Genomic DNA, 57,671 nt, shown 5'->3' with positions numbered 1-57,671 from the left:
GACGATTTTTGTCTCGGATACGATTGCGATTGCGCTGGGGGAAAGCGGGAATGCGACGCTGGCGAGCTTCATGCTCATGTTTGCGTGCGGCGTGCTGGCCGGATGGACGCTGGACCGGATGACGGGGGGCAAATGGCAACTCTACCGCGCGGTGCGCAACTGGCACCCGCCGTTCTATCTGGAGTTGGGATTTATTGTGCTGGGCGCGGCCTGGTATTTCCTCGATGCGGCCATGCTGATGCGCAGCCCCATCCCGGAGATCACCATGGAGCGCGTCACCGTATGGCTGCTGCTGACCGTGGGAATGGGAGCCAGTTTCAGCCGCGCGCTGGCGGACCGGAAGCGGGTGCTGGCGACGGAGAGGGTGAAGGAATTCTCGGGAAAATAGACGCGGCGATTCATCGTGTAGGGGCGGGTTAAGGTCTTCCGCAACCCGCTCGTATCTCTTCTTTGTTGCGGCAGACCCCCATCCCCCTGCCCCCATTCCCCATGAAATGGAGAAAGGGGGAAGACGAAAACGCTCGTGCCCATGCCCTTACCTTTGCTCACATCACGGCTCCTGATTCGGCGCAACATTCCGGAGGATGTGGATGCGGCGTACCGGATTTATGGAGATGGGGAAGTCAAGCGTTTTCTGTCGAATGGGCAAGCGGAGACGTACGAGCAGGTGCGGCAGCGGATTCTGGGGCGCGCGGAGTTCGAAGAGCGGTTCGGGGTGACGATCTGGGCGGTGGTGGAGACGCAGAAGGGGGAGATGATCGGAAGCTGCGGGCTGTTTCCCGTCGAAGGTCATGGGCCGGAGATTGAGATTGCCTATCACTTCCGCCGCGATATGTGGGGCTACGGTTATGCTACCGAAGCGGCGGCGGCGTGTTTGCAGTATGGACTCTTCGAACTGAAGATCCCGCGCATCATCGGGCTGGTGGATGAGGAGAACATCGCCTCGCAGCGGGTGTGCGAGAAGATCGGGATGAGATGCGAGGGAAGCGGGTGGTGGTATGAGAGGGAACTTTTAGTGTGGGCGTGCGAGAGGTAAAAGGGGAAGTATGGCAACTCTGTTTACGTACCGCATCGTTCATGACAAGGGCTTCGCACCGAATCCTTATTGGGGTGCGATGACTCTTGCCACGTGCAAACCAAAGATCCGGCTTGCCGCCGAGGTGGGCGATTGGATTGCCGCAATGGGTTGGAAAGATACTTCGCGCGGCGTTGATCTTACCCTCAAGGTGATATTCGCAATGCGCGTTTCCGAGAAGTTGACGCTCGCGGAGTATGCCGACCGTGCCCGAACTCAACTGAAGGGAAAGATTCCCGATATGAAGCATGCCGACGAGCGAAGGCATGCCGGTGACGCAATTTTCGATTTTTCTTCTGGCCGCTGCATAGAACGGCCCAGTTTGCACAGCGGCAGCACCGATGCTTTGCGCAAGGACAGAGAAGGAAAATACGTGCTCGTGTCTGATCACTTCTATTATTTTGGAAGTCGTCCGGCGACGTTGCCATATCACTTGCAGGAAATAGCTCCGAGCGGGTTTGGCAGATATGTCCGTTCGAAGATGAATGCACCTTTTCTTGACACCTTCGAGACGTGGATTGAATCGCTTGGCGTTCATGCGAACAAGGTATTAGCAGACCCGATACATGCGCCAAGGAAAAGTGGGTGCATAATATGTACGCCGGAGTCTCGAATAGTCAAAGTGAAACGACCAATTTGCCAATAATGGCATGTGGAAATAAGAAGAGACGCCGCTGAGGTTTGGGATTCTGGACACCCTGCGGGGTCCAGAATGACAAGGTGGATGTGAAGAAGAAAATCATTTCAACTAACCATACAAACGAAACATGGCGAACATTTTAGTTTTTTGCGAGGCGAAGGGCGGGAAGCTCAAGCCGGTGTCGAAGGAGATGGTCAGCGCGGCGAAGACGCTGGGTGGAGACGTGCATGCGGTGGTCTTCGGGGAGGCGGCGGATGCGGCGTCTTTGGGAGCATACGGGGCAAGCAAGGTGATGCAGATTGCCAATCCGGAACTGGCGCACTACTCGACTGAAGGGTACGCGCAGGCGGCGGCGGAAATCATCAAGGGGGAAAATCCGCTGGCGGTGATCTTTGCGGCGACGGCGCGGGGACGCGATTTAGCACCGCGCACGGCGGCCCGCGTGGGGCGGCCCTTGCTCACCGATTGCGTGGAACTGAAGCTGGATGGCGGCGAGGTGCTGGTGCGGCGGCCCATCTATGCGGGCAAGGTGCTGATGTGGTGCAAGGTGAAGGGCGGATACGGCGTGCTGTCGCTGCGTCCGAAAGCCTTCTTGGCCGTGGAGAGCGGCGGCACGGCACAGGTGGAATCGCGCACGGTGAGCCTTGATGCGAGCAAAATCCGCGCGAAGGTGACCGAAGAAAAGATAGCGGCGGGCGCGGCGTTGGATGTTTCCGAAGCCGATGTGGTGGTGTCGGGCGGACGCGGCCTGAAAGGTCCGGAAGGCTTTGGGATGATCGAAGAACTGGCCAAGGTGCTGGGCGCGGCGGTGGGAGCCTCACGCGCGGTGGTGGACGCCGGCTGGCGGCCTCACAGCGAGCAGGTGGGACAGACGGGCAAGGTGGTGTCGCCGTCGCTGTATTTTGCGGTGGGAATTTCCGGCGCAGTGCAGCACCTTGCAGGCATGACCACCAGCCGCACGATCGTAGCCATCAACAAGGATCCCGACGCGCCGATTTTCAAAGTGGCGACCTACGGCATCGTGGGCGACGCTTTTGACGTGGTGCCGGAACTCACCAGGGAAATCGGAAAGCTGAGAAGTGAAGGATAAACGCTGAGACTCGAGACTTAAGACTTGAGACCTGAATCGAACGCCAAGTCTGTGGTCTTGAATCTCCAGACCAACTATCAGCCGCGCCTTAAGTCACAACCCATAAGTTGGTGCTCCTCCCATGAAGAATCACCGAGCGATTTTCCTGCTGTTGCTGTGCCTGCCGTTGACGGGGATGGCACAGCCCAATGTGCTTTGGACCCAGTGGTTCGGCGGGCCGCAGACGGATAATGGCTATGCGGTGCGCGAGACGCCGGACAGCAGCATCGCGATTGCCGGCGAGACCCGGTCTTTTGGCGTGGGCGGCAGCGATTTCTGGCTGATCAAAACCGCCGCTAATGGGGATACACTGTGGACGCGCACCTACGGCGGCCCACAGGATGAAACCTGTTTTGCGCTGGAGGTGACGCCGGACAGCGGTCTGATTCTGGCGGGACGGAGCAACTCCTTCGGCGGCGGCTGGAGCGGCTGGGCCGTGCGCACCACGGCCACGGGGGATACTCTGTGGACGCACAAGTACGGCGGCGCGCAGCGCGACGAATTTGCCGCGGTGGCAGTCACGCCGGACAGCGGTTTTGTCTTTGTGGGATATACCCTGTCCTACGGTGCGGGCAGCGGAGATTTCTGGGTGGTGCGGACCAACGGCAGCGGCGATACGCTATGGACGCGCACCTACGGCGGCGACGGCAGCGATCAGTGTTATGCGGTGCAGAATGCGGCGGGCGGGGGCTTTATGCTGGCCGGGTCCACGGAATCTTTCGGCAACGGCCACACGGGGTCACCGGATTTCTGGCTGGTGAGTATCAGCGCCACGGGAGACAGCCTGTGGAGCCGGACCTACGGCGGCAGCGGGTCGGATGTCTGCACGTCACTGGCGCCGCTGGGCAACGGCTGGGCGCTGGGCGGCTACACGCAGTCGTTCGGCGCGGGAAATTCCGATGCCTGGATAGTGCAGACGGGAACCACCGGCGACAGTCTGACCAGCCGCACGCTGGGAACGCCGCGACAGGATTACTGTTATGCGTTGCAGCAGACGGGAGACGGCGGACTGATTATCGGCGGGGAAGTCAGCAGCGAGGCCATGGCTGGCGGGGCCAATTACTGGCTGGTCAAGGCCGACGTTCATCTGGACACGCTGTGGAACTGTGTCTTCGGCGGCACCTCGGTGGAACATGGCCGCGCCGTGACCCAGACCATGAGCGGCGACTATGTGATGACGGGCAGCACCTACAGCTATGGCGCGGGCATCCCCAATGTCTGGACGGTGAAATGCGCGACGCCGACGCGGTCGATCATCGCGATTCCCGATTCCTTCCATTTCGGCAATGTGCTGGTGGGCGCGCACCGCGATTCGGTGATCACCGTGCGCGTGACCGGAACCTATGAGACTATCCTCGACAGTGTCACCGCGCCGCACGGCTTTACCACGGACTATCCGGGGATCCCGATTTCGCTGGAGCCACAGCAGGATTTTCTGGTGAGCGTGCGCTTCCAGCCGGACTCTCTGGGAGTGTTCGACGACACCATCCGGATTTACAGCAATTCGCCGGGCAGTCCGACTACGGTGCTGGTACGCGGGAACGGCGCGGCCAACGGCACGGATGATCCGAAACCGGTATTGCTGCCGCGCGAGTTTGCGCTCGGTTCATTCCCGAATCCGTTTAATCCACAGACAACGCTGACGCTGGATGTGCCTTTTGCGGCGCGGCTGCATGTGGACCTTTATGATGTGAACGGACGGCTGGTGCGCACCTTGTCCCATAGCCTGTTTACCGCGGGACAGCACCGCCTGACCGTGGACGGAACGCAGCTTGCCAGCGGCGTGTACTTTGTGCGGATGGAAGGGACGGCGGTATCGCTGACGCGCAAGCTGGTGCTGATGAAGTAACTGTGGAAAGACTGAAATGCTGAGGGGCTGAACGGATGACAGAGCCTCTTCAGCCTTTCAAGATTTCATTTCACGCGAACGGGAGGAGAATGACTCGACTGGCGATGATCGGCATAGGGTTGTTGTTGGCGGCGGGCATCGTGCAGGCGCAACCGCGCAGCACGGCAGACAGCCTGTTTCACGCGGCACAAGCGGCCTATGAAGACGGCAACTACGACAACGCGGAGCTGACCGCGCTGCGCGGTCTGCGGGAGGCGGCGAGCCTGGATGAACTGGATAAGCTGAAATACCATCTGCTGCTGGGCTTTGTCTATGTGGCGCGAGACCAGCGTCCGGCGGCGTTGCAGGAATTCACGCACGTGCTGACGGTGAATCCGGCCTACAATCTGGATCCGGTACAGACCTCGCCCAAGATCACGGATGTGTTCCGTGAGGCGCGGCAAAATTATCTGCTCTCGGTGGCCAGCGAGCCGGCGGTGTTCCGCATGCCGCAGGCGGACGCGCGGATGTCCGCATCGTGGCGCTCCCTGGTGCTGCCCGGCTGGGGACAGTTTTACAAGCGGCAGGAGCTGAAGGGCACGGCCCTCGCCGTGGCACAGGTGTTTACCCTGGCGGCGCTGGTTTTCGAACAGATTGAAGTGGGAAAACGGCATGACGATTACCGGAACCTGCAGGTTTACGGCGACCCGCGCATCGATCAGGCCTATGCCGATTACCGCAGCGCCTACCGCACGCGCAACGTAGTGGGCTACATCACGCTGGGAGTCTACCTGCTGAATTACGCAGATGCGCTCTACTACCCCGTCTGGCACAAGAAATAGCAGGCAGGGGTAACCCCTGCACCTGAGGCCGCCTGCGGCGGGGGGACAGCGCGGGGGACCGCGCGGTCCCAAGATTATGGAATCTGTCGTAGGGGCACGACATGCCGTGCCCGTCTCGCGCGGTCTCAATCGCGTTGGACCTATCTTTTGAATTGCTTGCGTACCATCCCATGAAAATTGTTATCCTTGGGCCAGCATGGCCATTTCGCGGCGGAATCGCGCAGTTTTCGGGCGTGCTGTCGAAGGCGCTGATGACGGCGGGGCACGACGTGGCGCTGGTCAATTTCCGCAAGCAGTTTCCGAAGATCCTGTTTCCGGGCAAGACGCAGTTCGACGATTCGCCGGACGCTCTGAAGGTGGAGTCGGAGCGTGTGTTCACGGCGTGGAATCCGCTGGCGTGGCTGAGGACGGCGCGGACGATCAAACGGCACAAACCGGATCTGATTCTGGTGATGTGGTGGATGCCGTTCTTTGCGGCAGGCTACTGGGCCGTGGCCAAACTGCTGGGGCCGGCATACCGGGGGCGGATCGGTTATCTGCTGCACAATGTGGTGCCCCATGAGAAGCGGCCGGGAGACATGTTTCTGTCGCGGCTGGCACTGGGAACGGCGCACTATTATCTGCTGTTAAGCCGTACGGAAGAGGGCGAGATGCGGCGAATCTTCCCCGATGTGTCCGATGATCGCATTGCCTACTCCCCGCATCCGGTTTATGACTGCTATCTGCCCTTTGACGGCCCGCCGCAGGATGCGCGCCGGGAGACGGATCTGCCCGCCGATGGCAAACTGTTGCTGTTCTTCGGATTTGTGCGGCGCTATAAAGGATTGGATCTGCTGCTCCGCGCCCTGCCGCACATCCGCCGGAGTCATCCGGATGTGAAGCTGGTGGTGGTCGGGGAGTTTTACGAGAAGCGCGAAGAGTACGACAAACTGCTGGTGGAGTTGGATATTGCCGATGCGGTGATTGTGCGCGACGGCTATTGTCCCAGCGACATGGTGGGAAAATATTTTGCGGCGGCCGATGCCGTGGTGTTGCCGTACCGCAGCGCGACACAGTCGGGGATTATTCAGGTGGCCTATGCGCTGGGGACTCCGGTGATTACCACCAATGTGGGGGGCTTGGGAGAAGTGGTGACCGACGGCATGACGGGGCTGATTGTTCCGCCGGAAGATGTGACCGCACTGTCGGCGGCGGTCGAACGCTATTATGCTATGGGCGGACGGGACGTGTTTTCCGGCGCGGTGCGGCGCGAGGCCAAGCGGTTCTCCTGGGAAGCGCTGGCGAAGACGATTGAAGAAAGGATGAAGGCGGAAGGATGAAGGCGGAACGGGGAAAAGCGAAAAGGCGAAAAACGAAAAGCGAAAATAGGCGCATCGCATTTTTGTTTTTTGCTTTCTGTTTTCTGCTTTTGTCTTTGGGTGCCGCGTGAGGATTGTGCTGTTTGGTCCGGTGTATCCGTTTCGCGGCGGGGTGCCGCATTTTACGGCGGCGCTGACACGAGCGCTGCGGGATGCAGGGCACGAGGTGAAGCTGGTCAATTTCGAAACGCTCTTTCCCAAACTGTTTTTCCCGGGGAAATCCCAGACGGATGATTCTCCCCATGCGGTGCCGCTGGAATCGGAACGGGTGTTTGTCGCGTGGAAGCCAAAGACATGGAAAGCCACCGCGCGCATCATCGAAGCGTTCAGGCCTGACCTGATTGCGGCGATGTGGTGGATGCCACCGTTTGGGCCGGGATATCGCGGCGTGGCGCGGGCCTTGTCAGCGGAGTATCGCCGGCGGCTGGTATATGTGATCCACGACGTGGTCTCCCATGAGCGGCGGCCCGGAGATGTGTATCTGGCGAAGATGGCGCTGCGCACGGCGAGCAAATTCCTGGTGCTGAGCCGCGCCGAAGAGCGTCGGCTCAAGCAGTTGCTGCCGGATGTGGCGGAGGAGCGAATCTATTTTGCGCCGCATCCGCCGTTCGACCGGTACCGAGTGTTTTCGGGGACGGTGCAGGACGCGCGCAGGCAATTAGGTGTTGAGGCGGAGCGGGTGCTGCTGTTTTTTGGTTTTGTGCGGCACTATAAGGGGCTGGATCTGCTGCTGCGCGCCATGCCGCAGATTGTGCGGGAAAACGGCGACGTAAAGCTGGCGGTGTGCGGTCCGATCCATGAGCGGCGTGCGCGCTATGAGAAGCTGCTGGATGAAACGGGAATGCGCGAGCGGGTGGTGCTGCACGACCACTACTTCTCCGGCGAGGAGGTCTCCATGTGTTTTGCAGCGGCGGATGCCGTGGTGCTGCCGTACCGCAGCGCGACACAGTCGGGAGTGATTCCCACGGCGCTGGCGCTGGAGACTCCGGTGATTTCCACCCGGGCCGGAGGGCTGGATGAAGCGATGCGCGACGGGCAGATGGGGGTGGTGATTGAGCAGGCCGAGTCTGCCGCGATCGCCGCCGCGGTGAAGCGGTTTTATGATGCGGGGGGCCGCGCGGCCTTCGAGTCTGGCGTGCGTGAGGCGGCGAAGCGGCAGAGTTGGCAAGAGTTTGCAGGCGTGTTGGAAAGGCTAAAGGCAGAGATTTGAAAGAAGCTTCTACTTATCAAACGGACATAGATGTGAAAGCGATAGACTACGATCCTTTTAAAGCGGTGTTGGGCAAATGGGTATCGCACAATGTGTTTTTGCGCAAGCTCTTTTATGCGATGCTGGGCGCGCTTTTTTTGCGGCAGTGGCACGTGCGCAAGGAACTGCGGCGTATCGCGCGCAAGAAGGATGTGCACGACGTGTTCGACGCGGGATCGGGGTACGGCCAGTATAGCTACTTTATGAGTAAACTGTTTCCTCACGCGGAAATCCAGGCGGTAGACGTCAAAGAGGAGCAGGTTCATGACTGCCGCCGCTTTATGCACAAGCTGAAAAAGCGGAACTGCGTGTTCATGGTGGATGACCTGACGACGTTCAAACGGCCGGAGCAGTTCGATCTGGCGCTGTCGGTGGATGTGATGGAGCATATTCTCGATGACGCCGCGGTATACCGCAATGTATTCGAATCTCTGCGGCCCGGCGGCCTGTTTGTGATTGCCACGCCGCGCACGCCGAAGGAAGAATCCCATCAGCACCTCGAGAGTGTTGTCGGCGAGCACGTGCGGGAAGGCTACACGAAGCGCGAGTTCATCGAGAAGTTGTCCACGGCGGGATTTCAGATCGAAAAGATGGGGCGGACTTATGGACCCGTGTGGGGACGGTTCGCGTGGACCGTGCTGCAGCGGATTCCCATGCGGCTGCTGTCCACATCCAAATGGTTTATTCTGATTGTGGCGCCGTGGCTGCTGGTCTTTTATCTGCCCGCTGCGCTGAGCATGTTCATCGACGTGACGTGGCCGAGCCCGCATGGCGGCGGCTGGCTGGTGGTAGCGAAAAAGAACGGATAGGCTGCGGAAAAATACTGCCATCGCCGCGGCATGCGTCTTGGGTTTTCGCATGCCCGGCTAAGGCAGGAGGATGCGCCGCCTCTTCAACGGGATCGCCCAGCGGGGCAGGGCAAGCCCCAAGAGCCCTGCCGCCGCGAAGGTTACGGCTGGCGCGACGCTCAGATCTTTCTCGCTAAAGAACCAGAGAACTGAAGCGAAAGAGGGCTTGGTTTTTGGGAGAGACGGTATTATCTTATGTGATGGATGGAACATGCTTTGGGTCCGCATATTCGCACCGACTAAGGAGTGACTAACTATGTGGTTAATAGCGGTTTTACTTTTGGCAGCCCTGAATACCGGGGCTTTTGCATTGAAGCCAGTGCCGAGCAATCCTCTCGCCACCGTGCCGACGTACATGGATCAGCAAGGCACCGGGCGCACAGAGGGCAACCGGGTCATCGATAGTCGCGACGGTCATTTGCAGTGTGTCGGCCAGCTTTCCGAAGGCCCATATAGCGGGACTTCGGAGCAGGCGGCGCGCGCCTTTCTGGCCGCGCACACCGATTGGGTGGGTCTGCAACCCTCGACAGAGAATTTGAAAGCGGTGCGTACGGCGGAGACCCCGATGGGGTATCACGTCACATTCGAGCACATGATCAACGGCGTGCCGGTATATCCGGGCGACGTGGTGGTGACCCTCAGCCGTCAGAACAAGGTGCTGTTTTATTATTCCGGTTTGATGACTGTTCCCGAGAAGCTGCCGACGGCGATTGCCCTCAGCGCGACGGACGCAGTGTCTATCGCCCATAATCATTTGCAGCCGAAGGCTCAGCCGCGGGATGACGCGCAGACACGGCTGGTGATCTGGGCCGGCGACAACCGGGATTTTGCGGTGTGCTGGAAGGTGAACCAGTTCATGTCCGACCCGCGTGGTGATTGGGAAGTGCTGGTGGATGCCAATACGGGCCAGATCCGCCGCGCCGTTGATAAGCTCTGCTATGTGGACGGCACGGGGCTGGTGTTCCGACCGGATCCACTGACGACGGCGCAGGCGACGTACGGCCAGACAGGGTACACCGACGGCAATGACGCCAATACGGCGCAGCTTTTCGCGCAGGAGTTTGTGGATACGTTGCGGGACATTACACTGACCTCCGGAACCTATTACCTGCGCGGGCCGTGGTGCTATGACGATGACTGGGATCCGCCGACGAGTCCGATTAATACGGCGACCAACCCCGACAGTTTCCGCTTCAACCGCAATGCCCAGGGCTTCGAAGATGTGAACGTCTATTACAACATCGACAAGAGCCAGCGCTGGATTATCTCCCTCGGATTTAATAACATTCAGCACGCTCCGATTCACGCGGACCCGCACGGCGTCAATGGCGACGACAACTCCTATTACGTGCCGAGCACCAACCGGCTGGCCTGGGGTGAAGGCGGCGTGGATGACGCGGAAGATGCGGATGTGATCTGGCACGAGTACGGTCACGCGATTCAGAACGGCTCGGTGCCGGGCTGGGGCAATGGCGACGAAGGCGGCATGGGCGAAGGTTTCGGCGACTACTGGGCCGGTTCCTATTCGAATTCGATTTCGACCTTCCACAATACGTGGGTGTTCAACTGGGACGGCCATAACGAATGGTGGTCGGGACGTGTGTTGAACGCCAACTACCATTACCCGGAAAACAACGGAGAAGTGCACGACGCGGGCATGATCTGGAGTCAGCCGTGTTTCGAAACCATGCTGGATGTGGGGCGCGACGTGATGGATAAGATCGTGCTGCAGCACCACTTCCTGCTGGGCACCAGTGCGACCATGCCCACGGCGGCGCAGGCATTGCTGACGGCGGACATGAGTCTGTTCGGCGGCGTGCATCAGGCGTCCATCTACACGCATTTCATTCCGCGTGGCTTGCTGACGGCTCCGCCGGTATTTGCCTTGACATCACCAAACGGCGGCGACTTCTGGCCGGTGGACAGCACCATGAGCGTGCGCTGGACGACGGGCAGCTTAGGCGGCAATGTGATGATTGAACTGTCGCGCAGCGGTGTGGCCGGGCCGTGGAGCACCCTGGCGGCATCGGTGGCCAATAACGGTTTGTACACTGTGGTGGTTCCCGGCCCGCGGTCTACGACGTGCCGGGTGCGGATTTCCGTGGTCGGCGATCCGACGCATGCTGACACCTCGGCGGCGGATTTCACGATCAGCGCGCTGCAACTGGTGCTGTCGGAGAATTTCGAGAGCGGCGCAACGGGCTGGACGCACGCGTCGGCAGGCGGCACGTGGATTGACCAATGGAATCTGTCCACGCAACGGTCCCACAGCGCCACGCACGCCTACAAGTGCGGCGACACGGGCACGGGTAATTACGGCAATTTGAATGACGCGCGGCTGACGTCTCCGGTGATGAGCAATCTTCCCGCCGGCGCAGTGTTCAGCTATTGGCACCGAATTCAGTCGGAGCTTTCCGGGACTTATGCGGACTCGGCGTATGACGGCGGCATCATCGAAGTCTCAGTCAACGGCGGAACGTTCACCCGCATCGCGCCGCTGACGGGATACCCCAAGACGTTCCGTTATCGCAGCAGCGGCGGCAACCCGGCGACGGGACCGATGCTCGGACAACCGTGTTTTGCGGGCGTGGATACGGTGTGGTCACAGAAGAGCTTTGACCTGTCCGCGTATGCCGGGCAGAATGTGCAGATCCGTTTCCGGTTCGGCAGCGACGCCGGAACCGGACAGCAGGGTTGGTTTGTGGATGATGTGCAGGTGTATGCGCCGATGGCGGCGAGCCTTTCGATTCCCGTGGAGTTGACCTGCGCTTCGGACGGCACGGACATCATGCTACGCTGGTCGGGAACCGCCGCGCACTACAAGGTCTACTCGAGTCTGTCGGCGGACGGACCATTCACACAAATCTACACCACCGATCAGACGACCATCACGATTTCCGATCCGACCAACATGATGCAGTTCTTCATGGTGACGGCGTGGGACGGCAACTGAAGAAGATGCTGAAACGCTGAAAGGCTGAAATACTGAAAGGAAGAGCCGGTGGATTTGTCCAGCGGCTCTTCTTGTTTCACTGCTGGCAAGCGGGTGACAAGGGCAGACCCCATCTGTCCGGCCCCCGCGCTCGTTGTGGCCGTGGGACAAGATGAGCGGGGAGGACCTCTATTTTCACAAATTTGTACAAAGTCGACGACCGTAAAGAATTATTTATAATGATGTTTTTGTTTTCACATGGGAACAAATGGCGCTTGACTCGAGTGCATTTCACATGTAAATTAGTCTCAGGCACACTATCGGGGAAGTAAGGAGGCGGTCATGAAGCTCGTGGACATCCTGGACGACAAGGGTCGGGACGTGATCACAGCACGTCCGGAAGCAACCGTTCTGGAAGCGGTGCAGACCCTGGTTCGTCACAACATCGGTGCACTGGCCGTAGTGGACCGGGAAGGGAAACTGGTGGGAATGTTCAGCGAGCGGGATGTGCTGCGGCTTTCGAACCGCACCAGCCCGCCGGATTTCTCCGGAATGCGACTGAGCGAGCATATGACCTCCGACCTGATTACGGCCCAGTGCCAGACGGGTGTGGAAGAGGCGCTGTCGATCATGACCGAGCGCCGGATCCGCCATTTGCCGGTGCTTACCGGCGGCGTGCTGCGGGGGATTGTGTCACAGGGGGATCTGGTCAAGGCCATGCTGGCCGATGCCCGGCATGAGGCGCAGCAGTTGACCAACGTGGTGACGGGGAAATACCCGGCTTAGGGCAAGGATGAAGGCGGAAGGATGAAGGATGAAGGATGAAGGAGAACCGACTCCTGACCTTCCCCACGAAGTAGGGCAAGGGAATGTGCAGAACCCGGCTTTAAGGCCGGGTTTTTTGCGTTTGGGGGAAAGGGCTTGACAATGAAGGGAGGTTACCGTAGCTTAGACTGTGAAAAATGGCGGACATACAGGTCAAACTACAAGATGAGTGGTCGGTGCGAAAGGTGATGCTTTACACATGATCAAGGCGCTGTATGCGGGTTTCGCGCTGCTCTGCGCCTGCGTAATTCTCGGTCTGGTGGCTCCACAGCCGTGGCTGTGGGGGACACATTTTCTGGCCTATTACCCTTGGCCCGTGCAGGTGACGCTGCCCTTTGTGGCGGTGGCGTTGCTGTTGACGGGCTTTTCGCGCGTGCGCTGGCGCGGGCTGCTGCCGGATCTGCCTCCGGCGCTTGCGTTCAGCCCGCTGCAATGGGACGTGCTTACGGCCCTGGGCTGCGGTGTGGTGTTCCTGCTGTTTTCCTCGGCGACGGCGCTGCTGGGGGATGGGCAGCTCTGGCTAAACGAAATTCAGGCGGGGACTTCGGACTATCTGCGCAACCGCGCGCCGTTGACCCTGTTTCTATTGCATACGCTGTATGGTTTGCTCAATCCGCTGACAGGAATCAGCGCGGAGCGGTTGTTTGCCCTGACGAGTGTGATTGCAGGAACGGCGGCGGTGCTGGGCTGGCTGGTGCTGGCGCGGCATCTGCGGATTGACCGCCTGACCTGTCTGCTGTTCGGTTTTGCGTGGGGCGGAATCGCGCTGTTCTTCGGTTATATCGAGACCTATGTGCTGATGGTGGCGATCATCACGTGGATGCTGGTGGTGATGGTGATCAGTCTGCGCAAAGCAGAGCCGACGCTGTTTGTGCCGGTGCTGGGGCTCTTAGCGGTGGGATTCAATCTGGCGGCGGTGGTGTTTCTGCCCGCGGTGATGGCGTACACGTGGCGGATGTTTTCCGCGCGCCATTTGCGGTTGCGCTGGGTGCTGCTGTTCGGCTATGGGCTGATTGTGCCGGCGCTGGGAGCTTACTTTGCGCTGGGCTGGCATAAGGGGACGGATGTGCTGCTGCCGCTGACACCAACAACGGAAGCCTTTGGGGATGCGGTGCTCACCGGGTCGCACCTTGCGGGGTTGATCAACGGATTGCTGCTGGCGGCAGGCGTATTTCTGGTGCTGCTGGCGGGTTATGTCATCGCGGAGAAGCGGCACGGCATGGTGTGGGACGATGAGAAGCTGCTGCTGCTGCTGGCGCTGGTTTTTCCGCTGGCGGCCTGCGTGATGCACAATCCGCAGCTCGGCATGGCGCGGGACTGGGACATTTGCGCGGCGCTGTTGGCGGGCGCGCCGATTATGTCTTTGGTGATCTGGGATTCGACGCATCCGTTTGCCGATTCTCCGGGCCGGATTCGCGCGCTGCTGACGGTGTGGATTCTGCTCATGATTGTGCCGTGGGTGGGCGTGCAGGCCTCGGAGACGCGTTCTGTGGCCCGGTTCAAAGATTTGCTGAAGGCGGATCCGGCCAGGAGCGAGAGCGGCTGGGACTATCTCAGTTCCTACTACTTCCACCATAACCGGATGGATGAATGGGGACAATGCAATTTCGAAGCGATGCGCTATTCGAATAACCCGCGTTACCATGCCAATGCCGCCCTGTATTTCGGAATGCGGAAGGACTGGCCGAATGCAAGGTATCAGGCAGGGTTGGCGCGGGCTTCGGTAATGGCGGATTCGGTGGTGACCACGTGGGAGAGCAGCGTGACCGATCCGGCGGCGCTGATTTCTTTGGGCAATTCCTATCTGGAACAGGCGTATGTAAGCGACGCACGGCAGGCGTTTGAAGTTGCGGCTGCATTGCAGCCGGATTCGCCGTGGCCGCGCGTGGCATCCGTGGATCTCTTTTTGAAACTGCGGAGTTTTGAAGAGGCCCAGCGGGTGATCGAAACGCTCGCGTGCAGAAGTCCGGCGGCGCTGGAGGAGATGCGCAGGTACTACACAGCACGGACGACAGAATCCCATGACCAGCAACTGACCGCATGGCTGGCTCTCTGTCTGATTGCCGAGAGTACAGGGGATCAGGCCACCGCAGAACAAAACGCACAGCGGGCATTAGCCCTGTCGCATGATGAGCAGACTGCACATTTCTTGTCTCAACTGCATCCGCCTCAACCACAGGCATTACCGTAAATGAAAGATCCGGCCAAGACGGATGTGGCAGCACCCTCGGGAGGATTCCGCAATGTGGTGCGGCTCGGCTGGGTGAGCATGCTCACCGACGTGTCGAGCGAAATGCTGTATGCGATTACCCCGCTGTTTATCACGCAGATTCTGGGCGCGTCGGTGGGAATCGTGGGCGTGATTGAAGGGCTTGCCGAAGGTACGGCCAGCGTGCTGAAGGGACTTTCCGGCTGGCATTCGGACCGGATCCGAAAGCGCAAGGCCTTTGTGTTTGCGGGTTATTCTTTGTCCGCCATTGCCAAGCCGCTGATTGCGTTGGCGGCGGGCTGGCCGCTGGTGTTGCTGGCGCGCTTTCTGGACCGTTTCGGCAAGGGGGTGCGCACATCGGCGCGCGATGCCCTGATTGCCGATTCTACCGTGCCTGAAGAGCGCGGCAGGGCCTTTGGATTGCACCGCGCGATGGATACCGCCGGCGCGCTGGTGGGTGTGGCGATCTCGCTGGGGCTGTTGCTGATTTTGAAGGGCAGCGAAACGGAATCCACCGCTTTCCGGCAACTGTACTGGCTGGCCTTTCTTCCGGCGGTGATTGGCGTGCTGCTGATCTTTGCCGTGAAAGAGATTCCCCCGAAGAAATCCGCGGCAGACGGTAAGAAGCGCGTGCTGGATTTGCGGTTCGGCAGAGAGTATTATGTGACCTTGATGCTATTTTCGGTGTTCACGCTGGGTAATAGCAGCGATGTTTTTCTGCTGCTGAAGGCGCGGAATGCGGGCTGGACGGCGGAGGCGGTGATTGGCGCGTATCTCTGTTACAATGCCAGTTATTCATTATTGTCCTATCCCATTGGTAAACGCGCCGACCGCATGCCCAAGGGAACGTTGCTGGGATATGGTCTGCTGGTGTTTGCACTGGTGTATATGGGTTTTGCCTGGATGCCGTCGGCGTGGATGATCTGGCCGCTGTTTCTGGTCTATGGAATCTATATCGCCCTGACCGAAGGAGTGAGCAAGGCGCTGATTGCCAATCTTGTTCCCTCTGAAGCACGCGGCACAGCGATTGGGCTTTTTTACATGGTGACGGGACTGTTGGCGGTTGTGGCGAGCATCGCCGCCGGCTTGCTGTGGGACCATGTGTCCTCTGCTGCGCCGTTCTATTTAGGCGCCGCCATGGCATTGTTGGCCGGAGTGGGGTTCCTGGTGTGGCAGAAAAGGGCGGCGCGAGAAGACGTGAGGCTGGAAGCGTGAGAGTGCTGCTGGTGAGATGCAGAACCCCCTTCTTATTCCCCCTTTTTCAAAGGGGGAAGGGGCCGAAATCCAAAGATTCGCCGCACCCGCACCACGCGGGAGCGTGGTGCTTAGTCATGCGAGGGCAGACCTCTATCCCCCTGCCCCTTACCCATAGAATAGGGAAAGGGGTGCAGAAGAGAAGAGGCAGGAACCATGGGATGAGTTGCTCGTGCAACAAAATGTGGCCGGACGAGTCTAATTAAACAGACGAGTATGCGATTTTGGTCAAAAGGGGCAGAACTATGAAACATCTCATGTGGGCCATTCTCTTCGGGATTGTTCTGCTGGCGCCACTTGCATGGGCCGATGCGACTCATGTGGCGGCTGGGCCGGTGTCCGGTGAGTGGACGGAAAAAGACAGTCCGTATGTGATCGAGGGCGATGTTGTCGTGCCGGAAGGGCAGACGCTGACCATTAAGCCGAACGTGAATGTGTATTTTACCGGGCACTACAAGTTCACGGTAAACGGAACCTTGATTGCCGTCGCCGAAGACCATTCGCTGATCCGGCTGAAGCAGCGCAAGGAAAGCGCGATCAGTATCCGCTTCACGGCTGATACTTCGGCGAATCCTGCCGGTTGGGGCGGCATCCGTTTTGTCAACGCGTCCAGCGATTGCCGGATGAACAACTGTGTGATTGAAAACGGCCACGCGAGTGGCGAGGGTGCGGACGCGCTGGGCGGCGGAATCTACTGCGAAAATTCCAGTCCGCGGCTCGAGAGCTGCGTGGTGCGCCATAATACGGCTGATGGATCGGGCGGCGGTCTGGCATCGGTGAATTCCTCGGCGGAAGTGGTGAACTGCACCTTCACGGAAAATTCCGCGGGTAAGATGGGCGGTGGCGTGTACATTTCCGGCGGCACGATGGATCTGGCCAATATTTCGATTACGCACAATACGGGTGGCGGTCTGGCCTGTGAAAATGTAAAGTCCGTGGATCTGGCCAATTCGGAGGTCAGCGAAAACAAGGGGCAGTCGCAGGGCGGCGGTATCTTTGTCAGCGGCTCGACATTGGATCTGGCCAATGCGTCGATCAACAAGAATGAGAACGGCGGCGTGGCGCTGCTGAACGGCTCCAATGTGAGCATGGCAAACTGTTCCATCAGCAGGAACCGTGGCTCGGAGCGCGGCGGCGGCATCTTCTGCAACGGCTCCACACTGGATATTGCCAACGCATCGGTCAGCGACAATTTGAGCGGCGGCCTGTTCTGCACGGAGCGTTCGGCGGTGTCTCTGGTCAACTGCTCGCTGAGCGGCAATCACGGCGGCAAGGGCCTCGAACATGATGACGGCACGACGGTCAGCAGTGTGAATACCTCCGTGCACGATTAGGTCACGAGGAGACATGCCGCAAGAGCACGTCTACGCGTTCTCCGCGCCGTTGAATTTTCCGCGCACTCTTGCCTATATCGGACGCTACGAACTGGCGCAGCGGGCGGCGGTCTCCGAAGGAGTGGTCTACCAGGTGCTGGCCGACGAGCGCGGCTATTTTCTGGTGCGGATCCGCGCGGAAGGCAAACAGAAACTGGCGGCGGCAATCATCACGGGCCGGGCGACCAAAGCGCGCGACGCTTTGCTGGACCGGTTCGTGCGCCGTGCCTTCGGACCGGATGACGTGCTGCTGGCTTTCTACCGGAACGCGAAGAGGGACCCGGTGCTCGCCGCGATTGTGCGGCGGTTTCGCGGGGTGCGGCTGGTGGGAGTGGTTAATCTGTGGGAATGTCTGGGTTGGTCGATAATCGGACAACAGGTGTCGGTGGCCTCGGCCTTTGCCATGCGGGCGCGGCTGGTGCGCGCGGCGGGCGCGGTGGTGGAATGGAACGGCACGGTGTTCGAAGGCTTTCCCACGCCTGTGGATCTGCTGAAAATGAGCGGCGAGCAGATGCGCGAGTGCGGCCTGTCCCGCAGCAAGGTGGACTATCTGCGCGGCATTGCCGATACGGTGCAGCGCGGCCTGTTGAAGGAAGAAGAGATCTGCGCCCTGCCCTATGACGAAGCGCGGATGCGGCTGCGGGCCTTGCGCGGCATCGGACCCTGGTCGGTCGAGTATGCGATGATGCGCGCGGTGGGCGATCCCGATGCCTGTCCGGTGGAAGACATCGGCCTGCGCAATGCGATTGCCAGGGAATATGATCTCGGGCATCAGGCGACGCTGGACGAAACGGTCGCGATTACCGATCTCTGGAAGCCGTACCGCGCGTACGGTTCGTTTTATTTGTGGCAGACGCTGTGGTGAGCCGCGTGAGGATCACTTGGTGAAGGCGCAATCCGTTGGGTTGCGCCTTTTGTTGGAGCGGGCACGAACTGGCGCTCTGCGGTTAACCTGCCGTCAATCGGACCGTTGCGGGCGTGAATAGCCGGAATGTGACGGAATCAAGACTGATTGAAATACCTGTGAATTTCTCTTGACTTTCTGCCCCCCCCTGTTATATATTGTATGCCAACGGTTTGAAGCAACTGATTTGGCAAAACACGTGTGGAGGAACGGGTCATGAAGACGATTCTGAGTATCATGGTCATGGGCATCCTTGTCTTGCTGGGTTCGGTTACGGTGGGGGTGGGGCAGGGTTCTCCGAATCTCCCCGCCCAATTTGTAGTCGAGGTGACTGACGCCACTTGCAGCGATGTGCAGGAGTGCAATTCTCCGGATGCGAATTGCGGACTGTCAGCCGCATTCGTCGTGCCCGTGGAGGGAACGTACTATCTGACGGCAGAAATGCAGTGCTCAGATCCTGCCTACTGCAAATACTGTCAGGTCTGCGCCTATGTCGTCAAGGACGGCAGCCTCGACGTGCGATGTGGTCCATCACATATCAGTTGCCAGGAAAACCAGTGTTCGCATACGGAAACATGCCTCCAACTACAACCAGGCAATCTCTATCGTTTGGTGGTGTGTAAGCGGCACTGTCCGGGAGTTACCTGTGACGATTGTCCGACCACGTGCACCGCACGGGCGAAACTTACGGATTAACCGGGGAATGTCCATGATACGCATGCTTGCGGTGTTGTTGCTGGCGGGCACGGCGTGGGCCGTGACACGGCACGTGCCCGCTGACTATGCAACGATTCAGAGTGCGCTGAATGCGGTTCAGAATGGCGACACGGTGCTTGTGGCGCTGGGGACGTACGCAGAGGCACTTCAATGTCCGGGGCGTAGTTTCGTTCTGAAGGGCGACGCCATTCCCGATACGGGCGATTATCCGCGTCCGGTGATAGATCCCACATCACTCACGAATCCTCGCGGACGCACTTGCCTGACTCTTCCGACGCTTACCACTCCGTTGAGCATTACGGTCGAGGACCTGAGCTTTCACAATGGCGCCGCCATGTATCCGCACGATCCGGGATCCAACGGCGGAATTTCGGGGGGATGTCCGGGCGTCATGCTGCGTCGTTGCATCCTTGATTCCACGGCGGGCGGTTACGTGGCAGGATGGCGGTCCATCAGCATGGAGCGGTGTGAGTTTCGTACGATTCAGGGCGCGTGCGTCTACAGCACGGAGAGCCACTTTGCCTTACACGCCACGGATTGCGTATTCCACGGTCGCGCTTTGTTCAATATCCATGTCGGGGACAGCAGTACCTTTTTGCGCTGCCGTTTTCTCGGCAACCGCGACGGCTCGCTGTGCATGGTCACAGGGCGCGGCATCCGCATTGAGGACTGTATTTTTGGTCCGTCCGAAGCCAACGAGCAGTCGTTCGATCCCGCGCTGTGGTTGGGGGTGACCTCCGGACTTGTACAAAATAATGTATTCGAAGGTCTGTATCTGGGACACGAAGTCATTACTCTCGATTGTGCCTGCGACGATACGTCTGTCGTCACCCTCCGCAATAATCGCGTGGTGAACAACATCGTGAACGCGCAGGGCACGTTCGGAGTGTACCTCGTCAACGATAACGGTGGCAATGGAAGGTGCCGAGCAGTGATCGAAGATAATGTGTTCGAAAACAACTTTGCCCCTGCATCGGGCGGCTTCGTTGGCTTGTATCTTCGGGAGGATTGCGCTGTCCGAGGAAACCGATTCCGACATCTCGACCGCGAGCGCAACGCAACCGTCACCTTGGCACCGGTCATAGCGGGGGAATCCCTTGATGATTACGCGTTGCATGGCAACCGGTTTGACAGTACGGGCTACGCGGTGCAGATAGACCGCAGCACGGATACGCTGGATGCCCGCTGGAACTGGTGGGGCGATTCCACCGGGCCCTATCATGCGGCGGCCAATCCACAGGGTCTTGGTGACACCATCACGGGCTTTGTCAAGTTTGCTCCGTGGTGTGAAGACACGGTGATGTGCGAAGAGCCCAGTGCAATCACGCTTCGTGCTGCGGCTCCGCCTTCCGCTTTTCGTCTGTCTGCCTATCCCAATCCCTTCAATAGCACCACGGTTCTTCAGCTTGAGGTGCCGCAGGCGGAAATCGTGCGGGTGGAACTGTTTGATCTGCTGGGCCGGCGGGTCAAAGAACTGTGGGCGGGATTAGTGGCCGATCAGAAGGAGATCACCGTGGATGGCCGCGCGCTGGCTTCGGGAGTCTATTTTGTGCGGGCAACGGATACGATCTGGAACCGGCCATTGGTCAGCGCCAAGATTGTGCTGTTGAAGTAACGGACATCCGATCTCTATAAAGAAAGCCCCGGATCGAGCGAACCGGGGCTTTTGTTATGGGCCGGATTGTGCTTCTTAGATCTTCAGGAAATTCCAGCCGGCCAGGAATTGAATACCGTTGGTGTGGGTTTTGGTCGAGCCGCCGCTATGCAGGTTGATCAGGCTGAAATTGTAGCGGCCATCCAGCGTCAGATCCATCGCGGGGCCAACGGGCAGAATAATTCCCGCGCCGGCATTCATGCTGAAGTTGCTTTTCTTCCAGGCTTGGTCCACGGTTTCGCCGATGCCGCCGTTCTTTTTGCTGAGGAACGTGCGCAGACCGAACTCGGGGCCTACCTGCAAAAACGGAATGACTCCGCCCGGAGTCGGATAGCGAATCACGAGGAAGGGGGCCAGGGAGGTTTCGTTGAGCCGCAGTGTGCCGCTGGCGGTGACCGTGCCATTGCTGTTCTTGGCGTCGAACTTGGTGCTGCGGTCGACAAACAGCAACTCGGTGCGAATACTGAGCGCCGGAGCCACGGCCACTTCGGCGGATGCCCCAAGCATCACTCCGGGGGTACGCTTATACGTGACAGACACGGTGTTCGGCGCGGGATTGGATACCGTGATGCTGGAGAAGTTGACGCCCGCCTTCACTCCCAGCCGCAGCAAGGCGTAGCTGTTGGAATGAAAGGCGAACAGACCGGCCAGCAGCAGTACGGATATCGGAAGCTTCTTCATACAGACTCCTTTACATAGTCATTGAAAATGTGCCATGATTATGAGTAATACTAACCAAGAACTCGACAGACTTACCGTCCGCTGCTCCTCCGAAACCGATAGGCAGAAACCAACCCACCGCAGGGAACGGTTCTTCCGCCCGGCTTTGCGGCCTCGGGCGGGACAGACGTGCATCTACTATGGAAACCATTCAATTGTGCTTTTAGTTGCTGCGTATTGTATTTAATTCTTACTGACACTATGCTATCCTAATATTCTGGATATGCGTATTACAATATCGCGGCATAAGCTTTGCTCTTTGCCAGAGTGATGCAGCGTGTAGGGCAGAGACTTCCCTATATTATATGCCTTGCCAAGGGCCAATTAGAACACGATAAATATTACCCACTTATGCATATTCCTCTCGAGTTTTCGAGGGATATGGCAGGCCAGAAAAAATGATAAGGAATTCAATCCTTTATAAGAAGACCATGAACTCCAGTAAGCGGGAGTTCGTGAAATAGTTCTTGAAAACATGTGAAGATTTTCTTAACTTGACTACCGTATCCAGAACGCTGAAAGCTTGTTTTTTCCAGATATATTTCCAACGGTTCTCGAGAGTGAGCCAAAGAGGTACCCATGAAACAATCAAAAATCATGCTGCAGATCCTGCTCGCAGCGATCCTGTTGACTGCGGCGATCTTCGCCGGCTGTAAAGGCGACCAGGGCCCGGCGGGTCCGGCTGGCGCGAATGCTTCCATGGCCCCGCGGATTACGGCGGTGGTTGCCATGCCTGACTCTGTGGGTCCTGGCGTGACGAGCCAGGTACTGGTCTCGGCGTATGACCCGAACGGCGACAGCCTCGCCTATGAGTGGACGGCCACGGCTGGAACCTTCAGCAACCCGAATGCGGCGGCCACGATGTGGACGGCTCCGGCGGACCGCGGCGTTGTTCTGCTGCGCGTGGCGGTGACGGCGGGCGGCCAGACGGTGCGCGACAGCACGGCGGTGGGTGTGAGCACCTCGCGCCCGACCGTGTTCCCCAACTATCTGGGCAGCAATGCCACCTCCTGCGGCCATTGCCACTCGGCAACGGCAGCGCAGTGGGCAGCGACTCCCCATGCCGGCGCGTATGACTCGCTGGGCACGTCGAACACCAATCCTTACTGTCTGCAGTGCCACACGACGGGTTTCGACGACAAGTATGACCACAACGGCAACCTGACCACGCATGGCCAGAACAGCGGTGGTTATGACGACAATCCGCGCGCCGAACTTCAGGGCGTGCAGTGCGAGTCCTGCCACGGTGCGATGGGTCCGGATCCGGCCGGCCATTCTCCGCAGCTCACGAACGTGATCAGCGGTGAGAAGTGCAGCCAGTGCCATACTCAGCAGACCGAAATTGACTCTTCAGGTCACGGCACAGTGATCGCCCGCTCAGGCGGCGTCGGTCCCTTCCTGACCGAATGGGGTGGCGCTTCCTGCAATCCCTGCCACGTGTCGGAAGGCTTTATCAAGAGCAAGGACGCGGACTGGACGACGGCGAATCTGGCGATGGCGAATCAGATCAACTGCACCACCTGCCACGATCCGCACAATAAGACCAACGACGCGCAGCTTCGCAGCGTGGCGGACGTGACGCAGGCGTACGGCGGCGAAGACAATCCCGCCGGCCGCACCATCACCGGTATGGGCAAGGGCCAGCTTTGCGCACAGTGCCACCATGCCCGCCGTAATCAGGCGAACATTCAGGGACAGATTGCCTCCGGCAGCGCCCACCCAGGCCCGCACGAGAGCCCGCAAGGCGACATGATCAATGGCTATGGCGACTGGGAACTAACGGGCACCGTGGAGCGCACCAACCAGCACACTACCTCGATGCTGCCGGACATGTGCGTTGATTGCCACATGTACACCATCGCGCGTGGCCAGCCGGGCGGACCGAACTTCGGTCACCGCTTCGCGCCGGATATCCGCAAGTGCCAGACGTGCCATCCGGGAGCCACCGACTTTGACATCGGCGGCACGCAGACGGAAGTCACGGTGCTGATGGATTCGCTGAAGGCGTTGCTGCCGCATGACGGCAGTGGCAACGTGATGGCGGCGATGGATACGGTCAACTGGAGCGCCCCGCAGCGTGCCGCAGGCTACACGTACTTCTTCGTGAACGCCGACGGCAGCAAGGGTGTCCACAATCGCAGCTACGCGCTTTCGATTCTGCGCAATGCGGTTGCCTCGCTGCAGAGCAATCCCAACTAAGGATGACGGATGTGGGATGGCGGATGAGAGATCATTCCCAATTCCCCGATGTGAAGACCTGAACCGAGCGCAAGAAAGAGCGAGACTGAAATTTCAGTCCCGCTCTTTTTTTGCGTGTGGATAACTCGAGGCTTCCGCGAGGAGTCCTCTTGCCCTAATGTATAGCGGAGTTCTGAGATGCATATGGATAAACAAGGGCGGGGTCACTTATGTCCATGATTTTTTGATGACTTACTTGCGACTCGCGTGCGCGTTCGTATATTAGTGGTGTGCAAAAAAGTCTGCGGGCGGTCCATAATTGTTAAAGGAGCCGGCCTATGCGGAAGCTTCTGGTTTGTGTATCAGTGTTGGCCGTCAGCCTGCTGGCGGTGGGGCGGACGTATGTCGGCTCCCAGACCTGCAATACATGCCATTCCACGGTTCATGCGGATTGGGTGAATCACGGACATGCGCATATGGTAAATCCGGTGACGGGCGGCGCACCGCCGACCTACCCGTTTCCCGAGGTGATGCACTTGCCGGCCAATCCGCCGGACGCCATCCCATGGAATCAGTTGTCCTTTGTGCTCGGCGGCTTTTGGAACAAGGCCCTGTTCTTCGATTCGGCGGGCTACGAAATCTCCTCCGGCTCCATCGGCAATCAGCCGGCGCAGTGGAATATCCGCACGATGCAGATGGTGTATGTCGATTCCTTGACGACGACCCGCCGTCCCTATCAGTTCTTCTGCATGAACTGTCATACCACGGGCGCGGTGGCGGCGGATTCGGCCGACGTGGCGCATCACTGGCAGAACCGGCCCGGAGTGTGGGGCAACTGGGCGGAGCCGGGAATCGGCTGTGAAGCCTGTCATGGTCCCGGCAGCGCGCACGTGGCCACGCAGAATCCCGATTCCCTGGACCGCGCGCCGTTGACGGCCTGTCAAAGATGCCACACGCGCGGCGATTCCTTGCACCGTCCGCGGCAGGACGGCGCGGGATGGCTGGCGAACAATCAGCAGTATGACGAGTTGTCGCACTCGCCGATGTCCTTTTTGGACTGTACGCAGTGCCACAACCCGCACAAGAGTGTAGTGTATGACCAGGGCGGTGTGACGCCGGGGGCAACCTGCAGCAACTGCCACACCTCCAACTATCAGGTGCAGTTTCACGATACCTTCGAATGCCAGGACTGCCACATGGCGGAGTGGGACCGTTCGGGGCAGACGTTCAATCCGTATCAGGCGGACGTGCGCGATCACTTCTTCTCGATTAATGTGACAGCGCAGCCGCGGGAATCCAGCTTTGTGAACATCGGCGGGACCATGTTTGTGCGGCTGGACGATGAAGGGCACGGCGCGATTCCCCTCGACGTGGCCTGCTTGAAGTGCCACGTGGATTCTTCGTTGCAGTGGGCGTCGGCCTTTGCCACGAATATTCATGTTGCCCATCCGGCCTCGATTTCAGCGCGGTTGATCAGCACCGTGCCCGGGGTCTTTGCGCTTGGCCCGTGTTATCCGAATCCTTTCAACCCGACGACGACGGTTCCCTTTGTGCTGTCAACAGCCGGCCACGCACGGCTTGCCGTGTACAATGTACTGGGGCAGGAAGTGGCGGTGCTGGTCAATGAGCATCTCGTACGCGGCAGCTACGCGGTGGCTTTCGATGCGAGGGGTCTTGCCGGCGGGATCTACCTTGCACGCTTGACTGCGGGCGAGCGCGTGCAGACAGGAAAGCTCCTGTTGCTGAAGTAACCGTCTCCTTCAGTACCGGGATGCCTCACGGAAAAGGCGCGGGAACTTCAGCACCCGCGCCTTCTCTTTTGTGGAAAATGCAAAGCAGAAAGCCCCGGTAATGATCCGGGGCTTTCTGCGCATGGTCCGTAAACAGTGGGGGCGCAAGTGCTGCTATGCCACTTCCTTTTGCATGGTGGCGGTGTCTAAGGCGGGGACGTAGTCTTCGAGACGGGGGAAGTCTTTGATGGTGCGGGCAATGGCGGCACGGAGGAAGTTGTCGACCCAATGGAAGATATTGCTGCGCTGAATGCCGCGACGCAGGCGGCGCATGTGCACCTTGCGCTCGGCGGCGTCCATGTGAAACGCGCGGTGAATGGCCGCGGCCACGCCCTGAATATCGAACGGGTTCACCAGCAGCGCATCCTGCCTCATCTGCGCCGCGGCCCCGGCAAACTCACTTAGAATCAGCACGCCGTTGTCATCCAGACTGCACGCGCAGTACTCCTTGGAGACGAGGTTCATGCCGTCCTTCAGCGGAGTAATCAGGGCAATATCACTGCGGCGATAGAGCGCCAGCAGTTCGCGGTCGGTCAGCGAACGGAACAGGTAATGCACGGGAGTCCAGCCCGCTTCGGAGTATTTGCCGTTGATTTCACCGATCAGGCGGTCAATCTCTTTTTTGAGCTGCTGATAGCGTTCGCCGTCGAGCCGCGAGGGCACCACCACCTGAAACAGCGCCACGTTGCCGCGCAGTTCGGGATAGGTGGCCAGAGCTTCACCGAAGGCGCGAATCCGCAGCGGAATGCCCTTGGAATAGTCGAGGCGGTCAAGGCCAAGAATGACCTTGGTCTGCGGCATCAGGCCTTCGATACGCTCGACTTCGCGCTGGGTTTCCGGCTGTCCGGCGCGGCGCACAAAGTCGTTGAAGTCGATGCTGATGGGAAACGCGCCCACGCGCAACTCGCGTTCGGGAGTGTGCAGCGTGATCACCGCGCCGCTGCCCCTGGTGCGGGACTTGGGCATCAGCAGCCGCACACACTCGAGAAAATTACGCAGGTCGCGCATGGTCTGAAAGCCCAGCAGATCATACTCCAGCATGGCGTGCAGCACATCGCCGCGCCACGGCAGCTTGATGAAACCGTCGAGCGGCGGAAAGGGAATGTGCAGAAAGAAACCCGTGCGGCGGTTGACGTTCATCTGCTTGAGGGTGGAGGCGATGAGCAGCAGATGGTAGTCGTGCACCCAGATGTAATCCTCGGGATTGGTGTACGCGGCAATGGCATCGGCGAATTTGCGGTTGACGTCTTTGTAGACCGGCCAATACTCGGGTTCAAAGCGGCAGAGCGATACCATGTCATGGAACAGCGGCCAGAGCACTTCATTGGAGAAGCCGTTGTAATACTTTTCGATCTCCGTGGGATTCAAATCCACCGGCAGCAATCGATAACCGGAGCGGCGGTCATTCTCCAGCATTACGGCCGCGATTTCAGCCGAGCCGTCCGTGTCCACACCGGGCCAGCCGATCCACAGGCCGCCGCGATTGCGCAGCACGGGACTGAGCGCGGTGACAAGGCCGCCCGAGCCGGGAATCACCTGCCAGTTGTCCTGCTCATCTTTCTGGAGGACTACCGGCAGGCGGTTCGAGACGACGACCAGCCGCTTGATCTCACGGGGCATAAGAATATCCTTAGGTTGATGTATCGGACGGTGCCAGCGCGCGCCGCCAGTTCTTCAGAAGATCCAGCACGGCGGGAGGACCGGACAGCCGCCCGGCCGCAGCGGTGGGCGATATTCCATCACCGACCTTGATGCCGATGCCCCGCAAGCGGATCGTCTGAAAGACATCTTCATCGGTGGCATCATCGCCCAGATAGACGGGCAGTGTGCCGGATGGCATGGCGGCAAAGTGCGCAGCAAAGGCAATGCCCTTGTTGCGGCCACGGGCCCGCAGTTCAATGCCGCCGTTGAAGCGCAGAATTTCCAGATTATGATCGAAGGTCAGCGGCCACCAGCGCTCCTCCACCGTGGTCTCGATCTCTGCCGCATCGGGAGCCTCGCGCGTGTGCAAGGCAATGCTGGCGAGTTTTTTTTCGAGACGGCTACCGTAGCCTGCTTCCACGGCGGATTTCCACGCGCGCCGGAGGCCGTCCTGCTGGCGCATTTCCGGCGGCAGCAGGCGCACCGAACCGTCGGCATTCAAAACTTCCGAGCCGTGGGAGCCGATGATCGGAATCTTCACCTCCGCGCCCAGCAGAGCCTGCACCTGCTTGGCGGGCCGGCCCGTGAGCAGGATTACCGTGGTGTCGGTTTCATCGCGGATGGCAAGCAATGTCTCCTTGACTCCCGGCACAGGCACGGCGGCCTCACGGATCACGTGAAACGGCGCCAGTGTGCCGTCATAGTCGAGACCCAGCAGGCGATGCGGCGCGGCGCGTACCTGTGTCCAGAAATCCGGAACACCATCGACCACAGTCCACGGACCGTCAGCAGCGGAGGAATTCCGAAGCATCATCCGAGTTCGATCCGCTCTTCGAAATTGTGAATCACCGCCACCATCATGGTCAGATATTCACTGAGCTGGCGGGTGAGCAGGAAGTTCTCCTGCACGAAGCGGCGGCCCTTTTCTCCCATGGCGCGCAGCCGGTCGCGATTGTCCAGCAGATAGCGCAGCCGCAATGCCGCGCCCTGCGGGGTGCGCACCAGAAAGCCGGTGTGATGGTCGATCACCTGCAGGCGGATGCCGCCCGTGTTGCCGCCGATCACCGGCTTGCCTTTCCACAAGGCCTCGGTGACGGTGAGACCGAAGCCTTCGCGCACGGATTTCTGCATCACCACATCCGCCGCGCGCTGCAAGGCGTTGATGGTACGGTGAGTGTCGGGCGGCAGCAGCAACACGTGGATATCCTCATCGCCCTTGGCCGCGTCCAGCACGTCCTTCAAGACTACCTCCCCTTCCGGATCATCCGACGCGCCGCTTCCGGCCAGCACCAATTGCAACCCGGGTACGGAGAGCTTTGCCAGCTTGTAGGCGTCAATCACACCCAAGGGATCCTTGAAGACATCGAACCGCGAAACCTGCACCACCATCGGCCGCGAGCAGTCTATGCCGAACCGGGTGCAGATGGAGGAGACCTCCTCCTGATCGAGCGGCATGTTCTTTTCGGCGAGGGGATCGATACTGGGCGCAATCAGATATTGCACATGCGGCAGCGGCTGGGCAAAGGTGGCCAGCGACCAGACGCTGGCATCGAAGGGCGCCACGAACTGCCGTAGATAGTTCCACACCGGGCGGTAGGGACGGCTGACGTCGATGTGGCAGCGCCAGATCCATTTGCCTTTGCGATTGGCGCAGTATTTCAAGAGCGGCGCCGGCTGCGGGTCATGAATGAAGACGATGTCCGCCGCTTCGAGCTTGGCGCGCAGCAGCTCCGCGTTTTGCCGGTTTACCTCTTCATAGGCGCGCAGCAAATGATCGGGCACCTTGATGCTCTTGCCTTGCAGCGCGTTGTGAAAGGACTTGGTGCACTGGTAGAATTCCGGCGTGCCGTTGATCACTTCCCAACTGGCATCCATCTCCAGATTCTGCATCAGCGGCACAAGGCGGTAGAGAATCTCGGCGACGCCACCGCCATAGCGCGTGGAGTTGACATGGATCACAGTCTTACCGGCCAGCGGCGTGGCGAGCTGGCGCAGATGGTCAATCACATCCGAGCCCACAATGTCGCGGTATTGTTCGAGCAACGTAAACATGGCTATCCGCCAAAGTAAGTTTGGAAGACGGTGCTCAGGCGATCTTTGAGTTCGGCCAGCGAGCGGAAGTAGGGATCAATCGCTGCCAGTTGATCAATCAGCGATTTGTACTCCTCGCCGAAGTCCAGCAGCCAGCCGCGAAAATCATCGATGCCTTCCGGCCTGCGGCGGCGCGCGTCGATAAAGTGATAGAAGATCGTCCCCACGGTAAAGCCCGGCGCGATGTCTTTGAGGCCTGCGGGCTCGGCGATGCGGTGCTGGGTATCGAAGATTACAAGCTGGGAACGCACAAAGGAAAAGGGTTGATCGGCCTGAGCCCACGGCGGATTCTCCAGAGAATTCAAACTCTCATCGAGAATATCCAGCAGCTCTACGCGCAGCGCTTCAAGATCGGAAACGCGCGTCGGATCGAGCATGCCTAACCGTTCGGAGAGCGCTTCATCATGCAGCGCATGCCGCACCCATCCGGCAAAATCGTTCTGGAATTCGGGCTCATCGAACTGTGTATGCAGCCGTCCGCCCCAGAAGTGATGATAGATGCTGCCTAAAGGAACTTCGGAAAGATACCCGGCAAGTTCGCGCAGATTTCGCGCGTGCCTCCCGGTGGCAATGGCAATCAGAGCACAGTCCTTGACAGCGAATGGTTCAGGCATAGTCCATCCTGACTTAAATTCGGCTAAGAGCACATAAGCTTAACATATGCAGCCAGTTATTATATTCGTGGGCAGCACCTTTTGATCCCTGTGTGGAGAGGGATGCGGGATGAAGGCTCCACAATGCGGGCAAACCATTGTAGAAGCGGCTCCTTGTGTCGGCACGTGTTCTCCCGCACAAAAAAAGGCGAACCGCAAAGCTCGCCGATTCACCTGTCAGCAATGCCGTCTACCAGTTACTTGAGCCACTCCCTTGCTTCAACAAACCCCTTTTCGCAAATTTTCTCAACAAGGAACTCGCTCCTGTTAGAGAGCCCCGATTTCAACGCGCGCTGTACAACGATTTTCCCGGTGGTGAGAATTTCATAGCCATACCGCCCACATTTGTCATATTTCAGAATGGCCGTCAAAGCTTTAAGCCCCAAGTCAGGCTCTTTCTCGCTGACTGTTCTGATCCGTTCAAAAATATCAAATTCATTCTCAAGGAAACCCGCCAGTTCAACGGCTGCTTCCAATTGTTGGGTGGCCCACCTCGTATCAAGCTGCTCTGAACTGTACCACCAACCAAAGGCTGCCATCTCTTCAGCAGTGCGTTTGGGGTTATGAGTCTGTTTCTTGGCTTCAGTCAGTCTGTACGTCCACAGCCGCTTCGCGCGGCCAAGAGGATCCGGCCTCCACGTAGACTTAGCGTTATTCAGACTCCGGCCAATGAATGACATGACATGTCCGTTGATGTCCGGCCTATCCTTACGGTACAATCGTTGAAGACAATCATCCGGCGACTTGAGATCTATCAACCCCCGCAAGTAAAATATCATGACATGGTCCACAAGATGCGTGACGTAGTCCTCACGCTTCTTCGATTGCTCAACCCTTCGAGGCATTGCCTCAATAGCGGCAACATATTCTCCCCGAAGGAGCTCAAACACGTCATCATAAGCCGAGTTGTATCGTATATACGCGTCCCATGCAGCTTTCCTGTAAAGGCGTCCATCATCGGTAGCTGGCAGTATCCCTTGCAAATTCTTTTGTGTCCACTTGCAGTCCATAAGCTGAAGCCAGGGGAGCCATTGGCCAAGCACAGCGTGTGTAATGGGATGTGCACGAGCATTTTGGAAGAGATGCTCTTCCAAGATCGGTTGCACCTCAATGAGTGATCCAGAAAATGCCTCCTTAACCCCTTCCCCGAAACTGTTGAAAATCCAAAGAGCGTACTGCACAACAGCATGAAGTGCTTTCCCGGGTGTGCAGTTCAATGACTGGGCAAACACATCATTCCAATCCTCACCCATAAGGACTTTGCTTCCGGATTCAAAACCATCTCTGCTTAGAAGTTCTAACATTGGCCAAATCTGTTCGCGAAATCTTATGGGAATGGAATGATGTTGGAGACCCTTTGAGATAAGGTCTGCCACTTCGCCACGTGCGTCACGCCTCAGACATCTGGGATCCTCCTTTGGCTCACCTTCAAACTCTCTCTCTCCAAGCGTGACGATCCAGTTAGCGAAATCGAGAAGCGGCTCCCAATCTACGGTCATGCCGTCCCGAATGGACCCAGTGAAGCCCCCGAGGACGAAGTAAAAATACACCTTGGGAATCGAGCGGAATTCACTCAGAAGCGGCACAAAATGCTCTGGGTGTGCCCCAATGGAGGTGCGAAGAGCCATCGCTAAGTCACGCTGCCGCTCGAATGGATCTTGACGGTTTCCGCTGTACTCCCTCAGCGCCTGTAGCAGATCTTTGTCGTTCATCGCGAACAGTTCGTCGGCGGAGTAGGGACTTGATGGGCTGTAAGGTCCAGACATGCTGAGATAATACGGGAAATCGGGATGGTCTGGTTGTTTGTACTTTTCGACGAGATGAACGTATTTTTGGCGCGCTTCACCTTCGAGGTGATGGGAAACAATCGCAAGGCGATCCAACTTCCATTGCTCCACATAGTTAAGCACTTGCTCCGGGGTAAATGGCTCACCAGAGAAAAACGACTGCCCCTGTGTCAAGTGTCCGGTTTCGGGTCCAGCGTCAATCCATCCCAAAATCTTTGCCTGCTGGTCGGGTGACAGTTGGCCGAAAACATCATGCAATAAGGCCGAATACTCGTGCCGAATATCCTCTTCCTCAAAGTTTGCTTTGTCACATGCGTGCTCCGCGGTTAGGGCAGAATTTGCCACCCAATGCAGTCGAAGCAAATGAAGCGCTATCCGTCGCAACACCATCCATTGTTCACCTTCTAATCGCTTGATCATCGGGCAAATCTGCTCCGGATTCTTGGCACAAATTTCGACCACCATATCACGTACAGCGTCTACCAGGGCGTTTCGGATGCCGCGCTCGCGGTTCTGTGAGTGGTCCTCAATGGCTGGCCGCCACAAATAAGAATTATCATGCGGAAACCGCTTGTCTTCAGCCCAAAATGAGCAGTTGATTGCGCTGTTCAAGAGTCCGATAATAAGTTCTATGACACCGTTCTCATCGATGCCTCGCAAGGCTGGCACGATGCGGTCCAACCACTTGTCGTACACGGAGTCGTCAACCAAACCTTTGGCTTCTGGATCCATATGATAGGGCTGGCTAAGCTGATCGACGGCGCCGAAGGGATCTTCCCGATGTATTTCGAGCAGAGTGTTTGACAGACTGAATGCAGCCTTCTTTTCGCCACTCGTTGCCAAGTACTCAATCAAGTCCACGGCCTTTTCGCGGTGCCAGAACCACGATGTCTGGCCTTGGACCAACCAAGACTTGATCTTGCTCTCTGCCAGTTGTGCAGAGTACTCAGCGGGCAATTTGAGTGCAGCGTCTATCACCGCCGACCGTATGGAGAGATTGTCCGTCTCCGGCAATCCCCGCAGGATATTAAAGACATCTTCCGGGGTTTTCTCGGCCATTCGCACAAGATACTGGAGCACAGGCCACGTTGGATAGCGCACTCCCTTGGTTTCAGGATCGCGCTCAGCTTGTGGCGGGATGTCAAACCACCCGAGTCGTCGCAACTCAGGAATCCAAAGAGGATTCTGTAGGCCGTCAAGGAAGACCTTCAGTGCAGAGGAATCCTCTGGCAACGTTGCGACGAATTCAATCTGTTGTTTCGTTAGTGTCTTGTAAGATGGCATATATGGTATCCAACTGGGAGATTACAGAAGGGGATTCGAGCAATTCGATAAGGACATTCTCAACGCCTCGGAGCACATCTTCGACATTCTTGAGGTCGGAGGCAAAGCAGCCGTCTCGACTGGTATGGAGCCCTTTGTTGCAATCTTTGTCGAACTTCATCCAATCGCATTTCAGCTCTTCACGCCGTTTAGCAGGCATTTGAGGAGCGAGTATTTCAAACGCCATGCTGATACTGCGAGATTTCGACTCGCCATTCTCATTGTGCGCACTTACAAGTTTGTCTACCGCTCTACATGCGCTCAGATCAACCTGTAATTTTGCTGGCCCATCACTTCCAGGCTTATAGTCAGCAAGAATATCTTCCGGCCATGCTGCATAGATTTCGTTTGTCCGCTCTTTATACTTCACTTGCCTAAAATCCTCCTCGCAAACGAAAGACGCGAGATGACTCGTGATTTCTCGGCAACAGTAGCAAACAACCTTCAGACGGGCCGGATACGTCGGACATAGAAGATTATAGAGTGCAGCAATGTATAGCTGCCCAAGGGGCTCCCACTTCTTGAGACAGCCCATGATTTTGCGCTGCCGTGGATCTAAGATGATATGATCCGCCATTGAAGGATTTGCAGGTGGTTCTGGAGGGGTAATACTCATCTATCTTTGATCTTGCAGATTGCGAGCACGCTCTTTACGCTTATTCGTCATTTGGCATAAATTAATAAGTCACAAGCAGAAAATCAAGCCATGATGGTGGAAAACAGAAATGCTGACGTTGTGTATGTGGAATTCTACCCGTTCACTTCAAACGGCAACCCCCATAATGGTGCAAGAAAAATGTAACCGCTGCTGCGCTTCCGTCCACAATTTCCATTCCGCCCCCAAAACCGCACCCGCAGCTAACAGTTGTCAGCTCTGTGCTTTGCATGAACTTGCAACCTACGCGTAGAATCCTTCCCTATGAATAATTATTGATACCGTGTCAATAACTCTCTCAATCATAACCACAGTCTTCTCAAGCTGCTACGCAACCCGATAACCATGTCCCACAATTCCGCATCGCCGCTACGCACCATATTTCACAGCATAAGTGAGCCTTTGGGATTCGGGATTTTCAGCTTCGGCGTTCAAAAACAAGCGCCCCGCAGAAAAACTCTGCGGGGCGCTTGCCACTGATGCCGTCGGGTTGTCTTACGGCTCGATGGCTTCGAACGTTTTCTGGCCGTTGCGGATGATGCGGAAGAGGACTGCCTTTTTGGTACTCTTCAAGTCGGAGGATACTTTGCGGAAGTCGCCGATATCATTGACCGGCTTGCGGTCGATCTCGATGATCACATCCCGCTCCTGCAGCTTGCCATTGGCCGGACCATCCGGATCCACTTCGGTAATAATCACGCCTTCGGTGCCGTCTAATTCCAACGCCTTGGCCAGTTGATCGGTCACCGGCTCGACCTTGACTCCCATCCAGGAATCCTTGGCGGGCGCGGATTCTTCCTTGTCCTTGTTTTCGAGGTTGGCGGCCATCTTGGAGCGGTCACCCAGCGTGGCGGTGACGTCTTCCGGCTTGCCGTCCCGCAGCACGTGCATGGCAATCTTGCTCCCCGGCGGCTCATCGGCCACCGCCATGCGGAACTGCGTCACATCATTGATCTTCTTGCCGTTCAGTTCGGTAATCACATCGCCGGCCTTCAGGCCGCCTTTTTCCGCGGGCGTGCCCTTGTCCACGCGCTCCACAAACACACCGGCATCGCCATCGGTGATGCCCAGCGCCGAGCGCAGATCGGGAGTCAGTTCGCGCGGCAGAATGCCCAGGTAGCCACGGGTTACCGAGCCGTGCGTGCGGATCTGATCCACCACACGCATGGCGAGGTTAATCGGAATGGCAAAGCCGATGCCCTGACCCGACGGATTGATCGCCGAGTTCATAGCGATGACTTCGCCGTGAATATTGCACAGCGGTCCGCCCGAGTTACCGAAGTTGATCGAGGCGTCCGTCTGAATGAAATTCTGATAGCTGGGACCGCCGCCCTGAATAGCGAGATTGGAGCGTCCCTTGGCGGAAATCACGCCCACGGTGAGCGTCCAGTCCAATCCTAACGGATTGCCCATGGCAATGGACCAGTCCCCGACCTGCAATGAATCGGAGTTGCCAATGAGGGCGACTTCTTCCGGTTCAAAGCTATGCTCGACCTTAATCAGCGCCACGTCGGTATCCGGATCTTTGCCCACCACCGTCGCTTTATACTCCTTGCCCGACTGGGTGCGAACAGTGATCTTATCGGCATCGGCGACGACATGATTATTGGTTAGAATGTACCCCTCTCGACCAATAATAATTCCCGATCCGGTTGCCGGCACATGCATCGAGCGCTGGCGTGAGCGCGGCTGTGGAGTCGCCTGGCCGCCACCGTTATTGCGGTGGAAGAACTCCCAGAACGGCGAGTCCTGGAAGAACTGTTCCATTGGATCGCTGCCCCCCGATTGAGCCACACGCTCATCCACCGTGATGTTGACCACGGTCGGTCCCACCCGCTTGGCAACAGCCACGAACGGGCTTTCCCCCGATGGAGTCGTATAGGGAGCGACGTTAGCGGCATAGCGATTCACGGGCGGCGCAACATTCTGCTGGGCCACCGAAGCCGGCGTCCAATCCATGCGGGCCGTCAGCAGCACTCCGGCTGCCAATCCCACCACGACCAAGGTCGCGACGACGACAAAATTTCTCAAGATGTTTCCGCGTAGTGAAGTCATAGATGAAATCCACTCCTGAATCTTTCCTCGTCCACTTGGGCAAGGCTAATGAGGCTAATCATGATACAGCCACAAAAGGTATACGGCGGTCATAGATAGAGGTTCCCGCCGGAAAATCAAGGATAATTAGCCTTTGGAAAAACGGAACTTAGAATAATTGTCCCATAGATATCTGCATATTTTACAGATAAATCCATTCGGCATCTGCCAGAAACAGCAGCGAACAGCAATAGGCAGTAACCCCTCTAAGACAGAGTCCGCAAAGGGTGGGCCTTCAGAATTCATCAAAGGGGTTCGAACAGCAATCTAATCAAATTCTGACTTAGAAATGGCGGGTGAGACCTAATAATTACCATTTCTTCTCATGGCCGCGCCTCCCTTGACACACAATGACCAACATTGTGGAGAAACCCTGCTGACCGTTCGGTCGTTTACTTATTGGAATTTGAAAGGGCTGATCCTTCCCCGACAATTCCACTGATAACCGCATGGTGTGCAAGCCGGGAGTAGGTATCGACTAATGGATGCTCTAAGTTGCTGGCTGCAAGGATGAGTGATTCCCGGCTTGCCTTTTCCGCAAACAGGAACGTGATCGTGTCACGTTCCTGTTTTGTTTTTGGAGTGGACCCGACCCAGCCTGTTTCCTTCCTCACACCGGCGGTTGAAATCCCACAGCATTCTGTGGCGGAGGTTGAAAACGCACAACCCGTCGCGTCTCGGGTCAAGAGCACAGCCGACCGAAAAACAAGATGATAGACGATGAATTGAACAGCCGTTTTGAATGGCCTGAGCCTTGCCTTTCCTTGCCATAGCTTGCATAGATGACCTACAGTTGACGGCATGTGTTAGAAAAGGAGAAATGTATGTTTCGGCTCAGCTTCCTTCTGGTGGCGTTAATGGTGATCACGGGCGGTGTGTTTGCGCAGCAGTGGTCGATGCAGAACGTATCGTTCACACTGGAAAATCAGCCCGAGTACGCAGGCGTCGTAGCCTGGGGTGATGTAGATGGCGACGGACATCCGGACCTGTTCGTAGGTGGACAGAACGGCAGTGCCAGTCACCTCTACCTGTACAACGACGGTCTCTTCAGTGACCGCTCGTCCGATTTGCTCCCTGCCAACATTGTGAATGTCCGCAAAGCGGAGTTTGTGGACTACAACCGTGATGGCCTGCTGGATCTGTTTGTGCTTACGAGCGATGCGCTGGGCGCGCGACTGTTCAAGCAAAGTGTCAACCACGAATTTGTGGACATGGACATCTTTGCCAGCCAGAGTTTCGAGACCCCCGTGCGCAGCGCACTGTGGAACGACATTGACGGCAACGGCACGCTGGACCTGGTGCTCAGCAACGGCCTGACCGCCAGTGCGCCGGTGCAGGTGTACACTCAGGATCTGAGTGAGTTCAACGCGATGCGCGACAACCCGTTTGAAGGTATGACGGGCGTCAGCGCCATGACCTTCCTCGACTTCGACAACGATGGCCATTCCGAGATCTTCTTCGGCGGCAACGGTGCGACCGGCAGCCATTTCTACCGCTACAACGGTTACACCTGGGACGATTGGGCAACGCGCTTTGGCTTCAGCAACAAGCTCGGTTCGCGCGGCGCGGCCTGGTTGGACTATGACAATGACGGCTACTGGGACCTCTTCTGCACGGGCGACAGCCATTACACCGAAATGCTGAATGGCGGCTGGCACTCGCGCTTCAACTGGCTGACTCCGGGCATCACCCAAGAGCTGCGCGACCTGGCAGCCAATGGCTACGAAGTACATCCGGTGGACGCCAACATGGACGGCTGGACGGACCTTCTGATCAGCAAGCGGCAGGGTGAAGGCTTGGCTCTGCTGATCAATCAGCAAGGCACCGGCTGGATGGACAAGGCGCCGGGTTTGGGTATCGACAACGTGCTTGACGGCAACTATTCGTGTGCCTGGGCCGATTTCAACGGCGACGGAACCCCCGACTTGGCAGTGGCTGAAGGCGACCGCGGTGTGTTCCTTTACCAGAACATGTTGGAGATCACTCACGAGTACATCGGCGTGAGACTGCTGGACCGCGTCACGAACGCGCCGGTGATCAACTGCAACGTGAAGATGGACTGGCAGGGTTGCAAGCAGATCGGCACCACATTCCCGTCCGTCAGCGCCTCCGGCGGCGATGGGTCGATCCTGACGCTGGTGAATCGCACGGATGTGAAGGCCGAACGGATGGATCTGGAAGTTCGCTGGCCCAATGGGATGACGAGCCATTACCTGACGCCGACGCTGCACAAGAACCGCATCAACACCTTCTATCAGCCGTCGCTGGTTGGCGGTACCGCGCCCACCATGACCCCGGATCGCCTGACCACGCGGGTGGAGCAGACGGTCAGCCCGAACCCGTTCAACCCGACCACGAACATCAGCTTCGATCTGGCTGAGGCGGCGAATGTCGAGTTGAAGGTTTACAACCTGATGGGGCAGGAAGTGGCCAATCTGGCGAACGGCACCTTGGCGGCAGGAAACCACCGCCTGACCTTTGACGCCGCAGCCCTTCCCTCCGGCCTGTACTTCTCGCGCCTGACGGTTGGCGGCACCACCAACATGACACGCATGTTGCTGATGAAGTAAAGAGCGACAGAATACAATACATTGCGGCGGAACCACGTAACACCAGCCGCATACCCCCGACAAGCCTCCGAACCTCCCACGGAGGCTTGTTTTTTTGCTTTCGGCGGTCTATCTTAGTAGTTCACCATATCTTCAGGGGAGAGTACGTCATGGCGCCCAACTCAGGATCTACCGACCGCCGGTTTATCCGCTACGCACTGCTGCTTGCCGGATTGTTTGTGGCTGTGCGCGCTATTTTCTACAACCAACTGGTTCATTCGCCGGTGGTGGATTTTCCCACCCTCGACAGCGAGTTCTACTATTTCTGGGCCGACCGCCTCGCCGGAGGGCACGGTCAGCCTCCCGGGCCGTTCTGGCTCTCGCCTCTGTACCCGATGTTCATGAGCTGGATCTTCATGGGATTGGGCACCCATGCGATCAGTGTGGTGGTGATTGCCCAGTTTGTGCTCTCGCTGGCCACGATGGGCATCGTGGTCTATTATACCTACCGGCTGTTCGGCGCCCCGGCGGCGCTGGCTGCGGGCGCGCTGGCGGCCCTCTATGGCCCGTGGGTCTATTATGACGGCGTGATGCTTAGCGCCTCTCTGATTCTGTTCCTGAACGCGCTGCTGCTCCTGCTGCTGATTACCCGCAGCGGGCTGGTGCTGGAGGAAGACGCCCCGGAGCCCGCTGCCAAACCCGGCATGGACGCGCTGGTATGGGTTGGCTTGGGAATTCTGACCGGACTGTCGGCGCTGGCCCGGCCTTCGATTCTGATTTTCGGTGCGGTGCTGATCGCCGTGCTGGTGTTGAAGAAGCACATGCCGTTCTACCGCCGCGCGGCTATCTATGTTGCGGCGATGGCGCTGGTGCTGATTCCCGTGCTGGTCCGCAACTACAAGGTGTCGGGGAGCCTGATTCTGACGACATCCTCCGGCGGCGTGAACTTCTTCATCGGCAACCACGCAGGCGCCAGCGGCATGTACGATGAAGTGCCGTGGATCAACTCCTTCGATCCGCAGCGCGAGGCGGAAGGCTACCGCATGGAGGCCGGGCGGCTGCTCGGCCACGAGGTCTCCCTGAATGAGGCCTCCCGCTACTGGGGATCGCGCGCGTTTGGCGAGATCGTGCGGGACCCGGCGGGCTGGCTGCGGCTGATGTTCCGCAAGCTGTGGCTGACGGTGCAGCGGGAGGAGATTGCCAACAACCTCTCTTTCCGAGGTGTGGCGGGCTTTACGCCGATTCTGGGCGCGCTGCCCGTGCGCTGGGGCCTGCTCTTTCCGCTGGCGGTGACCGGTGCCTTTCTGGCCTGGCGCAAGCGGCGGGACCTGAAAATGTTATGGCTCTACGGCGCGTCCTACATTGTGGTCAGCCTGATCTTCTTCAGCGCGTCGGAGTACCGTTTCCCGCTGTTGCTGATTCTGCTGCCCGCCGCCGGCTGCTTCTTCATCGAGATGTGGCACACCGTGGTGGGCAAGGATTACCGCCGGCTGGTCATGGCCTGCGGGCTTTATGTGGTGTCGCTGGTGGTGTGCAATGCGCCGTCGCGCTTTGTGGGTCATGCCGTCAAGCCCTTTGCCGACTATTACAATATGGCTACCGTGGCGGTGGATCGCGGCATGTGGGTGGATGCCATTCCGCTTTATGCGCGCTCCTTAACCTCGTCGCCGGATTTCCGCGAAGCGCGGATTGGTCTGGCCAATGCTCTCTGGAAACTCGGCAACTTCGACGACGCACGGCAGGAGTTCGCGCTGGCAGGTGTCGCCGCGCCCGATTCCGTGTCGGGTTCGCCGTTGCAGGGGTTTCTCGATGAGGTCTATCAGTTTACCGAAGACAATGACTATCAGAGCGCACTCGCGCTGATGGACAGCACCTTCCCCGTGGACAAGGACGCTCCGGCCACGGTGTGGATCAACCGCGCTATGATTGAGTCGGGTCTGAACCATCCGGCGAAGGCGGTAGAGGCTATTCTCAAGGCATCAGCCAAAGATCCGATTTCTCCGCAGTACCCTTACAAGGCTGGAGTCCTTACTCTGCAAATGGGGGACAGCGCGCGGGCGGATTCCTTCTTCGAAGCGGCGATCGAACGTTATCCGGCCTATGCTCCGGCGCGCATTGCCCTCGGCTATGGAGCACTGGCGCGCAAGGACTCTGCGCAGGCTCGTCTCCAGCTCGACGAACTGCGCCACATCCGCATCCCCGAGGATTCCATCCGCACGCAGGTCTGGCGTCTGGCGGTGAACCTCGGCGAGGAGTATGATCAGAAGCCGTGACGGGGAAAAGGCTGAAAGGCTGAAAGGGAGGGCTCATGCGGCTGTCTCGAGTACTTTGGGTTTTGCTGCTGCCGGTGGCAGTCTTTGCCCAGCTTCCGGATACGGTATGGACACGGGGCTACGAGGCATATTACGACAGCACCACTTCCTTGGTTTCGATTACCGGGACGCAGGACAATGGCTTGGCCGTTGTGGGATACTGCTGCCGGCAGGATACCATCAACCTCTGTGACGCTCTGCTCTTGAAGGCGAACGCCGATGGCCAGTTCCAGTGGTCCGAACATATTGCCGGCGGCGGCGTTGATGTGTTTGATGGCGTGACGCCAACGCGCGATGGCGGTTTTTTTGCCTGCGGTCACACCTCGCTTGCCGGGCTGGGCTGGATGGTTCTGGCCGTCAAGTATTCGGCTGCCGGAGATACTGAATGGGTGCGCACGACCAACCCTCACGGAAGCATGGTCACTGACGCGCTGGAATTGGCAGGGGGAGACTTGGTGGCCACGGGGGAACTTATTGGTCCACCATCATATTCTGGCGCACCGGGACTGGTGCGGTTTACGCCGCAAGGGGACACGCTGTTCACTCGCCGTTATCCCCATTCCGATCCTGTTCACTGGGGAAGCGCTTTCAGCGATGCACGATCCGCCGTTGAAACACGCGACCAAGGGGTCCTGTTGATGACTGGCATTAACGGCGGAAGTGTTTGGCGACATGATTGTACGTACTTGGTTCGCACCAATGCGGAAGGTGATAGCATGTGGACGCGAACCCTGTGTCTATGGGGTCAGGATAGTACCGTGATGCCGCTGGACATTTGCCGGGCGGATAGCGACTCTTACATGATGGCCGCCGCTGTTCCCAGCCCCGATTCCGCGAGCGAGGCGCTTCTACTCCTGGTCAAACTGAATGATCTGGGAGATACCGTGTGGACGCGTACCTATGACTTTCCTGATTACTCGCTGATGGCTGGCGGTGCGGCATCTCCGGTACAGATCGTTCACGACCCGAGCGGTGGGTTTGTCGTATCCGCAACTTACTTCGAATGGCCATCCCAACGTTCTGTTGGCACACTTATCAAGGTCGATCTCGAGGGCGCTTTTCTCTGGATGGGGACTTATAGCATGGGCCAACCTCTCACGCAAGCCAACCATCTGTCTTTAGCTGCGGACTCGACCTATCTCTGGTTGCTGCAGGATAACTACTATGCAGATCACCCGCAAAAGGTGTTGCGGCTGCACGCAGATAGCGCCAATGCCGCACCGCCACCGCCCCTACACCCGGTGGCCACTTTCCGATTGATGCAGAACTACCCCAATCCCTTCAACCCGTCCACCGAGATTGCCTTTGAATTGCCGCGCGAGATGCGCGTGACGCTGAAAGTCTTCGATGTGCTGGGGAGGGAAGTGGCGAGGCTCAAGGATGGGGTGATGGCGGCAGGGGAGCATCGGATTGTGTTTGATGGAACAAATCTGCCCTCTGGCGTGTATTTTTATAGGATGGATACGAATCAGTATGTTCAGACCAGAAAAATGCTGTTATTGAAATAGTTTAAGATGTCAGACCACCAAATTACCAAAGAATCTCTTTCCGAAGTCTCTCGCAGCGTGCACATTCCCGATAAGGTGAGCATTCTGCGGAGACTTTTCGCGTTTGTGGGGCCGGCGTATCTGATCAGCGTCGGTTATATGGACCCGGGCAACTGGGCCACGGACATTGAAGGCGGCTCACGGTTCGGCTACCAGCTCATCTGGGTGCTGCTGATGAGCAATCTGATGGCCGTGCTGCTGCAAACGCTCTGTGCGCGGATGGGCATTGTCACCCGCCGCGATCTGGCGCAACTCTGCCGCGACTCCTACCCCCGCACCATCGGCTTTGCTCTCTGGCTGCTGGCCGAAGTAGCGATTGCCGCCTGTGACCTTGCCGAGGTGCTGGGCACCGCCATCGGCTTGAACCTGCTGTTCGGCATCCCCATGCTGATCGGTGTCTTTCTCACCGTGGCCGATGTGCTGCTGCTGCTGTTCTTTCAGCATCTGGGCATCCGCAAGGTGGAAGCCTTTGTGCTGGCGCTGATCACGATTATCGGCGTGAGCTTTTTGATCGAAGTCCTCATGGCCAAGCCGGACTGGGGAGGTGTGGCCGCCGGATTTGTGCCGCACATCAACCGTCAGAGTCTGTATGTGGCCATCGGCATTATCGGTGCGACGGTAATGCCGCACAATCTTTACCTGCATTCCGCTCTGGTGCAGACGCGCGATGTGGGAACGGACCCGCGACAGATTGCCCAGGCCTGCAAGTACAACCTGATTGACTCGGCGGTCGCGCTGAACATGGCGTTCTTTGTCAATGCGGCCATCCTGATCGTGGCCTCGGCGGTATTTTTCACGCGGGGTGAGGTTGTCACCGAAATCTCGCAGGCTCACGCGCTGCTGGATCCGCTGCTGGGTACCACCATCGCCGGGGGAGCCTTTGCCCTGGCCTTGCTGGCCAGCGGGCAGAGTTCGACCCTGACCGGCACCCTCGCCGGGCAGGTGATCATGGAAGGGTTCATCAACTTCCGGCTGAGACCCTGGGTGCGGCGGCTGGTCACGCGCTCGATTGCCATTATCCCCGCGGCGATAACCATCGGCATTATGGGTGCGGAGGGCACCTACCGCCTGCTGATCCTCTCGCAGGTGATTCTCTCCATGCAGTTGCCATTTGCCGTAATTCCCCTGATCCACTTCACCAGTGACCGCACCAAGATGGGCCAGTTTGCCAATCCGTTATGGGTGAAAATTCTGGCGTGGATCTGCGCGGTGGTGATTGTCGGGCTGAATGTGTTCCTTGTCTACAATACCTTGTTCGATTGGCTGCGTAGCGGCGGAGAGGAAATGATGTGGCTGCAGGCTCTGATCATTCCCGTAGCGGTGGCGCTGAGCGCGCTGCTGCTGTATCTGATGTTCGGTCCGGCGTTGCGCGGCTTGTACCGCCGGCCCGAAGCCGGCGCACCGCTGTTTACCGCCGCCGACCTGATTGCGCCGTCCTTTGCGCGGATCGGTGTGGCGCTTGAAGCCACGGAACGCGACCGGGCCATTCTGGCGCAGGCGGTCCCTCTGGCCCGGGAGCACGAAGCCGAACTGGTGCTGATCCATGTGGCGGAGGGCATGGGCCCGCGCTTCTGGAGCCATGAATCCGCCGATGAGGAGGTGCGCTCCGACCGCGCCTATCTGGAACGTCTGCAAAAAGAGCTGACAGAAATGGGGCTGCGGGTGGAAATCCACCTCGGCTTCGGCGAGCCTGCCAAGGAGGTGGTGCGGCTGGCCGAAGAGGGACACCTGAACCTGATGGTGCTGGGCACTCACGGGCACCGCTTCCCGCAGGACATTCTCTTTGGCGCCACCGCGACGCGTGTCCGCCACCGCCTGAAGATCCCGGTGTTCATGGTGAGAACGGACCTCAGGAAGGGCTAAGGGATAAAGGCTAAGGGCTAAGGGGACGTAAGGCAAAAGCGCGAAGCCTGTTTAGGGTTTCGCGCTTTTTGCTCCTCCTCCCACAAAAAAGAGAGTCTATGGACGGCGGCGGGGGTCGTTTCCACCACCTATGGGACCTTCTCCCTGCGGCTCGCGCATTCCGCCGCGGGATTCGATGCGGATGGGGCGGCTCTTGGCCTGTTCTGCCTTGGGGATTTCGATATGCAGCACGCCGTCCTCGAAGGTGGCATGCACGGCATCCGGATTCACAGAAGACGGGAGCGCGAAGTTGCGCTCGAAGCGGCCATAGATGCGCTCGATGCGCAGGGGGTTGTTCTGGCCGTCCTTTTCCTCTTTGATCTCCTGCTTCTTCTCGCCGGTAATCGTCAGCACATTATTGTTCAACGTGATCTGCACGTCATCCGGCCGGACACCGGGCAATTCACAGTGGATTTCATACCGGTCCGGCGTCTCGATAATATCAGAGTTCGGTCCCCACAGCATATTTTCTCCCCGATTCGAGCCGAACACGTCTTCCATCATGTTGGAAAAGGGCATGGGCCAATTTTCGAACCAATTTTCGAACGGAGTCATCTCCGAGCGGCGCGGTCTCCATCTGGTGATTGCCATGACTTTCCTCTTTTCTTGCTTTAAATACCCGTGGGTCTTCAATACCCTGATCACTACAGCCTAAGCACGATGCAGGGGTACCGGAATGTGCTTACAAATCAATAGTGAATAGCGAGTTAGCCGTTGCGATGGATTTGATCGGAAGTTCAGAGGAGCATGCCAACAGGCAATTATGGCGAAAGCGGGGGATTCGGCAAGCCCTTTGGCCAGGCTAAGGGCACCGGAATAGTCTGTTTTGAGGTCAGGTAAACTCTTGCATCTTCAATGGCAAGGGTGTATATTCTATACTTCTACAATTCCATCCTTCCGGCGAAGCCTTCGGAGTCCGACCATGTCCCCCAAGCACTGCCCTCACTGTCTCAAACGCATTCCTTTACGTAAACGTTTCCGCAAGAGTTGTCCGCTGTGCTTTAAGGCATTTCGCCGCCGAAGCGGCATGCCCGAACGGAGCTTAGTAGGTCAGTGGCTGGAAGACCGGAATATGACCTTCTGGTTCTACATCCAGGTGATCGTCTACGGGTTGCTGGCGATGATCATGCAGGCCTTCCACAAGCCGGACCTGCTGAATTTCATGGACTCGCACCCGGTGTGGTTCGTGCTTTCGGTGCTGTATCTCTCGATGTTTGCGGCTACGATTGGGCGAATCTACTTCCCGTTGATGTTGAATGCTCCGCGGATCATGCGCGTGGAGCGCGCCACCATCCGCCAGTACCGGCTGCTGACCACCATCGGCCTGATTATCGGTGTCCCTTTCGCGCTGCTCTTTACCGGCGTTCGCGATTTCTGGCGTGAGTTCCTCGGCGTCGCCTTTCTGTTTCCAATCCCCACCGCTGTGCTCTGGGCCTACCATGCGCTGACGCTGACGGAAGAGGATTACGAGGATGAACGCGTCGAGAGCTTCCTGCATGAGATCGGCGCCGCCGACCGCCTCGAGCACCGCCACAACGCGCTGTTTGTGCTGATCGGTGTTCCGCTGTCGGGAGCGATCTTCTACTTCTTCCTGACGCATCCTTACATCGCCAACATGATTAAGGAGTCGTCGGAGTCCGGCCTCATCGCCATGTTCCTCGAACTCTACCACCGGACGACCAGCCATATGCCGGCCAAGGGCTAAGAGCAAACGCTGAAAGGCTGACACTAAGACAAGTTCCTTGCAAGGTAAGGGCGGGTTATGCGACAGGCGACCCGCTCTTTTTTCGAAGCGAGATTCAACGGAGCCGTTCCCAACGGTGAACGTGCCGGGTTGTCCGGCATATAGATAATTTCCCTTATCATTTTTCGAGGGCATTTCCCGTGGCTGCAACCAAGAAAACCGCAAAGACGCGCATTACGGCGCAGGATTTTGCCGCGCTGAAGTTCGTACGCTCGCTGGCGCTGAGTCCCGACGGAGCGCTGCTGGCCTACACCCTGTCCTGGTGCGATCTGGAGAAGAAAAAATATTTCGCGAATCTACACGTATTGGACACGCAGACGGGAGAATCGCGGCAGTGGACCTTCGGCGAGCACAGTGACCGCGCGCCGGTGTGGTCGGAGGACGGCACGCGGCTCGCGTTTCTGCGCAACGAAAAGGGCGTGGACCGGATTCTGTTGATCGAACGCAGCGGCGGCGAACCGCGCGAGATCTTCAAGACGCTGGGCGCGTTCAGTGACATGAAATGGGCGGAGCAGGACAGCACGCTGATTGTCAAGTACCGCAAGAGCGATCCGGATCCCGACGCCGAAAAGGCGCTGGAAGAAGGCAAGGACGTCGAGCACAAGACGCCTGCCGTGCGCAAGATCAACCGCCTGTACTATCGTCTGGACGGCGACGGCTTTTTGCCCGAAGAACGCTGGCAGCTTTACCGGCTGGATCTGGCTACGCAGGAATTTCTGCCGCTGACTCAAGGAAAGGTGGACGTCGAAAGCTGGACGCTGGCCCCTGACGGCAAGACCGCCGCCTATGTCAGCAACGCGCACCGCGACCCCGACGTGCATCCCTTCCACATGCAGATCACGCTGCTCAATGTGCGCACGGGCCGTAAGAAGCCGCTGAATGTGCCGCTGGGCGAAAAGGACGCAGTGGCTTTCAGCCCCAATGGCAAATATCTGGTGTACATCGGCCACCACAATCTGCAGGATGCCTGGGGCGTGGAGCAGCTTCATCCGTGGCTGGTGGATCTGACCACCGGCAAGCAGCGCAATCTGACGCCGGGATTCGACCGTCAGCCCGGAGATATTACCATTGGCGATTGCGGCTACGGTCTGGGCCTGCCACTGGTAGCCTGGAGCGCGGACAGCCGCAAGATCTATTACCAGATTACCTCCGAAGGCGACACCTATCTGGCACGCATCGGTCTGAAGCCCGGAACTCCCGAGCCGGTGTGGGATGTCCCCGGACAGGTGGGATTGTACACGGTATCCGGCGCGGCGCTGGCGCTGCTGCATCTGGACTTCGAGACCATCGGCGAAATTCAGTTCTGTGACGATAACACCGCCGCGCATCCGGCCTTCGAGCGGCTGGCCGGTTTCAACGAAGATTTTCTGGCCACACGCGCGCTGGGCAGAACCAAGGAAGTTCATTTCAAGTCGGGCGACGGCACGCGGCTGCAGGGTTGGGTGGTCACGCCGCCCGATTTCAATCCGCGGAAAAAATATCCGGCGATTCTCGAGGTGCACGGCGGCCCGCGTACGCAGTATGGCCGCACCTTCTTCCATGAGATGCAGTATCTGGCGGCGGAAGGTTACGTGGTGTTCTTCACCAACCCGCGCGGTTCGCAAGGGTATGGCAAGGAGTTCGCCGGCTGCACCGTGGCGGCATGGGGCACGTATGATTACGAAGATATCCTTGCCGCCGCCAATTGGATGGAGGCGCAGCCCTATGTGGACAAGAAACGCATCGGCATCACCGGCGGCTCTTACGGCGGCTATATGACCAATCTGGCCGTGGGCCGCACGGATCGCTTCCGCGCCGCTGTCACGCAGCGCTCGGTGGTGGATCTGTCCACCTTTGCCGGCACCTCGGATATCGGCTTTCAGGATAACTATGAGTTCGGCGGCTATTCGTGGGACAATCCCGAGGGCTATGCCGCCATGTCGCCCATCTCCTATGCCGACAACATCCGTACCCCGCTGTTGATTCTGCACAATGAGAACGACATGCGCTGCGCGGTGGAACAGGCCGAACAGCTTTATGCGCGCATCAAGATCCGTGGCAAGGCTCCCGTCGAATTCTGGCGCTTCCCCGAAGAGTCCCATGGTTTGAGTCGCGGCGGAAGGCCCGACCGGCGTGTGATCCGGCTCGAAGGCATTGCGGGCTGGTTTAAGAAGTGGATGACGAAGTAGCCAAATTTCAGGAGCAAAAGATCACGAACGCGAGTGTAAAGAACAGGACATGCAGGGTCAGGAGATAGTCTTAACCGGTCAAAGAGGTATACGATGAACAAAGTAGTCGAAATAGCGATGCAGAGTTTTACGCGGATTGTCACGGAACGCGGCGCGGTCCTGCGGCCGCTGGACAAGGCCACGGCGATTGATATGTTCGAGACCCTGCATGGCGGCGGCGAGGAATACGAACCGGGAGAGATCGTGGCCTGGCTGGAGACTGAGCGCGGCTGGCAGGATTTGCACGCGCGTTCCGTGGGCGAGATCGCTCAGAAAGTGCTGGACGGCAAAAAGCAGGCATGTATCCGTCGGATCTACGGCAATGTGGGTCTGGCCCATTGGCGGAAGCTCGCGGCTGCGGAATAACCGGCAGCGGTAAAGCCATGACGTACCTGTGCGTGCTGCTGCCCATGATTTTCGCATGGGCGGCTTTTGGCGATCCGCTTCCGGCCCCTGAGCCTGCGGATTCGCTGCAATCCTCGGATCTCTTCTTCGAACGCGGCTACTCCGAGTACCTGCCCGGACATCTCGAGGCCGCGCTGAGCCTGTTCGACAGCTCCCTGACGTACAATCCTCACAACGCGCGGGCATGGCACAGTTACGGTGCAACGCTGGCCCGCCTGAACCGCCACGCCGAGGCCCAGCGGGCCTTCGACAGGGCGCTCGGCCTCAAGCCCGATTACGTCAGCGCATGGTGGCACCGCGGCTGCGACAACTCCGTCGCGGGCCGCGCCGACACAGCGCTGGCAGATCTTGCCCATGCGATTGCCCTCGATTCCACCGTCAAATCCTGGCCATTCTCCGATCCCTGCTGGAATCCCCTGCTCGATGACCCGCGCCTGTTGATCCTCACTGCGCCCTACACCAAAGACAATGTGCCGAAGGAATAGACTATGAACATGCCCGCAGATCAATCAACGATCTGGCTGTATTTTCACAGTACCGTTTTTCAGGGAAACATGGCTTTAGTGGCTTTCCTTGGTGTCTTCGTTGTATTCCGTTTGCAACAGTTGCAGCAACAGTATCAGTCGCACTTTGAAAATCTCGTTCGACTTGTTCGAGATTCTATGACTTCGAACGGCCAAGCGATTCCTGTTGATTGTGCTGATTCAAAGGCGATAGAAAACGATATCAATCGGATCGCAGGTGGTGGGATGCGGAGTCACATCTATTCCAGCGACATAGCAGGGGCACTGAAGAAAGACCCGAGATATGATGTTTCGCTTCGCAGGTGTCAACTGATCGAAAAGCACCGACAATCACTGGCACCTGACTTGGTCAAGAGCATTCTGGCTATCGTGCTCCCGACTGCAATGTCGATATTGTTGCTGCCAAACTACTCATCCTTGCAAGCTTGTTACGTACTTGTTTTGGTCGTTGAGGTGGCACTGACGATTTTTGCGCTAGGAGTAAGCCTTTACTTCGTGGTAACGGCAATCAATCGGGAGTATCGATCTCCAATCTGATCTCGTTCCAAGCGTGCATACTGTTTGGTGAATAAATAGTTAGGGAGGTCCCATTATGCAAACTCGTAAACTCGGAAACACCGGCTTAGATTTGACCGAAATCGGCGTGGGGGCGTGGGCGATGGGAGGGCAGGGGACGGCTTTCAGTTGGGGGGAACAGGATGACCGCGACTCCATTGCCGCTATTCATCGCGCACTGGAACTGGGCATCAACTGGATTGACACCGCGGCCATCTACGGCCTCGGACACAGTGAAGAGGTGGTGGGCAAAGCCATTGCCGGACGGCGCAAGGATGTGATCATCGCCACCAAGTGCTCGCAGGTGTGGAATGAGCAGCGCGAAGTTTCGCAGAGCCTGAAGGCTGAGAGCGTCAAGCGCGAATGCGAGCAGAGCCTCAAGCGGCTGAAGATCGATGCGATTGACCTGTATCAGATCCACTGGCCCGCCGATGAGGAGCACCTTGAAGAGGGCTGGAAGGCCATCGGCGACCTGATTGCCGAAGGCAAGGTGCGCTACGGCGGCGTATCCAATTTCCACTATGACATGAATCACATGTACCGCGCGGAAAAGGTGCGGCACATCTCCAGTTTGCAGAGCGCCTACAGCCTCATGCGCCGCTTGGTGGAAAAGGAGGCCCTGCCCTATGGCGCCGGGCACCACATCGGCTTTCTGGCTTACAGTCCCATGCAGGCCGGACTGCTGACGGGCAAATTCGATCCCCAGCGCATGGCCGAGGATGACTGGCGGCAGCGTTCCAAAGAGCACACGCCGCCCAATGTGGCAATCAATCTCGATTTCATCGAGGGCCTGCGGGTGATTGCCGGGCAGTACAACAAGACCGTGGCCCAGCTCGCCATCGCCTGGGTGCTGCGGCGGCCCGAAGTCACCAGCGCCATTGTCGGCGCCCGCCGCCCGTCACAGATCGAAGAAACCGCCGGCGGCTCGGGCTGGAAGCTCTCGCAGACGCATCTGGACAAAATCGACGACCTGCTCGCCGAACGCCTCGAGCGCGTGCGCGCGGCGGGCGGCTATGTGCATCCGAAGGAGTAGGCATGAAGGAGACTGCGAAGAAGCGTTGCGCGTGGCCGGATGAGAAGGACGAACTGATGCTGGCCTACCATGACGAGGAGTGGGGGGTGCCGGTGCATGACGACCGCAAGCTCTACGAGTTCATGGTGCTGGACGCGGTGCAGGCGGGGCTCTCCTGGCGCACCGTTTTGCATAAGCGCGAAAACTATCGCAAGGCATTGTGCAACTTCGATCCGCAGAAGATTGCGCGCTTCACCGACAAGGACGTGGCGCGGCTGCTGCTGGATGCGGGGCTGGTGCGCAACCGCCTGAAGATGGCGGCGATTGTCGGCAATGCCCGCGCCTTTCTGGCGGTGCAAAAAGAGTTCGGCAGCTTCGACACCTTCATCTGGCAGTTCACCGGCGGGAAGACGATTCATAACCGCTTCAAAACGATCAAGGACATCCCTGCCATCAGCCCCGAAGCCGAGGCGATGTCCAAAGAGCTGAAGGCGCGCGGTTTCAAGTTCGTCGGGCCGACGATCTGCTACGCCTTCATGCAGGGCGCGGGCATGGTCAATGACCACACCGTCGACTGTTTCCGCCACAAGATGCTGCGTGTGCAATCCTGATCAATCCCACAGCCGGTAGTAGAACCAGATCAGAAACGCAATCAGTTGCAGCAGCAGCATGATGACTCCCAGTGGACTGAGCTGCCGCGAGATTGTCACCCTGTGCCGGGTCACCTCTTTCCCATCAATTTGCGACGAGCTGATTTCCTCCGTTCTTCGCTTGACGGAGAGCCGCAAGGGGGTGGAAATCAGATCGAACAGTCTCTGACTCCGTGTTGGATGCGTTGGCTTCGTGTCCATGCCGCGCTCCTTCCCGTCATTCGCGTATCACTTTACACGCGTGCGGACCGGTAAATCATCGGGATCATGTGCGCGTTCTCACGACGAAGGTCTGCGGGTTTTTCGGACGCCTTTTCAGAATCGGGAAAGCCCTGTCTCATACCCGTTTATCCAAGCAAAAAGCGATCCCTGCGGCGCCGGGCACTTTTGCGGATCTGACCTTCCGACGACCCCTGCACGATGCGTGAAGCCGTCAAACACAAAACTTCCATGAGCACTTTACGTATTCTCACCGTTCCCGGATCGCTGCGCAAAGCATCCTATAACCGCAAGCTTTTGAAACTGGCCGAGTCGTATCTTGAAAAAGCCGGCGTCGAGTTGGACCGCCTCGATCTGTGTGAGTACCCGCTGCCCCCCTATGACGGCGACATCGAAGAAGGACCGGGCTTGCCGCAGCATGCGTGGACGATTAAGGCGCGCATCGCCGCGGCCCACGGCGTAATCATTGCCTGTCCGGAATACAACTACAGCATCCCCGGCACCTTCAAGAATGTCATCGACTGGACCTCGCGCGGCGGCTCCAATCCGTGGAACGGCAAAGTGGTAGGGCTGATGGGCGCGTCCAATGGTCCTTTCGGCACGTGGCGCATGATGCCCCAACTGCGCGCTTCACTCTCCGGTTTGCAGGCCTTCGTCATTCCGCAGCAGGTGAATGTGCGTGAAGCGGCTAAGGTCTGGAATGAGCAGGGAGAACTGGTCGACGAGAAACTCGGACCGCTGGTGGAGAAGTTTGTCGCCGCGTATATGCAGACCTTGGAACTGATGAAAGGTCGGACCGCGTAACTTTTGATGATGCCTTGTTTGTACCGATTTTGGCTTTTTGACATCAGAGCTTCTATAGTCGACCGTAAGAAAAGCCCCTGCCGGGAACCTTGGCAGGGGCTTTGGATTAGCTTGGTTCAGCGTGACGGTGCAGCCCCGGATGAGGTCGGAACAGTGCCACGCTGCTCAGCCTTCGATTACTTGAGCAGCATCATCCGCCCGGTATGAGCCAAATTGCCTGCGTTCATGCGGTAGAAATACAGCCCGGAAGGCAGATTCTCACCGTTGAAGCTCACATGGTAGCTGCCGGCGTCTTTGTATTCATTCACCAGATCCGCCACTTTCCGCCCGAGCACGTCATACACGGCCAGCCGCACCTGTCCCGACAGCGGAACCGAGAAGCTGATCGTTGTCGTCGGGTTGAAGGGATTCGGATAGTTGTTCGCCATGAACTGCTTCACCGGCAGTGCATTGGGATCATCCGCCGCATTGGGATCTGCCGGAGAATTCTGAGCGCCACCGGTAGAATCATTCAGCACCAGTGTCACGTCCACTGTCTGGCCGTCGGCCACATCAAGGGCCTGACGGGTATGGCCCTGATTGCGCGCTTCGGCGGCGATGACATAATGCCCTGCGGCAACATGCTGGAAAGCGAAATGTCCCAGCGAGTCGGACATCGTCCGCATGAAGCGGTGCATGCCCTGTCCGCCCAGTGTCACGAACGCATGGGCGACCGGCGTCGCATCGGCCAGCGTCACCAGGCCTTCGACCACTGCGGTCGGCTCGGCGCGCAATACCAAGGTGACATGTGTGGTCTGTCCGTTGCGCACGCCCACTTCCCGCATAATCGGCAGATACCCCGTTGCCACCACCCGCAGCGTGTAGCCTCCGGTGGCAATCGAGTCGAACGCAAAATGTCCGGCCGCATCGGTGGTGGCCGTCAGGCTGTCATGGCGCATTCTGAACAGTGTCACCATCACGCCGGATGCAGGCAGAGAATCCGCCGCATAAATCACCGTGCCTGCAATGTTCCCAAAGGTGGGCACAGGAATAGTGTGCAGCATCAGCATCACACGCGAGGTCAGGCCGTCGCGCACAAACACTTCCCCGTGCGCATTGCGGTAGCCCGTCAACATCGCATAGATGTCATGCCGGCCTACGCGCGCCGAGTCAAACACAAACCGGCCTGAGTCATCCGAGACCGTGGTCAGACTGTCACCACGCGCACGGAAGAGCACTACGGTTGCACCCACCGCCGGGCCGGCATGTTCGGGAAGCAGGACTACGCCTTCAACCCGGCCTATGCCTGTCGGCACCGCGCGCAGAACCAAATTCACATGTGCCGTGTGTCCGGGACGGACAAATACGCCGCCCATCGCCGGAAGGTACGGAGCAAGAGTTGCTGTGGCCCGATACGGCCCCACGGCTACCGAATCAAAGTGGAATGCACCCTGGTCATCCGTAGTTGCCAAAAGACTGTCGCCCGGATGAGGTCCATAAAGAACCACTGTGGCTCCCGCCGCCGGTCCACCATGCGCGGGAAGTTGCACGATTCCTTCAATGTTGCCCACTTGGGCGAAGACAGCGGTAGTCAGCAGAAGGAAGCTGGCCGCCAGCAGGAACAAACGGCGATGCACCATCATGGTCTCCTAATCCTTTACACTTGGATGACGACAACGATTTGGTAGTATGCAAATGCTTCGCCAGTTTCGCTACATCGCATCCAATCAGCACTTAGTATCAAGCGCGAAATCCTGGTTTGGGAACCAGCTACCCAACCGCGTGCATGCGATGCGCAACGCGGGAAATGCATCGGGCATTTGGCCGAAGACGCATGCAGGTTGCATTAGAAAAACAAGCCCCCGCCGGAACATCCGGCGGGGGCATACTCTCTGTGCAGCCATCTGTGAGTTACTTGAGCAACACCATGCGGTTGGTGAAGGACAGGTTGCCCACGCTGACGCGATAGAAATAGATGCCGGAAGGCAACGCGTGGCCGTCGAAGCCAATCACGTAGTTGCCGGCTTCCTGATAACGATGAACCAGATCCTCAACCTTGCGGCCGGTAATGTCATACACCGCCAGCTTGACCTCTCCTGCCATCGGCAGCGAGTAGTTAATAACCGTAGTGGGGTTGAACGGATTCGGATAGTTGCGCGCCGTCAAATAGCTGACTGGCGTGCCGACCTTCACCGGACCGGCTTCCATCACGCCGTCCACGGCGCCGAGGCCGGTCGTGTCACCCGGCTCGCGCCAGAACAGACCGTTGATCTCATAGACCACCAGCACCGGCGTTTCGGCATTCGGGCAATAGATCTGGCCACCGACGATGGCAAGAGTGTCGCCGTTGGAGGGACGCGTCGCGCCGTTGCCCGGATCATAATCCGGACGGCCGAAGTCCAGCATGAATTCCGGCATCATGTCGTTGTCGGTATTCAGTCCGTACATCACGCGTTCGCCGTGATAGCCGCCACCCGACATCACCATGGCCGTGCCGCTCTCTTCCACGCGGGTCACGCTGTCGGGATTGCAGCCCTCATGGCCGTGATCGCCGCCGCCGTGTCCACCGTGTCCCCGGCCCGGACTCCGCCAGAACAGGCCATTAATATCGTAGACCACCACAACCGGCGGATCCGTGTACGTCAGCAGGCCGCCATGAATCGTGATCTGATCGCCGTTAGCCGGGCGTTCAGCGCCCCGAGGCGGAACGTTAGGCGGATTGTACCACGGAGGTCCGAACGCCAAACGATAATCCGGCGCGCCATCATTATCTACATCCAGGTAATAGAGCACGCGGTGCGGGCGGTGCGTGCTGTCCGGACGGACAACAATCGCCGTGCCCACCAGATCCACGATGGTCAGCGAGTCGCCGTTGTGATGTCCGCCGCCGTTCGAGGAATCGCTCAGCGTCAGCGTCACATGCGTCGTCTGGTTGTTCATGACTTCAATGACGTCGGACGCAAAGCCGTGCATCGGCAGCATCGCCGTGATCGAATAGCCGCCGGCTGCCACATGCTGAATCGAAAAATGGCCTTCGCCGTTGGTCTGGCCCCGGTAGAAGGAGTGCTCGCCATTGCCCGCCAGTTCCACAATCGCTTCACGCGCCGGAGTCTGGTCGGCCAGCAAGACTAAGCCCTCCACAGCGCCGCCGGATGTCGCCTGTTGGCGGAGCACCAGCGTCAAGCGCGACGTCTGACCGTCCACGACCCACACCGGAGCTTCTGCTGCAAGGTATCCCTCCAGCGTGGCGCGAGCCGAATACTCGCCGACCGCCACCGCGGTGAACGAGAAATGGCCTTCGGCATCCGCGGTCGTGGTCAGGCTGTCCTGATGCATTTGGCGCAAGGTTACGACCGCGCCGGCGGCGGGGCCGCCATGCTCGCCGGGCAGACGCACGGTGCCTTCAACATTTCCCAAACCTGTGGGCAGCGGGTGCAGCCGCAGTGTGACATTCGTGGTGTGATTCTCCGTGACAAACGCCTGGCCCATACCTGGCATATAGCCTTCAAGGGAAGCCACGGCGGAATAGCCGCCGACCGGAACATCTTCCAACCGGAAATGGCCATCGCCGTCGGCAGTGGTCACGAGGCTGTCGGTGCGTTCGTGGTAAAAGGTGACGGTGGCGCCGGCGGCAGGACCGCCGTTGTCTCCCGGAAGATAGACAACGCCTTCAATTCTGCCAACCTGCGCGAAAGCGACAGATGCCAGCAGAAACAGGCCGATTGTCAGCCAAAGTGAACGATGATGTAACATGTAAGAACTCCTGAAGTGTGTTCAGATCGAGATTTCGGCTTCGTATATTGCAAACAACTGGCCAGACCCATTACATTCAATAATTACTGAGTTTGCTGTCCCAATTGCGGTGCCGGTTGTTACGGCAGTGCCCAACTGAGCGCAGGCCGTGCGCAAACGAAAGGTCTCGATGGCGTGACCGGGAACCTTATTTGAAGTCTGAAGTTGACGTTCCGGGCGGGTAGTTGGGTAGTCAGACATAAAAGGCTTGACAATCTTGTTCAAAATCCCTATACTCACAGTCCCATGCGGGTTTGCTGGGATTAATCAAGTTAATCACTCGCTTGGGTTTGCGCCCATAGCTCAATTGGATAGAGCGTCTGGCTACGGACCAGAAGGTTTGGGGTTCGAATCCCTATGGGCGTACAATGATGGCTGACCGGCCTCCTCCTGACTTCACCACGCAAAACTCCTTGTTGGAAACCTTTGGGCAACCCGACCACGAACGGTGGATGCGGGAGGCCCTCAAAGAGGCCCGCCGCGCCGAAGCGAAGGGAGAGGTCCCCATCGGCTGTGTGGTGGTCTACAATGGCGTGGTCATCGGTCGCGGGTTCAACCAGACCGAAATCCTGCAGGATCCCACCGCCCATGCCGAAATGATTGCCATTACGGCGGCTGCGGAAGCCCTCGGCAGCAGGCGGCTCCTCGATTGCACCCTGTATGCAACCCTTGAGCCCTGTTCCATGTGCAGTGGCGCTATCATTCTTGCCCGCATCCCCGTGGTCGTTTATGGAGCCTCCGACCCCAAAGCTGGCGCCGTCGATACCCTCTATCATCTGCTTTCCGATCCCCGCCTCAATCATACGTCTGAGGTGGTGCGGGGAGTCCTTTCACACGAGTGCGGAGCGATTCTCTCCGACTTTTTTTTGTCCTTACGTAAACAAAAGAAGGGCGGAAGAATGCAGGACGGCGACGAATCGATGAACGATGAAGGATAAACGGTAGTTCAGTTCTCTCGCGCCCGAGCACATCTTCCTTTCAGATTTTCAGCATTTTCTTCATGCGTAACAGATCCCCTCAAACCGCGGAAAAGATCCGGGAACGCTTAGGTGAGCGGGTGCTGGCAGGTGCGCCGCAATGGCTGGCGGCCACCGGACCGGCGACGCGCTCCAATGCCCTGGCGCTCCTGATCGGAACGCTCTTGGGCCGCCTGCCCGCCGAGGATGTGAGCGCGCTGGTCTATACCATCCTTCTCGAGCAGAATGCCGATGGTTCCTGGTCGCTGGATATGGATGCTGCCGGAGATCTGTCCTTAACCCTCGAAGTGGTGGAAGCGCTGAGCACCTGCGGCGATTCCCATGCCCGCGAGGCGCTCGATAAAGCCGTGCGCTGGCTGGAGCGGCACCGCCACAGCGCACGTTTAAGTGAAGAAACCCTGATTCTGCTCTCGGCGGTGACCGAAGTGGTTCCCGGATCGCTGCGGCGGATGCTGATGCCCGTGGCACGGCTGTTCATGCTGCGCAGCGCCAGAAAGACTATGCAGACCTGCGCCGGCGGCGCGCTGCCGCTCGCTCTTTCCCTGCTCAGCCGGGACAAACTTTCCGCCCGCGGCAAAGGGCGCAGACTGCTCGAACTGCAATTGCTGGACGGCTCTTGGGAAGGATCCAGCCGCACCACGGTATTTGCCCTTGCAGCATTGCGTCACACGGCGCTGCCTCTTGAAGATTCGGCCTTTGAACGCGGCTGGAGATTTCTCCGCAG

At 58.4% G+C, this 57,671-nt stretch carries 45 protein-coding genes and 1 tRNA gene (2 of these 46 running past the window's edge); 34 read left to right on the top strand and 12 right to left on the bottom strand.

The window, feature by feature from the left end; translation table 11 throughout:
* The 17 genes from VGL38_01545 to VGL38_01465 form a co-directional block, all read left to right on the top strand.
* Positions 1 to 388 carry the 3' portion of a hypothetical protein gene (locus VGL38_01545; GenBank protein ID HEY3294101.1) on the top strand. 47 nt of this gene lie to the left of the window's left edge, so only the last 388 of its 435 coding nucleotides appear in the window; its start codon lies beyond the left edge, outside the window; its stop codon occupies positions 386 to 388.
* Positions 389 to 529: 141 nt separating this feature from the next.
* The gene (locus VGL38_01540) at positions 530 to 1,036 is read left to right on the top strand and encodes a GNAT family N-acetyltransferase (protein HEY3294100.1); all 507 of its coding nucleotides are present in this window, start codon (positions 530 to 532) and stop codon (positions 1,034 to 1,036) included.
* Positions 1,037 to 1,046: 10 nt separating this feature from the next.
* A complete protein-coding gene (locus tag VGL38_01535; GenBank protein ID HEY3294099.1) occupies positions 1,047 to 1,721 on the top strand; it encodes a hypothetical protein in 675 nt (224 codons plus the stop codon).
* Between the two features lie 121 nt (positions 1,722 to 1,842).
* Complete coding sequence (locus VGL38_01530) at positions 1,843 to 2,805, top strand: electron transfer flavoprotein subunit alpha/FixB family protein (GenBank protein ID HEY3294098.1); 963 nt, start codon at positions 1,843 to 1,845, stop codon at positions 2,803 to 2,805.
* A 121-nt stretch (positions 2,806 to 2,926) separates the two neighbouring features.
* Positions 2,927 to 4,693, top strand: a complete 1,767-nt coding sequence (locus tag VGL38_01525; protein ID HEY3294097.1) for a T9SS type A sorting domain-containing protein — start codon at positions 2,927 to 2,929, stop codon at positions 4,691 to 4,693.
* A gap of 89 nt (positions 4,694 to 4,782) precedes the next feature.
* Positions 4,783 to 5,514 carry a DUF5683 domain-containing protein gene (locus VGL38_01520; protein ID HEY3294096.1) on the top strand — a complete coding sequence of 244 codons (732 nt, stop codon included), beginning with the start codon at positions 4,783 to 4,785 and terminating at the stop codon, positions 5,512 to 5,514.
* Between the two features lie 170 nt (positions 5,515 to 5,684).
* Entirely contained in the window at positions 5,685 to 6,833 is a 1,149-nt protein-coding gene (locus VGL38_01515) for a glycosyltransferase (protein ID HEY3294095.1), read from the top strand.
* A 106-nt stretch (positions 6,834 to 6,939) separates the two neighbouring features.
* Positions 6,940 to 8,082, top strand: a complete 1,143-nt coding sequence (locus tag VGL38_01510) for a glycosyltransferase (protein HEY3294094.1) — start codon at positions 6,940 to 6,942, stop codon at positions 8,080 to 8,082.
* A gap of 32 nt (positions 8,083 to 8,114) precedes the next feature.
* A complete protein-coding gene (locus VGL38_01505) occupies positions 8,115 to 8,930 on the top strand; it encodes a class I SAM-dependent methyltransferase (protein ID HEY3294093.1) in 816 nt (271 codons plus the stop codon).
* A 295-nt stretch (positions 8,931 to 9,225) separates the two neighbouring features.
* Positions 9,226 to 11,922, top strand: coding sequence for a choice-of-anchor J domain-containing protein (locus VGL38_01500; GenBank protein ID HEY3294092.1), 2,697 nt, complete (start codon positions 9,226 to 9,228; stop codon positions 11,920 to 11,922).
* A gap of 321 nt (positions 11,923 to 12,243) precedes the next feature.
* Complete coding sequence (locus tag VGL38_01495; protein ID HEY3294091.1) at positions 12,244 to 12,687, top strand: CBS domain-containing protein; 444 nt, start codon at positions 12,244 to 12,246, stop codon at positions 12,685 to 12,687.
* 238 nt (positions 12,688 to 12,925) lie between these two features.
* Positions 12,926 to 14,917 (top strand): hypothetical protein, encoded by a 1,992-nt coding sequence (locus tag VGL38_01490; GenBank protein HEY3294090.1) that lies wholly within the window; start codon positions 12,926 to 12,928, stop codon positions 14,915 to 14,917.
* The gene (locus VGL38_01485; protein HEY3294089.1) at positions 14,918 to 16,150 is read left to right on the top strand and encodes an MFS transporter; all 1,233 of its coding nucleotides are present in this window, start codon (positions 14,918 to 14,920) and stop codon (positions 16,148 to 16,150) included. It begins immediately after the preceding gene.
* A 284-nt stretch (positions 16,151 to 16,434) separates the two neighbouring features.
* Positions 16,435 to 17,523, top strand: a complete 1,089-nt coding sequence (locus tag VGL38_01480) for a right-handed parallel beta-helix repeat-containing protein (GenBank protein HEY3294088.1) — start codon at positions 16,435 to 16,437, stop codon at positions 17,521 to 17,523.
* A gap of 13 nt (positions 17,524 to 17,536) precedes the next feature.
* Positions 17,537 to 18,427 carry a hypothetical protein gene (locus VGL38_01475; protein HEY3294087.1) on the top strand — a complete coding sequence of 297 codons (891 nt, stop codon included), beginning with the start codon at positions 17,537 to 17,539 and terminating at the stop codon, positions 18,425 to 18,427.
* A gap of 255 nt (positions 18,428 to 18,682) precedes the next feature.
* The gene (locus VGL38_01470; protein ID HEY3294086.1) at positions 18,683 to 19,162 is read left to right on the top strand and encodes a hypothetical protein; all 480 of its coding nucleotides are present in this window, start codon (positions 18,683 to 18,685) and stop codon (positions 19,160 to 19,162) included.
* A gap of 13 nt (positions 19,163 to 19,175) precedes the next feature.
* A complete protein-coding gene (locus VGL38_01465; GenBank protein ID HEY3294085.1) occupies positions 19,176 to 20,798 on the top strand; it encodes a T9SS type A sorting domain-containing protein in 1,623 nt (540 codons plus the stop codon).
* Positions 20,799 to 20,873: 75 nt separating this feature from the next.
* Here VGL38_01465 and VGL38_01460 read toward each other — a convergent pair whose 3' ends face one another.
* Positions 20,874 to 21,518 (bottom strand): porin family protein, encoded by a 645-nt coding sequence (locus VGL38_01460; protein ID HEY3294084.1) that lies wholly within the window; start codon positions 21,516 to 21,518, stop codon positions 20,874 to 20,876.
* 618 nt (positions 21,519 to 22,136) lie between these two features.
* Here VGL38_01460 and VGL38_01455 point away from each other — a divergent pair.
* Both VGL38_01455 and VGL38_01450 read left to right on the top strand, forming a co-directional pair.
* Positions 22,137 to 23,756 carry a multiheme c-type cytochrome gene (locus tag VGL38_01455; protein ID HEY3294083.1) on the top strand — a complete coding sequence of 540 codons (1,620 nt, stop codon included), beginning with the start codon at positions 22,137 to 22,139 and terminating at the stop codon, positions 23,754 to 23,756.
* Positions 23,757 to 24,073: 317 nt separating this feature from the next.
* Positions 24,074 to 25,486 carry a cytochrome c3 family protein gene (locus VGL38_01450; protein ID HEY3294082.1) on the top strand — a complete coding sequence of 471 codons (1,413 nt, stop codon included), beginning with the start codon at positions 24,074 to 24,076 and terminating at the stop codon, positions 25,484 to 25,486.
* Between the two features lie 153 nt (positions 25,487 to 25,639).
* On the opposite strand, the gene VGL38_01445 is transcribed toward VGL38_01450, so the two are convergent.
* From VGL38_01445 to VGL38_01415, 7 genes are all read right to left on the bottom strand, one after another.
* Positions 25,640 to 27,145 (bottom strand): trehalose-6-phosphate synthase, encoded by a 1,506-nt coding sequence (locus tag VGL38_01445; GenBank protein HEY3294081.1) that lies wholly within the window; start codon positions 27,143 to 27,145, stop codon positions 25,640 to 25,642.
* 10 nt (positions 27,146 to 27,155) lie between these two features.
* Positions 27,156 to 27,980, bottom strand: a complete 825-nt coding sequence (gene otsB / locus VGL38_01440; protein ID HEY3294080.1) for a trehalose-phosphatase — start codon at positions 27,978 to 27,980, stop codon at positions 27,156 to 27,158.
* Positions 27,977 to 29,218: a glycosyltransferase gene (locus VGL38_01435; protein HEY3294079.1), complete on the bottom strand. Its 1,242-nt coding sequence runs from the start codon at positions 29,216 to 29,218 to the stop codon at positions 27,977 to 27,979. Before VGL38_01435 ends, otsB begins: the two co-directional genes overlap by 4 nt.
* Before the next feature lie 2 nt (positions 29,219 to 29,220).
* Positions 29,221 to 29,871 carry a DUF5752 family protein gene (locus VGL38_01430; GenBank protein ID HEY3294078.1) on the bottom strand — a complete coding sequence of 217 codons (651 nt, stop codon included), beginning with the start codon at positions 29,869 to 29,871 and terminating at the stop codon, positions 29,221 to 29,223.
* A 236-nt stretch (positions 29,872 to 30,107) separates the two neighbouring features.
* On the bottom strand, positions 30,108 to 32,981 hold the full coding sequence (locus VGL38_01425; protein ID HEY3294077.1) for a hypothetical protein: 2,874 nt from the start codon (positions 32,979 to 32,981) through the stop codon (positions 30,108 to 30,110).
* Entirely contained in the window at positions 32,944 to 33,390 is a 447-nt protein-coding gene (locus VGL38_01420; protein ID HEY3294076.1) for a hypothetical protein, read from the bottom strand. The genes VGL38_01425 and VGL38_01420 overlap by 38 nt, the downstream gene beginning before the upstream one ends.
* Positions 33,391 to 34,170: 780 nt before the next feature.
* Entirely contained in the window at positions 34,171 to 35,706 is a 1,536-nt protein-coding gene (locus VGL38_01415) for a Do family serine endopeptidase (GenBank protein ID HEY3294075.1), read from the bottom strand.
* A gap of 887 nt (positions 35,707 to 36,593) precedes the next feature.
* On the opposite strand from VGL38_01415, the gene VGL38_01410 reads away from it, so the two are divergent.
* The 4 genes from VGL38_01410 (at position 36,594) to VGL38_01395 (ending at position 44,040) form a co-directional block, all read left to right on the top strand.
* Positions 36,594 to 38,339, top strand: coding sequence for a T9SS type A sorting domain-containing protein (locus VGL38_01410; GenBank protein ID HEY3294074.1), 1,746 nt, complete (start codon positions 36,594 to 36,596; stop codon positions 38,337 to 38,339).
* Between the two features lie 149 nt (positions 38,340 to 38,488).
* Complete coding sequence (locus VGL38_01405; GenBank protein ID HEY3294073.1) at positions 38,489 to 40,591, top strand: tetratricopeptide repeat protein; 2,103 nt, start codon at positions 38,489 to 38,491, stop codon at positions 40,589 to 40,591.
* Between the two features lie 35 nt (positions 40,592 to 40,626).
* On the top strand, positions 40,627 to 42,138 hold the full coding sequence (locus VGL38_01400; GenBank protein ID HEY3294072.1) for a T9SS type A sorting domain-containing protein: 1,512 nt from the start codon (positions 40,627 to 40,629) through the stop codon (positions 42,136 to 42,138).
* 6 nt (positions 42,139 to 42,144) lie between these two features.
* Positions 42,145 to 44,040 carry an Nramp family divalent metal transporter gene (locus VGL38_01395; GenBank protein ID HEY3294071.1) on the top strand — a complete coding sequence of 632 codons (1,896 nt, stop codon included), beginning with the start codon at positions 42,145 to 42,147 and terminating at the stop codon, positions 44,038 to 44,040.
* A 96-nt stretch (positions 44,041 to 44,136) separates the two neighbouring features.
* Here VGL38_01395 and VGL38_01390 read toward each other — a convergent pair whose 3' ends face one another.
* Complete coding sequence (locus VGL38_01390; GenBank protein ID HEY3294070.1) at positions 44,137 to 44,670, bottom strand: Hsp20/alpha crystallin family protein; 534 nt, start codon at positions 44,668 to 44,670, stop codon at positions 44,137 to 44,139.
* 436 nt (positions 44,671 to 45,106) lie between these two features.
* Between VGL38_01390 and VGL38_01385 the strand changes: the two genes are divergently transcribed.
* The 7 genes from VGL38_01385 to VGL38_01355 all read left to right on the top strand — a co-directional run bounded on the left by VGL38_01385 (position 45,107) and on the right by VGL38_01355 (position 51,137).
* Positions 45,107 to 45,784, top strand: coding sequence for a hypothetical protein (locus VGL38_01385; protein ID HEY3294069.1), 678 nt, complete (start codon positions 45,107 to 45,109; stop codon positions 45,782 to 45,784).
* A gap of 179 nt (positions 45,785 to 45,963) precedes the next feature.
* Positions 45,964 to 47,991 carry a S9 family peptidase gene (locus tag VGL38_01380; protein HEY3294068.1) on the top strand — a complete coding sequence of 676 codons (2,028 nt, stop codon included), beginning with the start codon at positions 45,964 to 45,966 and terminating at the stop codon, positions 47,989 to 47,991.
* Between the two features lie 93 nt (positions 47,992 to 48,084).
* Positions 48,085 to 48,396, top strand: coding sequence for a hypothetical protein (locus VGL38_01375; protein ID HEY3294067.1), 312 nt, complete (start codon positions 48,085 to 48,087; stop codon positions 48,394 to 48,396).
* 17 nt (positions 48,397 to 48,413) lie between these two features.
* Positions 48,414 to 48,920 (top strand): tetratricopeptide repeat protein, encoded by a 507-nt coding sequence (locus VGL38_01370; protein HEY3294066.1) that lies wholly within the window; start codon positions 48,414 to 48,416, stop codon positions 48,918 to 48,920.
* Between the two features lie 3 nt (positions 48,921 to 48,923).
* Positions 48,924 to 49,496, top strand: coding sequence for a hypothetical protein (locus VGL38_01365; GenBank protein ID HEY3294065.1), 573 nt, complete (start codon positions 48,924 to 48,926; stop codon positions 49,494 to 49,496).
* A 55-nt stretch (positions 49,497 to 49,551) separates the two neighbouring features.
* A complete protein-coding gene (locus VGL38_01360) occupies positions 49,552 to 50,547 on the top strand; it encodes an aldo/keto reductase (protein ID HEY3294064.1) in 996 nt (331 codons plus the stop codon).
* 2 nt (positions 50,548 to 50,549) lie between these two features.
* Positions 50,550 to 51,137: a DNA-3-methyladenine glycosylase I gene (locus VGL38_01355; GenBank protein ID HEY3294063.1), complete on the top strand. Its 588-nt coding sequence runs from the start codon at positions 50,550 to 50,552 to the stop codon at positions 51,135 to 51,137.
* Here the strand turns inward: VGL38_01355 and VGL38_01350 are convergent, their stop codons facing one another.
* Positions 51,138 to 51,377 (bottom strand): hypothetical protein, encoded by a 240-nt coding sequence (locus VGL38_01350; protein ID HEY3294062.1) that lies wholly within the window; start codon positions 51,375 to 51,377, stop codon positions 51,138 to 51,140.
* 249 nt (positions 51,378 to 51,626) lie between these two features.
* Here VGL38_01350 and VGL38_01345 point away from each other — a divergent pair, with 249 nt between their 5' ends.
* Entirely contained in the window at positions 51,627 to 52,199 is a 573-nt protein-coding gene (locus VGL38_01345; GenBank protein ID HEY3294061.1) for an NAD(P)H-dependent oxidoreductase, read from the top strand.
* A 176-nt stretch (positions 52,200 to 52,375) separates the two neighbouring features.
* Here VGL38_01345 and VGL38_01340 read toward each other — a convergent pair whose 3' ends face one another.
* Together VGL38_01340 and VGL38_01335 are read right to left on the bottom strand one after the other, a co-directional pair.
* Positions 52,376 to 53,821 carry a carboxypeptidase regulatory-like domain-containing protein gene (locus tag VGL38_01340; GenBank protein HEY3294060.1) on the bottom strand — a complete coding sequence of 482 codons (1,446 nt, stop codon included), beginning with the start codon at positions 53,819 to 53,821 and terminating at the stop codon, positions 52,376 to 52,378.
* A gap of 268 nt (positions 53,822 to 54,089) precedes the next feature.
* Positions 54,090 to 55,931 carry a carboxypeptidase regulatory-like domain-containing protein gene (locus VGL38_01335; protein ID HEY3294059.1) on the bottom strand — a complete coding sequence of 614 codons (1,842 nt, stop codon included), beginning with the start codon at positions 55,929 to 55,931 and terminating at the stop codon, positions 54,090 to 54,092.
* A gap of 331 nt (positions 55,932 to 56,262) precedes the next feature.
* On the opposite strand from VGL38_01335, the gene VGL38_01330 reads away from it, so the two are divergent.
* From VGL38_01330 to VGL38_01320, 3 genes are all read left to right on the top strand, one after another.
* Positions 56,263 to 56,336: transfer RNA gene (locus tag VGL38_01330), tRNA-Arg, on the top strand.
* A gap of 47 nt (positions 56,337 to 56,383) precedes the next feature.
* Positions 56,384 to 56,908: a tRNA adenosine(34) deaminase TadA gene (gene tadA / locus VGL38_01325; protein HEY3294058.1), complete on the top strand. Its 525-nt coding sequence runs from the start codon at positions 56,384 to 56,386 to the stop codon at positions 56,906 to 56,908.
* Positions 56,909 to 56,970: 62 nt separating this feature from the next.
* Positions 56,971 to 57,671, top strand: partial view of a prenyltransferase/squalene oxidase repeat-containing protein gene (locus VGL38_01320; GenBank protein ID HEY3294057.1) — the 5' portion only. The gene runs 967 nt beyond the window's last position; 701 of the gene's 1,668 nt are visible here — the first part of the coding sequence; its start codon is at positions 56,971 to 56,973; its stop codon lies beyond the right edge, outside the window.

It is taken from the genome of bacterium (assembly GCA_036504735.1).
Lineage (GTDB): Bacteria > Electryoneota > RPQS01 > RPQS01 > RPQS01 > DASXUQ01.
Note: the sequence above shows the minus strand (reverse complement) of the source record. Positions and strands in the feature narration are given on the sequence as shown.

Excerpts from the sequence above, each read along its gene's own strand:
- VGL38_01540 (HEY3294100.1), top strand. The coding sequence starts at position 530 with ATGCCCTTACCTTTGCTCACATCACGGCTCCTGATTCGGCGCAACATT.
- VGL38_01535 (HEY3294099.1), top strand. The coding sequence starts at position 1,047 with ATGGCAACTCTGTTTACGTACCGCATCGTTCATGACAAGGGCTTCGCA.
- VGL38_01530 (HEY3294098.1), top strand. The coding sequence starts at position 1,843 with ATGGCGAACATTTTAGTTTTTTGCGAGGCGAAGGGCGGGAAGCTCAAG.
- VGL38_01525 (HEY3294097.1), top strand. The coding sequence starts at position 2,927 with ATGAAGAATCACCGAGCGATTTTCCTGCTGTTGCTGTGCCTGCCGTTG.
- VGL38_01520 (HEY3294096.1), top strand. The coding sequence starts at position 4,783 with ATGACTCGACTGGCGATGATCGGCATAGGGTTGTTGTTGGCGGCGGGC.
- VGL38_01515 (HEY3294095.1), top strand. The coding sequence starts at position 5,685 with ATGAAAATTGTTATCCTTGGGCCAGCATGGCCATTTCGCGGCGGAATC.
- VGL38_01500 (HEY3294092.1), top strand. The coding sequence starts at position 9,226 with ATGTGGTTAATAGCGGTTTTACTTTTGGCAGCCCTGAATACCGGGGCT.
- VGL38_01495 (HEY3294091.1), top strand. The coding sequence starts at position 12,244 with ATGAAGCTCGTGGACATCCTGGACGACAAGGGTCGGGACGTGATCACA.
- VGL38_01490 (HEY3294090.1), top strand. The coding sequence starts at position 12,926 with ATGATCAAGGCGCTGTATGCGGGTTTCGCGCTGCTCTGCGCCTGCGTA.
- VGL38_01485 (HEY3294089.1), top strand. The coding sequence starts at position 14,918 with ATGAAAGATCCGGCCAAGACGGATGTGGCAGCACCCTCGGGAGGATTC.
- VGL38_01480 (HEY3294088.1), top strand. The coding sequence starts at position 16,435 with ATGAAACATCTCATGTGGGCCATTCTCTTCGGGATTGTTCTGCTGGCG.
- VGL38_01475 (HEY3294087.1), top strand. The coding sequence starts at position 17,537 with ATGCCGCAAGAGCACGTCTACGCGTTCTCCGCGCCGTTGAATTTTCCG.
- VGL38_01470 (HEY3294086.1), top strand. The coding sequence starts at position 18,683 with ATGAAGACGATTCTGAGTATCATGGTCATGGGCATCCTTGTCTTGCTG.
- VGL38_01465 (HEY3294085.1), top strand. The coding sequence starts at position 19,176 with ATGATACGCATGCTTGCGGTGTTGTTGCTGGCGGGCACGGCGTGGGCC.
- VGL38_01460 (HEY3294084.1), bottom strand. The coding sequence starts at position 21,518 with ATGAAGAAGCTTCCGATATCCGTACTGCTGCTGGCCGGTCTGTTCGCC.
- VGL38_01455 (HEY3294083.1), top strand. The coding sequence starts at position 22,137 with ATGAAACAATCAAAAATCATGCTGCAGATCCTGCTCGCAGCGATCCTG.
- VGL38_01450 (HEY3294082.1), top strand. The coding sequence starts at position 24,074 with ATGCGGAAGCTTCTGGTTTGTGTATCAGTGTTGGCCGTCAGCCTGCTG.
- VGL38_01445 (HEY3294081.1), bottom strand. The coding sequence starts at position 27,145 with ATGCCCCGTGAGATCAAGCGGCTGGTCGTCGTCTCGAACCGCCTGCCG.
- otsB (HEY3294080.1), bottom strand. The coding sequence starts at position 27,980 with ATGATGCTTCGGAATTCCTCCGCTGCTGACGGTCCGTGGACTGTGGTC.
- VGL38_01435 (HEY3294079.1), bottom strand. The coding sequence starts at position 29,218 with ATGTTTACGTTGCTCGAACAATACCGCGACATTGTGGGCTCGGATGTG.
- VGL38_01430 (HEY3294078.1), bottom strand. The coding sequence starts at position 29,871 with ATGCCTGAACCATTCGCTGTCAAGGACTGTGCTCTGATTGCCATTGCC.
- VGL38_01425 (HEY3294077.1), bottom strand. The coding sequence starts at position 32,981 with ATGCCATCTTACAAGACACTAACGAAACAACAGATTGAATTCGTCGCA.
- VGL38_01410 (HEY3294074.1), top strand. The coding sequence starts at position 36,594 with ATGTTTCGGCTCAGCTTCCTTCTGGTGGCGTTAATGGTGATCACGGGC.
- VGL38_01405 (HEY3294073.1), top strand. The coding sequence starts at position 38,489 with ATGGCGCCCAACTCAGGATCTACCGACCGCCGGTTTATCCGCTACGCA.
- VGL38_01400 (HEY3294072.1), top strand. The coding sequence starts at position 40,627 with ATGCGGCTGTCTCGAGTACTTTGGGTTTTGCTGCTGCCGGTGGCAGTC.
- VGL38_01395 (HEY3294071.1), top strand. The coding sequence starts at position 42,145 with ATGTCAGACCACCAAATTACCAAAGAATCTCTTTCCGAAGTCTCTCGC.
- VGL38_01390 (HEY3294070.1), bottom strand. The coding sequence starts at position 44,670 with ATGGCAATCACCAGATGGAGACCGCGCCGCTCGGAGATGACTCCGTTC.
- VGL38_01385 (HEY3294069.1), top strand. The coding sequence starts at position 45,107 with ATGCCCGAACGGAGCTTAGTAGGTCAGTGGCTGGAAGACCGGAATATG.
- VGL38_01375 (HEY3294067.1), top strand. The coding sequence starts at position 48,085 with ATGAACAAAGTAGTCGAAATAGCGATGCAGAGTTTTACGCGGATTGTC.
- VGL38_01370 (HEY3294066.1), top strand. The coding sequence starts at position 48,414 with ATGACGTACCTGTGCGTGCTGCTGCCCATGATTTTCGCATGGGCGGCT.
- VGL38_01365 (HEY3294065.1), top strand. The coding sequence starts at position 48,924 with ATGAACATGCCCGCAGATCAATCAACGATCTGGCTGTATTTTCACAGT.
- VGL38_01360 (HEY3294064.1), top strand. The coding sequence starts at position 49,552 with ATGCAAACTCGTAAACTCGGAAACACCGGCTTAGATTTGACCGAAATC.
- VGL38_01355 (HEY3294063.1), top strand. The coding sequence starts at position 50,550 with ATGAAGGAGACTGCGAAGAAGCGTTGCGCGTGGCCGGATGAGAAGGAC.
- VGL38_01350 (HEY3294062.1), bottom strand. The coding sequence starts at position 51,377 with ATGGACACGAAGCCAACGCATCCAACACGGAGTCAGAGACTGTTCGAT.
- VGL38_01345 (HEY3294061.1), top strand. The coding sequence starts at position 51,627 with ATGAGCACTTTACGTATTCTCACCGTTCCCGGATCGCTGCGCAAAGCA.
- VGL38_01340 (HEY3294060.1), bottom strand. The coding sequence starts at position 53,821 with ATGATGGTGCATCGCCGTTTGTTCCTGCTGGCGGCCAGCTTCCTTCTG.
- VGL38_01335 (HEY3294059.1), bottom strand. The coding sequence starts at position 55,931 with ATGTTACATCATCGTTCACTTTGGCTGACAATCGGCCTGTTTCTGCTG.